The following is a 57,671-nucleotide window of genomic DNA, read 5'->3' as shown; positions in this document are numbered from 1 at the left end:
CTTTGAGCTCAGTAGCGAATATGACCTGCTGTTGGTTGATGAAAGTATTCAAGTGGTGGGCAACACCAACGTACTGCTCCTATCTAACCAACTCTTTGATACTCAAACGAACGATACCATCAATGAGTCTATCGATCTTGGTGCAGTCAAACTGGTTCTATTCACTTCAGGCTCAAGCGGCACGCCGAAAGCGATACACAAAACACTGCAGCAACTTGATATTGAGATTGCAGAGCTCAGTAAAAACTGGCAATCGATGCTGACAGGCAGCCGTGTTCATAGCACGGTCTCACACCAGCACATCTATGGTTTGTTATTTCGTATCTTGTGGCCGCTCTGTTCATCCGTACCTTTTTCGCGCTTCAATTTAGAGTATCCAGAGCAGATCGTTTCACATGCCGACTCACAAATGGTATTGGTCAGCAGCCCTGCGCTTTTGAAACGTCTTTCAGAAGAGCAAAGTGCGAAACCTCTCGTGGGTGTTTTCTCGTCTGGTGGTCCACTTCCATTAGAAGCAGCTCAACAAGCTCGCACTCTATTTGGTGAACTGCCTATCGAAGTTTTTGGCAGCACAGAAACAGGCGGAATCGCCTACCGCCAACAAGTTAATACTCAAACCCCTTGGCAACTCTTTTCATGCATTAAAGCTGAGTTGAACCAAGAAAATTGCATCAAATTGCTGTCGCCTTATATTGATAGAGACAATTGGTACCAAACGGCTGATGAGTGTGAAATGGTCTCTGACAACCAATTCATTCTTAAAGGCCGTACCGACCGAATCATTAAAATTGAAGAAAAACGTATCTCTCTGGTCGAAGTAGAGAAGCGCCTTGAGCAGCTTTCGTGGATTAATGAGTGCGCCGTTATCCCATTTGAAGAACCAAATCGTTTGATTCTCGCCTCTGTCATCGTACTTTCCGATGAGGGAAAACAAATGCTTAGTAGTGTCGGTAAAGGCAAGTTTTGGTTACTATTACGCAATGAGCTCAGAAAGTGGCTTGAACCCATTGCGGTACCAAGGCGTTTTAGAGTAGTTGAAGAGATCCCGCTCAATAGCCAAGGAAAGCGACTCACTCCGCAGATAGAACAAATCATAAACGCGCAATAGCTCGCCTTAAGCGACGTCATTAAAACAATAAAGTAAAGCCAGTGTTATGGACAAAAGAAAGCCAACCATCTTACAGATTGAGACCCAAACAACGGAGTCGACACTCACCTTTAAAGTGGACGCCGATTTAACCGACTTTAAAGGCCACTTTAAGGGCTTTCCTATCCTGCCCGGCGTCACTCAGATTGATTGGGCGCTCGCCTATGCGATCCAGGAGTTGGCCGTTCCATCTCAATTTAAAGGCATGGAAGTGATCAAGTTCCAAGAGCCGATTTTACCTGATGCGACAGTTACATTGACGCTAAAGTGGGACTCAGACAAACAGAAACTGGCGTTTAACTACACGTCAGATAACGGCAACTGCACTCACTCATCTGGCAAAATGAAGCTGGGAGAAAAAAGTGAATAGCATGGCGAGCATTGAAACCCAAACAAGCTACCAAGCCTGTTTTTTGATTCCCTGCTATAACCATGGCTCAACAGTGGCAGCGGTTATTGAATCCCTTAAAAGCTATGCGCTACCAATTATTTTGGTCGATGACGGGAGTAATACCGAAACCAAGCAGCACCTAAAACCACTGGCTGAGCTTGATAACGTAACTTTGGTGACTCTAATCGAGAACCAAGGCAAAGGCGGTGCCGTCAAAGCGGGAATTGAACAAGCTCAACACCTGGGTTTCAGCCATGCCATTCAGATTGATGCTGACGGTCAACACGATCTAGAGGCTCTACCTAAACTTCTTGAAAAATCGCAAGCATCGCCGACCCACCTTATTTCTGGGCAGCCTGTCTATGATGACAGTGTGCCTAAATCACGTCTTTACGGACGTTACGCGACGCATATTTGGGTGTGGATAGAGACCCTGTCTTTCTCAATCAAAGACAGCATGTGTGGCTTCCGAGCCTACCCGATTGCTGCAACGCAAGCTGTACTCAATAAATATGATGTTGGCTCACGCATGGACTTCGATATCGAAGTACTGGTGAGTTTGTACTGGGAAGGCTGCGATATTGATTTTATAGACACTCGCGTTATCTACCCTGAGGGCGGTATCTCGCACTTTGATGCACTGTGGGACAACGTAAAAATCAGTTGGATGCATACTCGACTGTTTTTCGGCATGCTACCACGAGCCCCAAAACTGATTGCCCGTCACTTCAATAGAGAAGAAGAAAGCACCAGCAAACAACCCCATTGGTCACGCACTCAAGAGCGCGGCACGGTGCTAGGGATCAAACTACTGTTGATGATCTACACGCTGCTAGGACGCGGTGTCTTCAATCTGATCCTCAAAGGCGTGATGCGTTACTACCACCTAACAGGGAAACGTGCACGTGAAGCTTCTGAACATTATCTGCATACATTGAAGCTCTATGCTGAGCAGCACAATATTGATCTGCCAAGTAACCTAACCAGCTACCATCATTTGCTTTCGTTTGGTCACACCATGCTGGATAAGCTTGCCGCTTGGAAAGGTGACTTCTCAGTTGAGAACCTAACGATTCACGGACAAGACCAGTTTGAAAAAATGGTCAACAATGAACAAGGTGTGGTTATCCTAGGCTCTCACCTTGGTAATATCGAACTTTGTCGCGCACTCGGTCGTAGACACTCAAACATTAAGATCAACGCACTGGTCTTTACGGAGCATGCCGAACGCTTTAACTCGGTAATGAAAGCGGTAAACCCAAACTCAGACTTAAACCTTATCCAAGTCAGCTCAATGGGACCTGATACCGCCATCTTGCTTCAACAGAAGCTTGAGCAAGGCGAGTGGATCGTGATTGTTGGCGATCGTACCTCCACCAGCAAAGAGAGTCGCTCAGTATGGGCGGAGTTTTTAGGACAAGAAGCACCATTCCCACAAGGGCCATTTATGCTCGCTTCTGTTCTTAAAGCCCCCGTATTTCTACTCTTTGGGCTAAGAGACGATAGCAGTAAAAAACCTCACTTTAACGTCTACTTTGAACATTTTAGCGACAAGATAGTCTTACCAAGAAAGACACGAGAACAGACATTGCAAGAGGTGGTGCAGCAGTACGCTGACCGACTTCAGCACTACACATTGAAGGCACCCCTTCAGTGGTATAACTTTTTTAATTTTTGGACATTGAGCAATCAGCACCATGACGAAAAAGAATCAAAATAGCATCACATTTGGTGCAGAGCGCCTAACGATCGAAGACGTTGTCGCGATCTCTCAAGGTGCTTCAGCAAGCATGAACACCGACCCAGCCTTCACCTCTAAAATTGATCGAGGCGTGGCATTTCTTGAGCGCCTTTTGAAAGAAGAAGGGGTAATTTACGGTGTAACAACTGGCTATGGTGATTCGTGTACCGTTGCTATCCCACCTAACTTGGTAGATGAGCTGCCTCTGCACCTGACTCGCTTCCACGGCTGTGGCTTAGGTGAAACGCTGACTCATGATCAAGCTCGTGCGGTATTAGCGACTCGTCTATGTTCACTTTCTCAAGGTGTTTCTGGAGTTAGCCACGATCTGCTCAACCAAATCGTTACTCTGATCAACAATGACATTGCACCGCGTATCCCTCAAGAAGGCTCGGTAGGTGCAAGCGGCGACTTAACACCACTCTCCTACCTAGCGGCTGCACTCATTGGCGAACGCGATGTGTTGTACAAGGGTGAAGTGCGACCAACGAGCGATGTATACAACGAACTAGGCATTACACCGATTAAGCTGAAGCCAAAAGAGGGCTTAGCGCTGATGAACGGGACATCGGTAATGACAGCGCTTGCATGTATCGCCTACAAGCGTGCTGAATACCTATCTCAGCTATCGACCAAAATCACCGCCATGGTATCAGTAGGTATGCACGGTAATGACTTCCACTTCGACGAAGCGCTGTTTGCTGTGAAGCCTCATCCAGGCCAGCAACAGGTTGCCGCTTGGTTACGTGATGACTTGCAAGCTGATCGTCCGCCGCGCAATAGCGACCGCCTACAAGATCGTTATTCACTGCGCTGCGCACCGCACGTTATTGGTGTAGTGGAAGACTCACTGCCGTGGTTGCGTCAAATGATTGAGAACGAACTCAACAGCGCTAACGACAATCCAATCATTGATGGCGATAACGAGCGTGTATTGCATGGCGGTCACTTCTACGGTGGTCACATCGCAATGGCTATGGATACGTTAAAAACTGCAATCGCTAACCTTGCTGATCTGCTTGACCGTCAAATGGCGCAGTTAATGGATTACAAATTCAACAATGGCCTTCCGTTTAACCTAACGGGTGCTCAAGGTGAGCGTAAGCCAATCAACCACGGCTTTAAAGCAGTTCAGATTGGTATCTCAGCTTGGACGGCAGAAGCGCTAAAACACACTATGCCAGCAAGCGTGTTCTCTCGCTCGACCGAGTGTCATAACCAAGACAAAGTCAGCATGGGTACGATCGCCGCTCGTGATTGCTTGCGAGTACTAGAGCTGACCGAGCAAGTTGCCGCAGCTTCACTCTTAGCTGCAACACAAGCGCTAGAGCTACGTAAACGTGCCAATGAGCTCGACGAACACCACATGAGTGACAACTTGAAGCAGATCCGTGACCAAGTGATGCAAGAGTTTGAGTTTGTTGTTGAAGATCGCCCATTAGAAAGCGATCTGCGCTTGTTCATCCAGCGTATCCAACAGCAGCACTGGACACTGTACTAAGCCGCCTAACTGTATTGACGAAAGAGCCAACTATGTCTGACATCCTTCATCCACTTTCAGCTGAGGTTACCATTGTGACCTCATTCCAAGACGCCGACCCAATGGGCGTTATCTATCATGGCAATTACTTCCGTTTTTTTGAGGAAGCAAGGCGCATCATGATGGACAAGCTAAAGTACAACTACCATGAGATGAAGGACTCAGGCTACATGTGGCCGATCATTGATACTCGTGTGAAGTATGTTAAGGCGATCCCATTCAACCATGAGATTACAGTGACAGCACGACTCACTGAATGGGAAAATCGACTGCGTGTCGACTACGAGATTCATGATGCAAAGACAGGCCAAAGAATGACTCGTGCTCACACTATGCAAGTTGCTGTCGCAATTGAGACAGAAGAGATGTGTTTTGCATCTCCAAGCGCTCTCACGGACAAGGTAGAACACTGGCATCAATACGGCTGCTTGAGTGAAGAGAGCTCATTTACTGCTACTAAAGAGAAGTCTTGTCATGAATCCGCCTAGCTGTCGCCCTTTGACCTCATTAACAACCTGTACCCAAGTGCTGTTGTGTTGCTTTCTGAGCTTGTTCGTTGCTGCTAATGTTTGGGCTGACTCAGAAAAAGTAGAAGTAAAGACACTTGCTGATTTACAGACAACATTGAGTCACCAATCCATCATTCGTGGCGACTTCACTCAAACTCGCACGATGGAGATGTTCGATCAGCCGCTGTTATCGCAGGGTTCCTTTCTGCTTGATAAAGCAAACGGTCTATTGTGGAACCAAGCTACACCATTCCCTGTGCATTTGGTTCTGACTAACAATAAGCTTAGCCAACGCTTTGGTGAGCAACCTGCGCAAGTGATCACCGACAAAGAGAACCCGATGGCATTTTACTTCAGCCATATATTTCTTTCGGTGTTTCATGGCGATACTCAAAAACTGACAGAGCAATTTTCGTTGGATTTTTCACCAAGCGATGCAAATACAAGTTGGACTCTCTCATTAACGCCAAAGCATGCACCAATGAATGCCGTTTTTGAGCGCATTGTTTTGCAAGGCAAGAGCGACATTGAACGCATCGAACTCAAGGAAATTCGAGGCGATAGCACGCTAATCGAATTCTCTAACTTCAACCACCAACCACAAAGACTCACGGATGACGAAGCACAGCAGTTCCAACTCTAAATTTGCCTTAACCTGGCTTATCCTCGTCATTTTTTTTAGCGGATTGTTAATCAAACAATTCGCTTTTTCTTCTGCAGTACCGATTGAAACCAATATTCTGAAGTTACTTCCAAAGAATCAGCAAGATCCTTTGGCAGAGCAGGCTTTCCAGCAACTTTCAAACTCAATGAGCGAGCAGGTGCTGTTTTTAGTCGCTTCCGAATCAGCCAAGCAAGCGATCGCTGCTGCTGCAAGTTTTGAAAGTGGTTTAAATCATGACATGTTTGCCAACGAGTCCCCGCTGTTTTCTAAAGTTCAGGGGAAAGTCAGTGCCAATACGCAAAGCCAATGGAGTGATTTCTATTTTCAGCATAGAGCCCAGCTCCTCACAGAACAGCAGAAGCAGACCTTAGAGCATGCGCCAGAGAACCAAGTTCAATACGTGATCCAATCTCTGTACAACCCGTTTTCAGGAGTGACCGCAACAGAGTTGTCACTGGATCCATTTTTACTGTTCCGTGATTACATTGGTGAAGTCGGCAAGACCACCAGTAACTTTACCCTTCAAGAGCACTACCTAACAACGCAGTCCGCAGGGCAAACTCATGTGTTGATAACCGCCACTTTGGCTGGGTCTCCATACAGTCTGAGTACGCAAGAGAAGCTGCCGCTAATCGAGTCGATTGAGCAAAATATCGAAAAAGAGTTCGGTGTTGAAATTGCGCATACTGGCGTAGTGTTTTATGCCGACTATGGGACCAAGAGTGCTAAGTCTGAAATCAATACCATTGGTCTTGGTTCTTTAGCCGGGATCATTATTCTGATTTGGGTGACATTCCGCAGCGCCCTTCCCCTCGCCTTGTCATTAATCTCTATCGGCACTGGATTGTTGGTTGCGCTGGCTAGTACGGTCGCTATTTTTGGCCAAGTGCATTTATTCAGTTTGGTTTTTGGCGCGAGCTTAATCGGTGTCTCTATTGATTACTCTTTCCACTACCTTACCGACCGGCTAGTTGCAGGGTCTCGCTGGCAGAGTGATAAGGGGTTACAACATATTTTAATGGCGATAAGTCTTGGCTTAGTGACTAGCTTAATCGGCTACTTAGGATTACTGATTGCCCCGTTCCCCGGTCTACAACAATTGGCGATGTTCTCGTCTATTGGCCTATTTGCTGCCTACGCGACTGTGGTTTGTTGGTATCCGCTGTTAGCTAAACGACCAAGCAAAGACCGACCGCTACCTTTGGCTTTTCTACTGAATTCATGGCTTCAGCTTTGGAACAAACCAGCCCTGCGCTACGCATTGCCAACACTCATTGCCGCGGCCAGCATCGTCGCATTGACCCAGATTCAATACGATGATGACATTCGTCAGTTGCAGGCAATGCCCGAGACACTAAAGGCGCAAGAGCAAACCATCACATCAGTATCGGGGATTGGCAGCAGTCAATCGATGCTATTGGTGACCGCTGGTAACAATCAAGCGCTGCTTAAATCACTGCAGCGCCTTGGAGGTAAGCTGGATCAACTGGTCAGCAATGGGACTCTTTCTGGTTATCGAAGTATCCACCAGCTCCTGCCGACGACTCATGAACAGAAGCTCAACTATCAACTGGTCAGTGAGTTGTATCGAAATCAAAGCCAATCTCTGCAAAGCGGATTGGGCTGGGCAAGCTTTCCTGAACTCCCTGCGTATCAAGAGATCACGGTGACCAACTTCTTACGTTCACCAGTGTCAGAACCCATGCGTTCATTGTGGCTTGAGCCAATCAATGGTCAACAAGCCGCAATCGTGCTGCTCCAAGACATTCATGACGCGCAGCGTTTTGACGCGTGGTTAAACAGTAAAGAAACTCAGCTTTTAGGCATTAAGTATCTCAACAAAGCAGATGAAATCTCTTCACTATTTTCTGAGTATCGAGTCAAAGTACTGGAGCTATTGCTGGTAGCACTGGCTGGTATTGGGCTAGTTCTAGGTTGGCGCTATGGTCCTAAAAGAGCCATCATCATGCTGCTACCATCTATCATTGCCGGAGCTGCAGGGCTTGGCGTTACTGCTGCTGTCGGCTCAAGCATCAATCTCTTCAATCTACTCGGCCTAATTCTGATCTTAGGTATAGGTATCGATTACACCCTATTCTTTGCAGAGCAGAAGAGATCGCTTGGCACCCTACTCGCGATATCGCTCTCTGGGATTACCACTCTCCTCTCTTTTGGATTGTTATCCCTGAGCCAGACTCACGCTATTCATAGTTTTGGTGTCACGGTGCTCACGGGCATATTTGTGGCTTGGTTACTGTCTCCAATGGCGATAGGAACTGAAGGTAATCTAGCGAAAAGAAGGACAAAATAATGGTTCTACCGCATCTTAAAACGTGGCGATATACGATGAAAATCTGTGCAGCCTTTGCACTGGCTATCACTTTAAGTGCTTGTTCTCTTGGCCCACAGAATACTCGCCAAGCCATGGTCACCATTGACGAAAGCACACAAGTTGCGCTCCCTAAGCCCATACAGCTCGGCTATGAATTGACGGCGAGCCAACTGATTGCGGCGAGCTGGGGTGAAACACAACAACAGCTACCGGTACAACTGCAAGTTAATCAAAACAAGGTAGTACTCGCAGGGTTCTCCTCTTGGGGCACCCGAATTTTATCTCTTCAGTATCAAGATGATACAATCGAGACGCAGGTATTAACCGGGCTAGATGACACCCTGCCAGCACCAGAACAAGTACTGTTCAATCTCATGCTAACGCTATGGCCAATCGAGGCATGGCAAAATTCGATGAGCGACATAGGTTGGCACATTGTTGAAACAGCCAACCAGCGTGTCGTCTACGATGAGAACAACACACCGATCATCGAAATCCGCTACTTTGCGACAGATGAACAACAGAAAGTAGAGGGAGACATTGTGTTTGAACATCTCACACAGGGTTATCGCATCAATATCCAAACCCTAAGCTCAAACCTAACCACTCCAGCAACGAAGAACGAAACACTATGACGATTTACATTCATGCTTGTGGTTTTCACTCCGCTTTGGGAGCCAACCACGACGAGATTCATCAGCGCTTACAAAGCGGTGCAGGCTCTAATATGGTGGAAGCACTCGACGTGTTAAATGATGGGCAGCCAACTATCGTCGGGCGAGTTGAAGGTGAGCTTCCAAGCATCCGCGCACCTTTTGAGGCTTACAACTCGCGTAACAATCGTCTTGCCTTATCTGCGTTATCGCAAATAGAGTCAGAGATCGAGCAAGCTAAAGCCAAATATGGCCATGAGCGAATTGCCGTTGTCATAGGGACAAGTACATCCGGCATTTCAGATGGCGAACTCGCTTTCACAGAGAAGTTAGAAAATGAACAATTTCCTCAGTCATTCCACTATTCCAAACAAGAGCTCGGCAATATCAGCGAGTTCGTAAGCCACTATTACGATCTGCAAGGTCCAAACTACGCTATCTCTACCGCCTGCTCTTCAAGTGGGCGCGTGTTTTTGAGTGCTAAGAGACTACTCAACTCAGGCATGGTCGATGCTGTCATTGTTGGCGGTGTCGACACCCTATGCAAACTAACCTTAAACGGTTTTCATGGCTTAGAAGCCTTATCTACAGAGCATTGTCAGCCGTTCAGTGCTCAGCGTAAAGGTATCAATATAGGTGAGGCAGCGGCCTTCATGTTACTGAGCAAAGAGACACCGAAACAGCCATCCATCGCGCTGCTCGGTTGCGGCGATAGCTCCGACGCTCACCATATTTCAGCACCACACCCGGAGGGTAATGGTGCAGAGCAAGCAATGCTAAAAGCACTCAGTGATGCCGAGCTAAAGCCAGAACAGATTGGCTATGTCAATGCCCATGGCACAGCAACACCACTCAATGACTCCATGGAAAGCAAAGCGATCTCACGCGTCTTTCCAAACAAGGTACTAGTGAGTTCAACCAAACCACTGACAGGTCACACCCTTGGGGCAGCCAGTGCGGTAGAGGCAGCCATCGCATGGCATATCCTTAATTTCGATTTATCGCTTCCCTTACAAAAATGTCAGGATAAAGCTGAAGATATCGATATTGATTTGGTAGACTGTTGCCAAAAGCTCAAATCAAAAAACATCTTAAGCAACTCGTTTGCCTTTGGTGGAAACAACATTAGCCTGATTTTTGGTGTAGTAAATGACTAATATACCTTCGGTAGACCAACTTCTTCCCCATGATGATCCGATGATTCTTATCGACAGAGCGATCAAGATTGAAGAACAAGCGATTCACTGCCAGGTGGATATTGGTGAACACCATCTATTCTACGATTCAGAATCTCAAACTATGCCTGCTTATGTGGGCATTGAGTTTATGGCTCAGTCTGTCGCTGCATGGTCTGGGTATCATGCATTGAATCAAGGCGAGCAGCCTCCCATTGGTTTTCTTTTAGGTTCGCGTCGATACAAATCGCTTTGCGACCATTTTACTAAGGGTCAAACCTTAGATATCTATGCAGAACAATTGATGGAAGATAGCGGCATGGCGGTGTTCACAGCAAAAGTGGAGCACCAAGGTGAGTTGGTGGCTCAATGCCAACTTAATGTTTACGTGCCAACAGAACAAAAATTACAAGAAATGAAAACGAGGAGCCAGTCATGACTCGCCAAGTATTAGTCACCGGTGCCAGCAAAGGTATTGGTAAGGCCATTGCTATTCAACTTGCCAAAGATGGCTTTCACATTGCTGTTCACTATATGGGTGACAAACAGGGTGCTCAAGAGACTCTAGAGCAAATAGAATCAGAAGGAGGCTCAGGCCGTCTGATTCAGTTTGATATCAGTAACCGTGAACAATGCCGAGAGACACTTGAAGCAGATATTGCCGAGCACGGTGCTTACTACGGCGTAGTAAACAATGCGGGGATTACTCGTGACACGGCTTTTCCAGCTATGACAGAAGAAGAGTGGGATGGCGTTATCCATACCAACCTAGATAGCTTCTACAACGTACTTCACCCTTGTGTGATGCCGATGGTTCAAAAGCGCAAAGGTGGTCGAATTGTCACTCTAGCATCTGTATCTGGCATCATGGGTAACCGCGGTCAAACTAACTACAGTGCAGCGAAAGCGGGTGTTATTGGTGCAACCAAATCGCTAGCGCTAGAACTGGCAAAACGCAAAATTACCGTTAACTGTGTCGCGCCGGGTCTGATTGATACCGGTATGGTTGATGAACATGTGAAAGAGCACGCGCTACCACAAGTTCCACTACGCCGCATGGGCGAGCCGGAAGAAGTCGCAGGCTTAGTGAGCTACCTAATGTCTGATATTGCTGCTTATGTCACTCGTCAGGTGATCTCAGTAAATGGAGGTTTAGTATGACCCGCCGTGTAGTAGTAACGGGGATGTCAGGTGTTACAGCCTTTGGCAACAACTGGCAAGAAATCGAACCAAAACTAAAAGCGTGCGAGAACGCGACTCAGTACATGCCAAGCTTTGAGCAGTATGATGGCCTCAACACCAAACTCGCAGCACCGATTGACGACTTCCAACTGCCAAAGCACTACAAACGCAAGCAAGTTCGTGGCATGGGTCGTGTATCCCGCCTAGCAACGGTAGCGACCGAGAACGCTCTTGAGCAAGCTGGCTTAATTGGCCATGACGTATTAACCAACGGTGAAACTGGCATTGCTTACGGCTCTTCAACTGGCAGTACTGATGCGGTTGGTGCGTTTGGTGTCATGCTCAACGAGAAATCGACACGAGCAATTACAGCAACCACATACGTACAGATGATGCCACACACTGCTGCGGTGAACGTGGGTCTGTTCTTTGGTCTACGAGGCCGCGTGATTCCTACCAGCAGCGCATGTACGTCCGGAAGCCAAGCCATCGGTTACGCTTATGAAGCGATCAAACATGGCTACCAAACTGTGATGGTCGCTGGTGGTGGTGAAGAGCTTTGCCCAACAGAATCTGCGGTGTTCGATACCCTTTTTGCAACCAGTTTGAAAAACGACACACCAAAGAAATCGCCAAGCCCATACGACAGTGAGCGCGATGGCCTGGTAATTGGTGAAGGTGCAGGTACTCTGATCCTTGAAGAGTACGAGCATGCGGTAGCACGTGGCGCTAAGATTTATGCTGAAATAATCGGCTTTGCGAGCAACTGTGATGCCGCCCACGTGACCCAGCCTCAAATGGAAACCATGCAGATCTGTATGGAAAAAGCCCTTAAAGATGCAGACCTTGCTGCAGACAAAATTGGTTATGTTTCAGCACACGGCACCGCGACAGAGAAAGGTGACATTGCCGAGAGTAACGCGACTGCGAACATCTTTGGTGAAGTGCCTATCAGTTCACTCAAGAGTTACTTTGGTCATACGCTAGGTGCGTGTGGCGCGATTGAAGCATGGCTCAGTCTAGAGATGATGCACGGCGGTTGGTTCAGTCCAACTCTTAACCTTGAAAATGTCGATGAACAGTGCGGTAAGCTTGATTACATCACGGGGCAAGGTCGTGAACTAGATGTTGAGTATCTGATGAGCAACAACTTTGCCTTCGGTGGTATCAACACCTCTATCATCTTTAAGAAAATCTAGGTTCGATAATGAAGAATGCATTAATCCTATTCGCTGTAGCGCTACTGGCTGGTTGTAGCGCACCTAAATACTCTGGCAACGCCCTGCCAGAAGCAAATAACATTGAAAACATCACCATTGTAGAAGATACCAAGACGCGCACTGTGTTTCTTGATTCCATGCTCGACTGGTGTTTGAACAACCAAGTGAAATGTAAGGTTGTCGCAGACGGCTCTGAACACAAACCAGAAGAAGTTACACTAGACTATGTCTCTCGCTGGAGCTGGGACTTTAGAACCTTCGTTGCAGACGCAAAGATCTCAGCTTACCAAGGCCAAGAGCGCGTGGGTAACGTTGAGTTTAAAGCACCAAATAGTGCCAACTTATCTAAGTTCGGCGACGATATGGAACGCATAAAAGCGATGATGGACATCTTATTTGATAAGAAGACGGCTCAAGAAGCGACTCAAATGATTGCCGATGAGAAGCTTTAATTTTAAAAGTTTCAGTTAAATAAAAAGGGTCAGTAACCAAGTTACTGACCCTTTTTTGAATCTAACAATTGCTCAATTAAGCGTTAGCTTCACGCTCTGCGATAAACTCAAGAGCCATCTTGATGCGAGCGATAACGCGCTCTTTACCAACAAGTTCCATCACTGCATCAACAGAAGGAGACTGACCGCCACCTGTTACTGCTACGCGAAGTGGCATACCGATTTTACCCATGCCGATCTCTAGCTCTTCACATACTGCAGCAATCACACCGTCTTTGATGTTTGCTGTTGTGAACTCTTCAAGCGCTTCAACTTTAGCAAGAGCAAGCTCTAGTGGGCCTTTAGCAACACCACGTAGGTGCTTCTTAGCCGCGCCAGCTTCAAACTCAGAGAAATCTTCGTAGAAGTAACGAGATTGCTCAGCAAGTTCGATAAGAGTATTACAACGCTCACCTACTAGCTTGATCACTTCAGTGATAGCTGGGCCGTTTGCTGTATCGATCTTCTGTTCGTCTAGGTGCCATTGCAGGTATTTTGCAACGTACTCAGGCTCAGAAGTCTTGATGTAGTGGTTGTTCAACCAAAGTAGCTTTTCAGTGTTGAATGCAGACGCAGACTTGCTGATTGCATCTAGGCTGAATAGGTTAATCATCTCTTCTTGAGAGAAGATCTCTTGGTCACCGTGAGACCAACCTAAACGAACTAGGTAGTTGTTTAATGCGTTTGGTAGGTAACCTTCGTCGCGGTATTGCATTACTGATACAGCGCCGTGACGCTTAGACAGTTTCGCGCCGTCATCACCTAGGATCATTGCACAGTGAGCGAACGTTGGAACTGGCGCGCCTAGTGCTTCATAGATGTTGATTTGACGAGGTGTGTTGTTGATGTGGTCTTCACCACGAACAACGTGTGTGATACCCATGTCCCAGTCATCCACTACTACTACGAAGTTGTAAGTAGGAGCGCCGTCTGTACGACGAATGATTAGGTCATCAAGTTGGCTGTTAGCAATTTCGATGCGACCACGGATTTGGTCATCAAATACTACGCTGCCCTCTTTCGGGTTGCGGAAACGGATAACGCACGCATCACCTTCTTTTGCTGCTGCGTTCGCTGCAACAACTTTAGGGTGGTTTGCATCGTAGCGAGCCATCTCTTTGTTTGCTTCTTGCTCTGCACGAATTTCATCAAGCAGCTCTTTAGACGCGTAACATTTGTATGCTTTGTCTTCAGCAAGTAGCTTATCAACCATTTCGTTGTAACGATCAAAACGCTTAGATTGGAAGTAAGGGCCTTCGTCCCACTCCATACCCATCCATTGCATGCCCTCTAGAATTGCATCTACCGCTTCTTGAGAGTTACGCTCCAAGTCTGTGTCTTCGATACGTAGAACGAATTCACCGCCTTGGTTTTTAGCGAATAGCCAAGAGTAAAGTGCAGTACGTGCACCACCAACGTGAAGATAGCCAGTTGGGCTAGGAGCAAAACGAGTTTTAACCGTCATTTAAATACCTTGATTGTGTAGGTGATCAGTTCAGTGTCTGGTGGATAGAGCGCTACTCACCAGTCCTAAAATTTGGGCGCTATTTTATCACTCCCATCCAATTCTACAATCGGTAGTGAGCGATAAATACTCGGTTCTTAATAGAAACCTTGCCTCCAAGTTGAGTCATTATAGCAACACACGCCCACTTCCACGTTTCAGTTAGCTCTTCTCACAACATTTTAAGAAATAATGTTGACCTTACCCTTACGGGAAGGTTTATGTTTATCCATAGATGAGAATTGGAGTATCACTATGAACCATTACATGACCCCACTGAGCGGCTTAAACTGCATGGGTTGCGCGAAAAAAGTGCGTAATCTACTCGGTGACGTTGAAAATACCAACATCAACGACCTATCTCCTACTTATATTGATGTGGTTACACCTTTAAACTACCGCGAGATTTCAGAGCAAATCGGCACGCTAGGTTACTCAATTGGTCATCAATGGCACCTCTCTCTGTCTGGCTTAAGCTGTGGCAAATGCGTCAACAAGCTCACAATAGCTCTGCAAGAGCACCCGCAGATTAGCTCATTCAATGTCTCTAAAACAGAACTGACACTCACCACCCTGCTTTCTGAGGATGAGGTTATCGAGTGTGTAGAGGCAGTAGGTTATCAAGCAAGCCCGTATTCAGAAGATGCGGAAAGCGTTGAAGATAGAAAAGAAGCCAACTCAGAGAATATTCCGGTTCTGGATGCAACAGAGCAAGCGCACTCTTATCATCTAGTTTTGCAGGGGATGACCTGCGCTAGCTGCGTCTCTTCAGTCGAAAAAGCGCTTAAGTCCGTCGCTCATATCGAACAAGTCCAAGTAAACCTCGCCGAGCAAACCGCGCTCGTCTTTAGTTCAAGCAGCCGTGATCAGATAGAACAACCTCTTCTGCAAGCCGTAAAAGATGCAGGCTATCAAGCGGACTTTGTAGAAGATGCGCAAACTCAGCAAGAACAGCAGCAGCGTCAGCATGCAAAACTGCAGCGATCGTTTCTGATCAACTCGATCTCAGCACTAGCTCTGGGTGTTCCTATGATGGCATGGGGTGTATTCGGCGGTAGCATGATGATCAAAAGCACCAATGACCAGATCGGTTGGGGCTTGATGGGTTTCATCTGCTTGGTACTGCTTGCGACCTCGGGTCGACAGTTCTTTATCAATGCGTGGCAATCTTTGCAGCATAAACGAGCAACAATGGACACCTTGGTCGCGCTTGGCACTGGTGCTGCATGGTTGTATTCAATGTTGGTCGTCATCGCACCGAGCTGGTTCCCTCAAGCATCGCGCCATGTCTATTTTGAAGCGAGCGCAATGATCATCGGTCTTATCTCTTTAGGTCACTATATTGAGGCCAAAGCTAAGGCTCGCACAACTCAATCGTTGCAGGCGCTGATCAACCTACAGCCTCAACAAGCGACTGTGATTATTGATGGCAAAGAGCAGCCTATTGCCGTAGAAGCTATTGAAGTCGGTATGCAGATCCGCGTTAAACCCGGTGAAAAAATGCCGATTGATGGTGTAGTTATCTCAGGCGAATCTTATGTCGATGAGTCGATGCTTACTGGCGAACCTCTACCGAACATTAAGAAAGTTGCCGATAAGGTATCAGCGGGCACCATTAATGGTGATGGCACCCTTGTAATAGAAACGACGGGTACGGGTTCGAGCACCATGCTTGCTCGTATTATTCAGATGGTTCGCCAAGCACAGAGCACCAAACCAGCGATTGCCAAACTGGCCGACTCTATTTCCGCGGTATTTGTACCTGTTGTTGTCGCTATTGCCGCCATTGCAGCCGGTATTTGGTTTATTTTCGGTCCTGAGCCAAGCGCAAGCTATATGTTGGTTGTCTCAACCACCGTACTGATCATTGCTTGCCCATGTGCGCTTGGGTTAGCGACGCCTCTGTCAGTTACCGTAGGCGTAGGTAAAGCCGCTGAGCTTGGCATACTGATTAAAGATGCCGATGTACTGCAATCTGCAAGCAAGGTCGATGCGGTAGTTTTCGATAAAACCGGCACATTGACTGAAGGTAAACCTCAAGTACAACAAGTGTTTAGTTACGACATCAGTACAGCACACCTAATGACTCTCGCCTACTCCCTAGAAGTTGCTTCTGAGCACCCACTTGCTAAAGCGATCTGTCAGCATTCGCAGTCTTTAAACCTTGATATCCAGCCAACGTCAGAGTTTGAAAACCTACGCGGCCAAGGCATAAAAGCCAAGATTGATGATCAATTGGTGCAAGTAGGATCGCTAAGCTTTATGAAGAACCGCGGTATCCAACTTGATATCGCTATGAATGCGATTGAAGCCTGCAACAAAGCTGCGTGGACCCCTATTTTTGTCTCGCAAAACAATCAACTTAAAGGCATTATCGGCGTGTCTGACACGTTGAAAAGCGACAGCAAATTAGCGATTCAACAATTACAAGATCGTGGCGTTCGTACTGTGCTGCTTACTGGTGACAACCAATCGGTCGCTCAAGCGATTGGCGCTCAATTAGGAATTGATGATGTCATCTCCGACGTATTACCAGACCAAAAAGCGGAACATATCGTGAAGCTGCAACAGCACTATAATCAAGTTGCTATGGTTGGCGATGGTATCAATGACGCCCCTGCACTTGCTCAAGCCGATGTCGGTATCGCAATGGGCAGCGGCAGTGACGTAGCTATCGAAAGTGCTCAAATGACACTGCTTAATTCATCACCGGTTTCAGTCAGCAACGCTATTGAGTTGTCGCAAGCCACAGTGAAGAACATGAAACAAAACCTATTTGGGGCATTTGTTTACAACTCGCTAGGCATTCCAATTGCTGCGGGTGCGCTTTATCCATTTTTCGGGTTCTTATTGAGCCCAGTGGTAGCGGGAGCTGCGATGGCTCTCTCTTCCATAACCGTTGTAAGTAACGCAAACCGCTTACGACTATTTAAAACCACAGATAATAAAAACCAATAAGATTATCTTCATGAGGTACACCATGATTCGTAAAGTTCTGACTATCACAGCGCTTACTTTTATGTCTGGCCAAGCATTGGCTGCCAACGTGCTTAACCACAAGTCTCCATACTGTGGCTGCTGTACAGATTGGACCGTTCACATGCAAGAAGCTGGATTTACGGTGACAGAAAAGCTCCATGACAACATGAACGCTGTTAAACAAAAACTAGGCGTAACACCAGAGCTCGCCTCTTGCCATACAGCAGAGATCGATGGCTATGTATTTGAAGGGCATATCCCAGCAGATGACATCAAAGCTTTCTTAGAAAACCCACCACGCAACGCGGTTGGTCTTGCCGTTCCGGGCATGCCAATGGGTTCGCCGGGTATGGAATATGGCGATCAGAAAGATGAGTATTCGGTATACGCTTTCAATGAGAAAGGTCAGGTATTTGAGTACCGTCATTACAAAGGAAACTAACCTTTCCTTGCGCTAAGGCAGATCAAGCGAGCAGTCTCAGCACCTAAAACGAAAAATAGAGCCTAGTAACTGCAAACCCAAGACTTGGTATGCAAACTAGGCTCTTTGCTTTGGACAGTAAAGCAAATTTTTATAGCATCAACCGGGCTGTTGATACCAGATTTCCCTTCTACTTTCGGCTATGCAGAAGAGGCGGGCAAGACCATAATCTTGCCGCTCAAGCTCAATTAGAAGCCGTAAGAAGCACCGAATACGAATGCGTTGTTCGTTTTAGAGTCGCCATTTGCGAAATCTACACCGTTCGCTTGGCTACGGAACTCAAAGTAAGGCTGAACACCTTGACGAGTCCAAGTTGCACGTAGCTCGTGATCCATCGCTTCCGACTCAATCATGTAAACGTTGTTGTAGCTAACTGATAAGTCTTCGTTCACTGTATAACCGATGCGGTTATCCATGCGGTAGTCTGTTTTGTCATCGTTAGAAGTCGCATCAATGTGAGCACGTGTACGGTTGCTAATCGAGATACCGTTATCGAAGTTGTAGCCGATCTTTACAAGTGGACGGTATTGAATACTATCACCTGCAGAGTAAAGATGTTGGTAACCCGCAGCTACCCATAGGTTGTCAGTGATGTTGAATGACTGCTCACCACCTACAGTAATGAATGCGTTAGCTTGGCCTGTAGTCGCTGTAGTACCGCTCTCTTCAGCAGTTAGACCTTCAAGCTCACCCAGTTGGATACCATCAAACTCAGTGTAAACTGTTAAGCCACCCAGAGAATTGTCAAACGTATGACCAGCTTCTAGCGTAGAAGTCATTTTTGAACCGTGAATGCGACCGTCATCATGTAGCTGAACATTACCTGTCACGTAAGAAGAACCAGCAAAAGCGCTAGAAGCGAAAGCAAGAGATAGAGCACTTAGAGCGATAATTTTTTTCATAGTAAACTGCCTTAGTTTGATTTTTTCAGCGGCATATCTTCGGTACATCATTCACCTTCACCGCTTGAGTAATGGGTTGCCTCCCTGGCATGAAATCTATGTTGCTCGAATTAATTTGCGTTTCAAAATAAAAGAATCACCCCAGTGATCTCCCTCACCGTCAAAAAACAATAAGTTATTTTTAACTTTATTTTCAGTTACTTATAAAAAGTAAAAATAGATAAAAACCATGCGCACAATGTAAAAACCGTTTTAGATCACATTAATACGAAATCTTCAGACGATTTTGAATCGCTCTATCACACTGATTTGAGACTTTTTTATAACAGACTTATTTTTTATCGAAAATAATGAGATCTCCATCACCATGGTTATGGATCAGACCAAAAGCATAATGTTCAAGGAATAATCGAACCTCACAGCCTAGCTTTAAGCTTCCGGTTCAACCAGTAACAAAAAAAGCTCCCTATAAGAAGGGAGCTTTGTTATTTAACTGAATTATCTTTTTACTTTACCATGGTCACTCGACTTGCTCGTTCACCACTTTCCGAGATAGAGCGGATGTACACTTCACCTTCAACACTTGGTCGCTGGTTATCGTCGTACGTTAGCCAGGTTTCACCGTCTGCAGAGTATTGCAGTTCTACACCTGGGAACTGAACGTTCATCGCCAGTTTACCTGACTCGATTTTTGCACCCGGAACTGGTAGGCGGTAATCAATGCCCGCTTTTTCTAACTTAGCCAGTTCACGTTGGCCCAATACGTTCGCAAAGCGGTTGTAGTCTTGGTTTAGCGCAGCTTTGTCTACCAGGTTAGAGCTTTGCGAGTATTCAACACCCACTTTGTAGTCGTTTTCCCAATCAGCACGGTGCCATGCACGCTCAGCGGCTGCTAGTACGCGAGGGAATACCATGTACTCATATTGCTCATCGTTGCGTACTGTCTCAGACCAAAGCTGTGCTGATAGGCCATAGAATGGTTTCGCTTCGATTTCACCTTTACCAGTAAAGCCGTTACCGTCTCGGTCTACAGAGGTCTCTGCGTTCTGAGGCATGTTCTCTGGCGCAAAACCGAACATCTTACGCGTATCTGTTGAACGCGTTGCCCAGTAATAACCACGCTCTTTTGCATCGACTTCGTATGGCATGTCCATGTAGACGTAATCTGGGTTGGAAACGATCACGTCATAACCTTTCTTAGACCACTCGTATACAGATGATGTACCGCCCCAATATAGAACGTCCCAGAAGTTCACGCGGGTGTTTTCGGTAGCAAACGCCTTTTCACCTTCGCTGTATTTCAGGCCATCTTGCCAAGCTTGGAAATTTGGAATGCCCTTCTCCGCAACAATCTTCGACACTTCTTCAGCGAAGTGGCTTGGTAAGTGACCAAAGTCGCTCACTGTACCGTCAGCAATCAGAGTCTGACATTGCGGAGACTGTGCGAATGGCTTGTCCTGTTTAGACAAATCGATGTTACCCTTCCAACTCACTTTATCTTCTGCGTTGATATCTTGCAGACCTGCACCAAGCTTAATGTTCTTGGCTTCATCACCACCGAAGTGCCATGTGGTTAACGGTGTGCCAGCTTCTTGGTGCATTGCCGCAACCTCTGAAATCACCTTATCAACAAAGCGAGTTGAAGATTCCATACATGGGTTGATGAAACTCTGCTTGTTGTAAAACTGAACTGTGGTTACGTTCGATGTATCTTGAGGGTCCATCAAACGGTATTCGTTCGCTTCTGCTTCTTTACCTTCTTCCATCAAGCGGTCGTAACGCGCTTCCATTGATACCACTGCTGCACGAGCGTGTGCTGGCATATCGATTTCAGGAATCACTTCAATGTTACGAGCTTTCGCGTACTTTAAGATATCCACGTAGTCTGCTTTGCTGAAGAAGCCAGAGCCAAAGTTATCCGTGGTTGAACCAGAACCAAGCTGAGGCAGTAAACAGCTTTTCTCGTCCAAATCAAAACAACGGTTAGCGCCCACTTCTGTCAGCTCAGGCAGACCCGGGATTTCCAAACGCCAGCCTTCATCATCGGTTAGGTGAAGGTGTAGTTTGTTCATCTTGTACGCCGCCATTTGATCTAGCGTAGCAAGAATTGCGTCTTTAGAGTGGAAGTTACGAGCCACATCCACCATCACACCACGGTAATCAAAGCGCGGTGCATCTTGAATAGAAAGCAGTGGTAAAGATTCAACGTTCTGGCTGTCTATTAGGCCAAAAATAGACTGAACCGCGTAGAAAGCACCCGTTTTGTCGAATGCTGTAATCGCAATTCCCTCTTTCGAGATGCTCAAGTCATAAGCACCAGACTTCGCTAAATCACCCTTAAATTGAGTAGGAACAACAGCAACACTTACAGGAAGGTCGCCACTCACATCTAGGTTTACCACATCTGCACGAGCTTCTAATGCCGCAAATTGTTCAGCATCAAAAGCGTCTTTTGGTAGAGCAATGCCACCAGCAATGTCGACCTTACCTTCTACAACCTTTACAGACATCGGTGTAGGCAATAGCGTCGTTGAAACATCTTGAGCGACAAGATCTGCGTTCTTTTCAAAGCGCGTCACCGCAGTCGCCATTACATTGTTGTCATCGGGAGTACGTTTTAGGTTATTGCCTTCAAGGCCAGTCACGAAAGACGCAACATCTTCAGTGTTAAGAGAAGCGATCATTTTTGGTTCGGCGTTTGGCGCGGTTACAAAAGCACCCGGCATAAAGTCAGTTTCAAATAGCTGCCAGTATTCGCCAACCAGTGGAAGGACAACTTCTTCGCCCGCTGCAAAGCCATCAAACTGATCTGTAGGTTCTAGTTTATGTAGATCACCCGTTACACGAGTAATTTTGAACTGCTCATTATCAACATCTAGGATTAAACGAATGCTGTGGAAGTAGATAACCCAGTCTTTAGAGTCAACCGCTTCACCTTGGTTAACCAGCGTCATGTTTACCTTATTACAAGATGCCCATTCAGCGCCTAAATCTTGACATGCAAGGCCTTCATTCGCGCCATGATTTGTCAGCACCTCATATTGAACATCAAGATTGTCTGCCAACGTATTTACGACTTGTTGCTCTGTCGATTGTGTAGCAGCACACCCTGATAGACCGGCCAAAACTGCGACTGATAGTAAGTTTCTCTTCAACATCGTATTCACCCATAAGTTAAAATTGAGTGGAAGCAAATAAGTGCGCCTCCAAAAGATGAATTCACTATATGACGTTATTTTTCGCCGTGAATTAAATCAGGGCAAGAAAGTGATCGACTTCAAACACGGGCAGAGGATAAAAAATATAAAAACTTTAAAATCATAAACTTACAAAAATCGAACAATCCGTCATTTTTATTTTGACGTAAATATTGGGAATCACTTCACAGATTCTAGGTCAAAATTGATAGATTACTCACCGCATTTCACTGTGGTATTTTTAAAGTCAAATCAATGAGCGAATTTTTTATCGCTATAACGTGATTAATCTCTAATAAAATTACGTTAAAAACCAACGTCAAAATGGATTTTAACGAGCGACTACAATGAATTAAGGAGCCAATGTGCGCCAAATACTCAGCTTTATTGTTCTATTCTGTACAGCGTGCTCAACAGCCATGGCTGAGCCTCTGTTTTGGCAGGCGAAAAAAGGTCAACTTGAATTCATCATCTTTGGTTCTGTGCATGCTGGAGATAAATCTATGTATCCACTTCCTGAGCCAATCAATGATGCGCTTAAGCGTAGTGATGGGCTTATCTTGGAGGCTGACCTCAAACAATCCGCAGGCTTAAAGTACCCTTCAACGACAATAACAACCGCTGACGTGCTCGATGGCAACCAAGAGGCACAGTTTAAACAGATCGCCAAGTCCCTCAACTTGCCTCATCAACAGTTATTACTCTCACCACCTTGGGCTTCAGCGCTAACAGTGCAAATGAAGCAGTTTGAACAGTTAGGTTATCTACCGCAGTTTGGTATCGACGTTCATATTGCTGCTCTTGCAGAAAAGCTTGATAAACCACTCATCACTTTAGAGTCACTGCAGTTTCAGATTGATTTGATTGCTCAAGGTAAAGAAGGCGGCAAAGACCTATTACTAAGCTCCATTGAAGAGTTCGATGAAACAGGCAAAGCAACCCACTGCTTAATCGATAGCTGGAAAGCTGGAGACAAGAAAAATCTAGAGCACATCGCCGAACTGGCCGCTATGTCGCCAGAGTTAAACGCAGCGTTTCTTACCGATCGCAATCACGACTGGGCTAATAAGCTGAGCAATAAAAATTGGAAGTTAGAACAAGATGCAACGTATTTAGTTGTGGTTGGCGCGATGCACCTCATCGGCGAGCAAAACCTTATCGAATTGTTAGAAAAACGCGGTTTTGAAGTCGTTCAACTATCGAAGAGCAAACAAGCACAATGTGATGTGGAATAGCGGTTATGGTGTCGATTCACTCAACCATGACCTTTTGATTATAAAATCATTACCTGATTGACCCAATCCTCACAATCAATAGCACCGCCGTGGTGCTATTATATTTCGCTCGATTTAGACAAGGCGTAACGTCAATGAAATCCATTTTCCTAAAAACTACATTGAGTCTTTTTATTTTTCTACCGGTGATCGTCTCCGCCAAAGAGACTTGTCATATTGAACAGTTTCAACCTGTAGACATTCAACCGGAGATCAGTGGTGGTGTATTAGATAAAGAGAGTGGCCAACTTCTTATCACTCAAAAACCACCAATGCGCTGCGCGACTGTGACCTTCTCTACATCAACTACGCGAAATCGCATTGCCGATCAGATGAGCAACCATTTTGAAGCGACCTACTTCGACAACCAAATGAGTAACTCGCACTCTATCACGTTCGACGAAGATGCGGTTAAAGCTGGTTATATTCGTGTTGGTCCGAATAACCCAGTCGATGCTTATGTCTGCTTTGAGACATCAGAAACGCCGATTAAAGACATCACATGCGATGTAAAATAGTGCGCATGATTAGAAAAGAATTATGTGAAGGGTTGGCCTGCTAGGTCAGCCCTTTTCTTTATGCAATGGAAGGAGATTCCCTACTCGCTCCTTCGTCACTCTAGGGAATGACGTATAACTAGAAAGCTATAAGATTTCAAATGCAAAAAAGCCGTAGCATTCCTGCTACGGCTTTCTTTAATGTGGTCGGTGAAGAGGGATTCGAACCCCCGACCCTCTGGTCCCAAACCAGATGCGCTACCAAGCTGCGCTATTCACCGAGATATCTAACTGGCTCATTGCCTGTCGATGGAGCGTATAATACGGAATCTGAGTTTATCCGCAAGCGCTTTTTTCATTATTTCCTTCAATATTATACCGTTCGAACAAAAGACAACCAAGCACGATGAGAATGTGACCAAATACACACACTCGCCAACAAAGATTTAACTTATGCAACAGGATTGATCCAGATCAGTAAAACGATAGGTTCAGTTAATAGAATTATACGTGTCACATAACTTTGAGGTATACACATGGACTTTTGGCTAGATCTCCTATTTGGTAATGCAGTGGGACTATCTTCAATGATAGTAATCTTCGGGGCTCTTGGTCTCATGATGTTTTATGGAGGCTTCTTCATTTACAAGGTTATGACCGACAAATCTCCTCACTAGAGTCGCCAAGCCTTAATCACCAACCTGTTTAAGTTGGGACTTAAAGATGCTTTGCACCGGAGCTGACTAATATTGTCTGCTCCGGTTTTTTCGTTTTTGAACCACCCCATAACTTAGGTATACTTTCTTTATCCCTCTCCAACTTGAGATAACCACTATGTCTCATGATGACGACCTAGATCTATTCCAACAAATGATGGGCGACGTTAAGCGTATTGACCAAGATACCGCGGAGCATCAAAAAGTTCACCGAGTCACCGAATCTCACCTTGCTAAGCGCGAAGCGGCAATGTGGCTCTCTGACGATGAAAAAGATTACCTATCTTTAGACTACTCTCCGATGTTGAAACCTGAAGATATCGTGGAGTACAAAAAAGATGGTGTGCAAGATGGCGTATACAAAAAGCTGCGCTTAGGAAAGTACCCAATTCAAGCCAAGCTCGACCTGCACCGAAAAACGCTTAAAGATGCACGTAACGAGATCCTCTCTTTCTTGCGTCAATGTCTACGTATGGATATTCGTACCGTGATTATTGTTCACGGCAAGGGCGAGCGCTCCAACCCACCAGCGATGATGAAAAGTTACGTTGCGAACTGGTTATCGCAGATTAATGACGTGCAATGTGTTCACTCTGCGCAGCAGTTCCATGGCGGCACGGGCGCGGTGTATGTGATGCTAAGAAAAAGTGACGATAAAAAGTTAGAAAACCGAGAAAGACATCAAAAGCGCATGAGTTAGCTCAGAAAATTTAATTCGTGCTCAAGCTCACACTAGATGCTAAAATTATGCGCAGTTAAAGATACATACTCAGAAAGCAACTACTCGGTAGTTGCTTTTTGTTTACCTATATTCCGTTGTGAAACGCTAAGAGAAAATCATGTCACAAGAATCCCAAGCGAAACGCCTCAATAAATACATCAGTGAAACTGGCTTTTGCTCACGCCGTGAAGCCGACAAGCTGATTGATGCCGGCCGTGTCACCATCAATGGTAAAACACCAGAAATGGGCACAAAAGTCCTACCCGGAGATGACGTAGAGATTGATGGCAAACCTGTTCGCTCAAAAGAGAAGCCCATCTATATCGCTCTAAACAAGCCAACCGGTATCACTTGTACTACTGAACGTGATATCCCAGGGAACATTGTCGACTTTGTTGGCCACCATAAACGTATTTTCCCAATTGGTCGTCTTGATAAACCTTCAGACGGTTTGATTTTCCTGACCAACGACGGCGATATCGTCAATAAGATCCTTCGTGCAGGCAACAACCACGAGAAAGAGTACGTAGTTCGTGTTGATAAACCCATCACAGGCGAATTCTTGAAGAAAATGGCATCTGGCGTACCAATCCTAGACACCGTGACTCTGCCATGTAAGGTGGAAAAAGAGACCAAATTCTCTTTCCGTATCACCCTAACGCAGGGCTTGAACCGTCAGATTCGTCGTATGTGTGAAGCCTTAGGTTACGAGGTATTCAAGCTACGTCGTGTGCGTATCATGAACATCTCACTTGATGGTATCCCTAATGGTAAATGGCGTTATCTAAGTGACGACGAGATCGCTGAAATCTTAGCAATGTGTGAAGGTTCAGTGAGCACAGAAGAAGCGTCGAAACTGAATGCTAAAGGTCAACGCATTCGTAAAGCAACCGATGCGAAACTGTTTGATAGCCGAGAAGAGAACCAAGGCTCTAGAGCGCGTCGCAATCAGAAAGAGAACCGCCCACGCACATTCAAAGGTAATAATGCCGATGAATTCCGTCATGCGCCAAACTCTAAGCGCGGTAAACGTCCATCTAACGGTGACGACCAGCAACGTGGTGAGCGTCAACGTACGAATCGCCAAGACCAAGAGCGTAATAATAGCCGTGGTAAAGCGCCTTCTCGTCCTCATAGCAAGCCGACAAACGCTCGCAGACAAGAGACAAACCAAGCGCCGAAGAAACGCGTTGGCGGCACATTAAGCTTGAAGAAGTAGCAAGCTGAATAGTAAAAATGCCCACTAACTCTAGTGGGCATTTTTGTATTCGAAGAGAGTATGTTGAATCGCCTACAGACACAAATCAACAAATTGAGCTCGAGTCAGTTTGGCAAGGTCGCTTGGCGCCAACTCAATCTCTAAACCTCGTTTCCCCGCACTGACACAGATAGTTTCTTGAGGCTCTGCACTGGAATGGATGAAGGTTGGTAGCGCCTTCTTTTGACCAAGAGGGCTAATTCCACCAACAACATAGCCTGTTGTCTTCTGCGCAATCTCTGGATTGGCCATCTCGGCTTTTTTACCTTTGGCCGCTTTTGCAGCCAATTTCAGGTTCAGCTTCTGGTCCACTGGAATCACGGCGACTGCGAGATCTTTGGCAACACCATTCAAGCAGAAAAGCAGTGTTTTAAAGACTTTTTTTGGGTCTTGACCCAACGCTTCCACAGCCTCTAACCCATAGCTGTCATGACTTGGATCGTGGTCATACTGGTGGATGGCATGAGTAACTTTTTTCTTCTTTGCAAGATTGATGGCCGGTGTCATGGTTTTTCCAAATATCAGATAAACAAAAAGCGATGCCGAAGCATCGCTTTAGTTAAAATTATCAGGCGCTGAGAGTCAATCTAAACTCTCGATTTACCTAATTATTTGTAAACCATTTCACCAGATGGTGCGTACGCGTTTACGTCTACTGGGCTGTTTGCTTCTAGGTACTCTTTCAGTACTTCAGCGTCAACAAAACCAGTGTTTACGTAACCTGGGTGACCCGTTAGTTTAGGGTAACCGTCACCGCCCGCAGCGTTGAAGCTTGGTACAGTGAAGCGGTACGTTTCGTCTAGACGAAGTTGCTTACCACCGATGAATACGTTAGAAACCTTGCCGTTTTCTACTGTCATTGAGATACCAGCGAACTGAGCGTAAGCACCAGAATCAATTGGTTTCGTTGCAACAACATTTAGGTAATCCAGTACTTCAGCACCAGTCATGTCAGTGTAAGTTAGGATGTTTGCAAATGGTTGAACCGTTAGTACGTCTTTGTACGTTACTTCACCCGCTTCGATAGAGTCACGAACACCACCAGAGTTCATCACGGCGAAGTCAGCTTTAGCACGCTCCATGTGAGATGTTGCGATCAGACGACCAAGGTTTGTTTGTTGGAAACGAACAACGTTACGGTCACCTTCAAGCTTGCCATTTGTTTCAGCAATCTTAACTTCAAGCTGTGCTTGGCCTTGTTCTTGGAACGGACGTAGGAACTCTAGTAGTTCTGGATCTTGCGCAATCTCATCTTGGATAAGAACACGTTGTTTCTTACCGTCGATCTTAACCTTCTTCTTCAGGTTAACTGGGATCAGGTCGTAGCTTACCATCTCTAGTTCGCCGTTACGGAATTCGTAATCAGCACGGCCTACGTATTTACCCCACTCGTGAGCTTGAACGATGTAAGTACCGTTTTGTACGTCTGGCTTACACTCGTCACCTGGCTTGAAGTTTTTCTTCGCCACGTTCGGGCCTTCCATACATACAGGCTCTTGAGAGTGACCACCAACGATCATGTCTAGGTCACCTTCGTTTAGGTAGCGAGCTAGAGCAACGTCACCCGGTGCGTTAACACCACGTTGACCGTTTTCGTAGTGACCCATGTGAGTTACTGCGAAGATAAGATCCGGTTTTTCTGTCTCTTTAAGCTCAGCAATCAGCTCTTTCGCTTCTTCTTTCGGGTCACGGAAGTCGATGCCAGCGATGAACTCAGGGTTACCGATCTTAGCTGTATCTTCTGTCGTTAGACCAATAACAGCGATCTTAATACCTTGCTTTTCAAACATTTCGTAAGCTTGGAACTTGCGCTCACCTGTCGCTTTATCGTAGATGTTTGCAGATAGCATTGGGAAGTTTGCCCAATCGATCTGTTTAGCTAGCACGTCTAGAGAGTTATCAAACTCATGGTTACCCAATGCCATTGCATCGTAACCGATCTTGTTCATGCCTTTGAAATCTGGTTCAGCATCTTGTAGGTCTGACTCTGGAACACCAGTGTTGATGTCACCACCAGATAGAAGCAGCACGCTACCACCTTCTGCACGAATCTCTTCACGAAGCTCGTCGATTAGAGTCTTACGAGCGGCCATGCCGTACTCACCGTATTTATTCTGCCAGAAGCGACCGTGGTGGTCGTTAGTGTGCAGAACAGTTAGCTTGTAAGTTTTATCGTTTTCCCACTCTTGAGCTGGTTGAGATGCACAACCTGCAAGAGTTGCTAGGATCGCAGCACTGAGTGCTGTCTTTAGAATAAGGCGTTGCTTCATTGTCATACCTTTGAACTTTTTAGGGGAATCCACTGCTTTAAAATCATCCAGATTAAACGGACGCTTGTTTGGCAAACGTCGTTAAAGGATAGTAAAACTTGAAGTAGTTTAAATTAAGAAGGTAAACCTAACAGAGTGATTTCATATTTATGTAGGATAGATCACCTTAATCAGCTTTCGATTGTGTAACAAACAAACAAAGTTGCATTTCAGTCAATAAGTGATCACAGGCAAACGTTTTCATGCGTTTTCGAGCCATTTGTGATATTGATTAACCAATCAACAAGTTAAGGTAACTTAAGTCAAATTTATAATTATTATCAAACACTTATTGTTACGATATAACATATCAACCCTCTTCATTTCAGCGTGAATAACGAAAGTTTCTCTATACAATCATACAAACCATAGATACAAAAAAAGCCGGCTCAATGCCGGCTTTTTGTTCTTTAATTACGACTATTTGATGTCGATATGATCGAAACCTTTGATCAAATCATCAAGTGCTTTCATTTGTGCTAAGAACGGCTCTAGCTTATCCAATGGAAGTGCCGAAGGACCATCACAACGTGCTTGATCTGGGTTCGGGTGCGCTTCAATAAATAGACCAGCGATACCTGTCGCTAAACCTGCTTTTGCAAGTTCAACAGTCTGCTCGCGACGACCGCCTGATGCCGCACCTGAAGGGTCACGCATCTGCAGTGAGTGAGTCACATCAAAGATGATTGGGCTACCGTTTGATGCTTTTTTCATTACACCAAAGCCAAGCATATCGACAACCAAATTGTCGTAACCCATGCACGAGCCACGCTCACAAAGGATGATGTTTTCGTTACCACACTCAGCAAACTTATCAACGATGTTACCAACTTGACCAGGGCTCATGAACTGAGGTTTCTTCACGTTGATTACAGCGCCTGTCTTAGCCATCGCTTCAACTAGGTCAGTTTGACGAGCTAGGAACGCAGGAAGCTGAATCACATCAACGACGTCTGCTACTGGTTGTGCTTGAGCTTCAGTATGAACATCCGTGATGATTTTCACGCCGAACGTGTCTTTCAGCTCTTGGAAAATCTTAAGACCTTCTTCCATGCCTGGACCACGGTATGAGTGTACAGAGCTGCGGTTCGCTTTATCAAAAGACGCCTTAAATACGTAAGGGATACCAAGCTTCTCAGTCACTTTTACGTAATGTTCACAGATCTGCATCGCTAGATCGCGAGACTCAAGAACATTCATACCTGCAAATAGCGTAAATGGCTTGTCGTTTGCAATTGGCATATCGCCAATGTGAACTGTTTTCTGTTCCATCATATTCTCTCTAGATAATTATTAATTAGTGAACCACAACGACTTTTTCGTTCATCGCGTTCACTTGAGATTTAAGTAACTCAGACGCTGGGTCATCTGGGCATTGGTCAATAAAATACTGATAATCAGTCGCTGCGATTTGGTGACAATCAAGTTGCTGATAGATAAAACCACGATCGCGAATTTCATACGGGTCATCTGGCACAAAAGTCAGCGCCAAGTCGGTACACTTCAGTGCAAGAGTATAGCGCTCTTCTCGCAGCAACGCGCTTTTCAACAGCGCTAACCACTTACCGATAATAGTTGGGTGATCAGCAACTTCAAGATGTTCGCTTTTCACTTCAGCAAGCGGGCCATCATGACCAATCAACCAAGCGCGCAGAGTTTGCTGCCCAACATACTCACCATTGTAAGGGTTGATGTAGACAGGGGCTTGATCGTACCAAGTGACCTTGAGTAGGAACTGCGTTGGAAAAGAGACACCATCAACAGGGAAACCCAACTTACGTCCTAGGTACAAAAAGATAGCACCTAAACTTACAGGCACGCCCTTCTTGCGCTCTAACACCTTATCAATAAACGCATTATCTGAAGAGAAATACGCCTCTTTATCTCCAGCAAAACCCCACTCATAAAAGAAAAGGCGAATAAAAGATTCAAACTTTTGCTGTTCGTCTGTCTCATGCACCAATGCTTGCTCAGCATCACTCAGCAGTCGAGCCAGTTCTAGCTCTGCCCACTTGTCTTGAGTCTCAGGGTTTACCGCTTTATTTAAGATCAAAGCACCTTCCACCAGCTCTAACTGGTCAAAGTCTTCGTCAAAAAATTCGTACATAGATAATTAACCGAAATACTAAGATAACTAACCTAAACAGGGAGATAATTAGCCGAAGAATGTTGGAACTTTAGTCACAGCAATCTTACCTGCCATTGCCAACCAGCCTAAAGCGCCGAAAAACGAAAAGGTTCTAAGCAACTTGTTTTTACCGAACTTAAGCGCAAAGAAGCCCAGTGCGATGTATGCCATAACGCAAGTCAGTTTCTCTGTTAACCAAGGCGCTGCCGGTGTGAATGGAATAAAACCAGTAATAAAGATCAGACCAATACCAGACAACAGCAGTAGTGAGTCGTTGATATGTGGGAAGCGCTGCAAGAATGGATGCTTAAGCATTGGAGAATTTGCCATCATAAGCGCGTAGCGAACTGACAGTAGTAGAGCACTAAGCCCAACCGTCAATAAGTGAAAATGTTTTAAACCTTCGTACATGATATCCCTTTAATTTCTTTTATTGGCGTTTTATCTAACACCGACACTAAGGTAGATAGCGTCCCAAAGTGACTCTATCATTGCCGCCATAGTCTTTTTCTGTCATGACGTCTAAATAACCCAAGGCCTGCATGATCTCCCGAACCGCATCTCCTTGATCGTAACCGTGCTCAAATGCCAACCAACCATCTGCTTCTAGATAGTGGCGAGCATTGTCGGCAATATGCTTGATGTCAGCTAACCCTTTCTCTTCCGCAACCAGCGCTGTGATAGGTTCGAAACGCACATCCCCTTGAAACAGATGTGGATCATCTTTCTCGATGTAAGGTGGATTCGATACTATCAATGAAAAGCGACTGTTTTCAGGCAACGGCTCAAACCAACTGCCATTTAAAAAAATGGTGTTGGTAATGTTAAGGCGTTCCGCATTCTCGCTAGCGAGTTGTTGCGCTTCAGGACGCAGGTCAATCCCAGTCACATTGCGATTAGGCATCTCAGAAGCGAGTGCCAATGCAATCGCCCCTGTCCCTGTACCCAAATCGAGGATGCCACCTGTCTTACCGAATGTTTTATCCAACGCAACTTCAACCAAACGCTCTGTGTCAGGTCGAGGAATCAAGGTTGAAGGAGAAACTTTCAAAGGTAACGACCAAAACTCTCGCTCACCGACAATATACGCGACTGGTTCTCCGGTGAGCCTGCGCGTTAGCAGTTCATTGAAATGCTGTTCTTGTTCGAGAGTCAGATGTTTTTCTGGCCAGGTAAGAAGGTAGGAACGAGGTTTATCAAGCGTGTGGCAAAGCAGCACAGCGGCATCAATAGAGGGCGAAGTATTCTCGCCCTCTTGAAGCTGTACGATTGCTGCTTTTAATGCACTTTCAACCGTATAGGCAGATTGCATAGGGTTTAGTTGTTCTCAGCTAGCGCAGCAAGTTGGTCAGCTTGGTGCTCTTGCAGTACTGGATCAACCAGGCTTTGTAGGTCGCCTTCTAGCACTTCGTTCAGACGGTAAAGTGTTAGGTTGATACGGTGATCAGAAACACGACCTTGTGGGTAGTTGTAAGTACGGATACGGTCACTACGGTCACCCGAGCCTAGTAGGTTACGACGCGTGTCTGATACTTCGGCAGCGCGACGCTCTTCTTCAGCTTGTACAATACGCGCAGCAAGAACGGCCATCGCTTTCGCTTTGTTTTTGTGTTGAGAACGCTCGTCCTGACACTCTACTACTGTACCTGTTGGTAAGTGAGTAATACGGATTGCAGAGTCCGTGGTGTTAACGTGCTGACCACCCGCGCCCGATGCACGGAAGGTATCAATTTTCAGGTCTGCCGCTTTGATTTCTGGAAGATCCGCTTCTGGGATTTCTGGCATAACAGCAACAGTACATGCAGAAGTATGAACACGACCTTGAGATTCAGTCTCTGGTACACGCTGAACACGGTGACCGCCTGACTCAAATTTCATCACGCCGTAAACGCCTTCACCGCTTACTTTAGCGATCATCTCTTTGTAGCCGCCTTGCTCTGAGTCATTGCTGCTCATCACTTCAACGCGCCAGCCTTTCTTCTCAGCAAACTTAGAGTACATACGGAACAGGTTACCCGCGAAGATACCCGCTTCGTCACCACCGGCACCGGCACGGATCTCTAGGAAACAGTTACGCTCGTCGTTTGGATCTTTTGGTAGCAGTAGGATTTGAAGCTCATCAGTCAGGCGCTCAATCGCCTCTTTCGCTTCTTTAATCTCTTCCTGCGCCATTTCACGCATCTCTTCGTCGTCTTCTTGTGCCATATCTTCGGCAGCTTCTAGATCATCTTGCGCTTGCTGGTAAGCTTGGAAGCACTTAGTCACTTCTTCTAACTGAGAGTACTCTTTCGATAGTGCACGGAATTTGTTTTGATCACCGATCACATCTGGATCACCAAGCAGGTGTTGAACTTCTTCGTAGCGTTCAACAAGTGTTTCAAGCTTTACTAGAATCGAGGCTTTCATATTCGTCTTATCTTTTTGGAGGTCTAAATTTATTGAGGGTCTTCTAAGCCCAAACTCTGTCTAATGACCGTTAATTTCGCAGGTTCTCCTTGCTCAGCTGCACTTTGTAGTGCGCGTGTTGGAGCATGGATCAATTTGTTTGTGAGCTTATTACTCAGCTCAAGTAAGACTTTCTCAGGATCACCGCCCGCAGCCAGTGACTGTAAACTCTTACTTAATAATTCTTCTCTGATTTCATTCGCTGACTTTCGATACTCACGAATGCTATCCACAGCTTGTAAAGAACGCATCCAGCTCATAAAGGCGGCGCTCTCTTCACTTACAATCGCTTCAGCCTGAATCGCTTCAACCTTGCGTTGTTCTATATTGCCATCAACAATCGATTGCAAGTCATCAACCGTGTATAGGTAAGCATCATTAAGATCGCCCACTTCTGCTTCGACATCACGAGGTACCGCAATATCAACCAGTAGCATAGGTTGATGTTTTCTCTGCTTAAGTGCGGTCTCAACCATACCTTTACCGATAATCGGCAGAGGACTCGCTGTTGAGCTGATCACAATGTCCGCTTTATTAAGGTGTTCTGGAATCTCATTCAAGCTGATCACCTCAGCACCAAACTCTTCAGCTAAACCTAAAGCACGCTCACGAGTTCGGTTAGCCACGATCATTTTAGTACAGCCATTAGCAGAAAGGTGTTTTGCTACCAACTCGATGGTTTCACCAGCACCTACTAGCAGTACCGTTGAGTCTTCAATCGACTCAAAGATGTGCTTCGCCAATGTACAGGCTGCGTAAGCAACAGAAACGGCACTACCACCAATTTCAGTCTCAGTACGAACACGCTTAGCAACAGAGAATGACTTTTGGAACAGCTTCTCCATCGACGCATCAACGGCTTTCTGCTCACGCGAATCAGAATACGCTTGTTTTACCTGTCCGAGAATTTGAGGCTCACCCAATACTAAAGAGTCTAAGCCACATGCAACACGCATTAGGTGTTTAATTGCCGCTTGCTCTTCATGGATATAAAGGCTGGGTTTAAGCTCTTCTGGGCTAACGTCATGAAATACTGATAACCATTCAATCAGCTTATTCTTAGCCGCACTCTTAACGTCACAATACACTTCTGTTCGGTTACAAGTGGACAGTATGACACTTCCATTCACGTGTGCATTTGCGTTAAGTTGCCTTAGTGCATCAGATAATTTATCTGGACCAAACGCTACTTTTTCTCGCAATTCAACCGACGCTGTATTGTGATTGATACCTACGGCAAGCAAAGACATGTATCAGAAGTTCTCGATCAGGGTTTAAAAACAGGATGCCGAATTTTACTTGATGCATGGCTCTATTTAAAGGGTAAGCAGTATTTGTTTTCCTGAGTTCGTGAATTCAATGCTATAGTTGAAGCGTTTTTTCGATATTATTGAATAAGTTGTGAGCAAACATGGATAGATTTCGTAAAATTGCCTCTTTAATTTTTTTCTGTCTGATCGTAGCAGGTTGTGTTTCTGTACCCGAACAACCGACCAGTGTGGAGTGGCAAGCACATCAGCGACAACTTCAAGAGATCCAATATTATCAAGCAACAGGCAAGCTCGCTTACATCTCTCCCGAAGAGCGCCAAAGCCTCAATTTTTTATGGAAACACTCTCCAAACTTCAGTCAATTACGATTGACCACGTTCTTAGGCCAAACAGCACTTAACCTCACAATCAACGAGTACGGCGCTAAAGTCGTTACTTATGATGATCAAGTATTTACCCATAGAAGTGCATCTAAACTGGTTAAACAGCTAACTGGGCTGACGATCCCCGTTGATCATCTACCACAATGGCTACTCGGTAACCCTGATGAAGCAGACACCTACTTATTGAACGCCAACAATACAGTAGAAGCGCTTTCTAAGCAGATCGATGGCAAAGCTTGGCAGCTCACCTTTGACCGCTATCGCGATGTCACTTTAAGCCAAGATATCGATAGCCAAAACGATACCGTTGAAAAGGTACTGCCTCTTCCAACACGACTCTCATTTAAACAAGATGAAAATAAGATCAACATTGTGGTCTCTAAATGGACACTCGATAAATGATTTCGACACAAACTCATTGGCCGTCACCGGCTAAACTGAACCTTTTTCTCTACATTACTGGTCGTCGTGACAACGGCTATCATGAATTGCAAACCCTGTTTCAATTTGTCGACTTCGGTGATGAACTCAGTATCACCGCTCACCAGCGCTCAAACCAAATCACTATTTCACCTCAAATTCCAGGTGTCGCTACCGAAGATAACCTAATCTGGAAAGCCGCTACCGCCCTTCAGCAGTATGCCAATACCAACTTCGGCGCTGATATTGAACTCAAGAAAGTTCTACCTATGGGTGGCGGTATTGGTGGTGGTTCATCGAATGCAGCAACTGTGTTAGTCGCATTAAACTACCTGTGGCAACTCGGACTTTCTGATGATCAATTAGCAGAGATCGGCTTAAAGCTGGGGGCGGACGTCCCTGTATTCGTTCGTGGCTTCTCTGCTTTTGCTGAGGGTGTGGGTGAACAGTTACATCCAGCTACCCCTGAAGAGAAGTGGTATTTAGTGGTTAAGCCTCAAGTGAGCATAGCAACCGTGGACATATTCACACATCCAGAATTAACCAGAAATACGCCGAAGCGAGAGCTAGCAACGCTTCTAGAGCAAGAATACGTAAACGATTGCGAAAAAATTGTACGAATGCTGTACCCAGAGGTTGATAAGCAACTTTCATGGCTGCTACAATATGCGCCGTCGAGATTGACCGGCACCGGTTCTTGCGTTTTTGCTGAATTTTCGAGCAAAAACGAAGCAGAATCTGTACTGGCAAAACTGCCTGACAACGTCTCTGCATTTATTGCTAAAGGTCGAAATCTTTCACCTTTAAAAGAGACGCTGGCTGAATACCACTCAGCCCACCCACAATCTAATTAAAACTGGACGCAACCCTGAGGTTTCCACCGTGCCTGATATGAAGCTATTTGCTGGTAACGCAACACCTGAACTAGCCCAACGTATTGCTGATCGTCTATACATCTCTCTTGGCGATGCTACTGTAGACCGTTTTTCTGATGGCGAAGTCGCTGTTCAAATCAATGAAAACGTTCGTGGTAGCGATGTATTCCTGATTCAATCAACTTGTGCACCAACCAATGACAACCTAATGGAATTGGTGGTAATGATTGACGCAATGCGCCGCGCTTCTGCTGGCCGTATTACTGCTGTAATCCCTTACTTCGGTTATGCCCGTCAAGATCGTCGTGTACGTTCTGCACGTGTGCCAATTACTGCAAAAGTTGTTGCAGATTTCCTTTCTAACGTTGGCGTAGACCGCGTTCTTACTATCGACCTACACGCAGAGCAAATCCAAGGCTTCTTCGATGTACCAGTTGATAACATCTTCGGTACTCCAGTTCTTCTAGAAGACATGGCTAACCGTGGCCTTGAGAACCCAGTTGTGGTTTCTCCTGACCTAGGTGGTGTTGTACGTGCTCGTGCAACAGCTAAAGCTCTAGGTGACGTTGATATCGCTATCGTTGATAAGCGTCGTCCACGTGCTAACGTTTCTGAAGTAATGAACCTAATCGGTGATGTTGAAGGTCGTGACTGTGTTATCGTTGATGACATGATCGACACAGGTGGCACACTATGTAAAGCAGCTGAAGCGCTAAAAGAGCGCGGTGCTAAGCGTGTATTCGCTTACGCAACTCACGCTGTATTCTCTGGTGGTGCTGCAGACAACATCAAGAACTCTGTTCTAGACCAAGTTATCGTAACTGACTCTATCTCACTATCTCCTGAGATGGCAGCAACAGGTAAAGTAACGACTCTTAGCCTATCTCGCATGCTTGCTGAAGCGATTCGTCGTATCAGCAACGAAGAGTCAATCTCTGCGATGTTTAACTAAGACTCACAACTCTACCCATAGAGTGATGCGTTTAAAAAGCACTTCGATTGAAGTGCTTTTTTTATACCTGTCGTATATTGCGCTAAGGTTAGTGTCATAAGTAAGGCTCTCGAGCAGAGACAAGTTCTCCACTGCTCGCACCTTTTTCATAAATTGTGATATCATACGGCGCTTTTTGAAATCCCGAGAGAGATCCATACCTTGAGCCAACAAATAAAACTTCTCGTTGGACTGGCAAATCCAGGTCCAGAATACGCCAAAACTCGCCACAATGCGGGCGCATGGGTAGTTGAAGAATTAGCACGCGTACACAACGTTACACTAAAGAATGAAGCAAAGTTCTTTGGTCTGACTGGACGCATTATGGTTCACGGTGAAGATCTTCGCTTGTTGATCCCAACAACTTACATGAACTTATCCGGCAAAGCCGTTGCGGCATTGGCGAAGTTCTACCAAATTAAACCAGAAGAGATTATGGTTGCACACGATGAACTCGATCTCCCACCTGGCATTGGTAAGTTCAAGAAGGGTGGCGGCCACGGCGGTCACAATGGACTCAAAGACATCATCAGCAAGCAGGGTAACAATAAAGAATTCTACCGTCTTCGTTTAGGCATCGGCCATCCGGGACATAAAGATAAAGTTGCAGGTTATGTATTAGGCAAAGCTCCGCAAAAAGAGCAAGAGTGTATTGATGCCGTTGTTGACGAATCAGTACGCAGCCTAGACATCTTATTAAAAGATGGCCTATCAAAAGCACAAAATCGCTTACATACGTTCAAAGCAGAATAAGGTTTATATCATGGGTTTTAAATGTGGCATCGTTGGTCTACCAAACGTTGGTAAGTCAACTCTGTTTAATGCACTAACTAAAGCAGGTATCGAGGCAGCAAACTTCCCGTTTTGTACCATCGAACCAAACACAGGTATCGTTCCAGTACCTGATCTACGTCTAGATGCATTAGCGAAAATTGTTAATCCGCAGAAGATCCTTCCTACAACGATGGAATTCGTTGATATCGCTGGCCTAGTTGCTGGTGCATCTAAAGGTGAAGGTCTGGGTAACAAATTCCTAGCAAACATCCGTGAAACTGACGCAATTGGTCACGTAGTTCGCTGTTTTGAAAACGAAAACATCGTTCACGTTTCTGGCAAAGTATCACCAATCGAAGACATTGAAGTGATCAACCTTGAACTTGCACTGGCTGACTTAGACAGCTGTGAGCGTGCAATTCAACGTAATGCTAAGAAAGCAAAAGGCGGTGACAAGGACGCTAAGTTCGAAATCACTGTTCTAGAAAAGCTACTACCAGTTCTTACTGAAGGTGGTATGGCGCGTACAGTTGAGCTTTCAAAAGAAGAAGCGGCAGCAATTGGCTACCTAAACTTCCTTACACTTAAGCCAACAATGTACATTGCGAACGTAAACGAAGACGGTTTCGAAGATAACCCGTACCTAGATGCAGTTCGTGAATACGCAGAAAAAGAGAACAACGTAGTTGTTGCTGTATGCGCAGCTATTGAATCTGAGCTATCTGAACTTGAAGACGAAGATCGCGAAGAGTTCCTAGCAGACATGGGTATCGAAGAACCAGGTCTAAACCGTGTTATCCGTTCTGGTTACGAACTACTTACTCTACAAACTTACTTCACTGCTGGTGTTAAAGAAGTGCGTGCTTGGACTATCCCTGTTGGTGCAACTGCGCCACAAGCTGCTGGTAAGATCCACACTGACTTCGAAAAAGGCTTCATCCGTGCAGAAGTTGTTGGTTACGACCACTTCATCGAGTTTAACGGTGAGAGCGGTGCAAAAGATGCAGGTAAATGGCGTCTAGAAGGTAAAGACTACATCGTTAAAGACGGCGATGTTGTTCACTTCCGCTTCAACGTATAAGTTTTATTAGCAACTTATTGCCAAAGGCCAGTGTTCTCACTGGCCTTTTTTGTTTTCTCAATTTAATGATTTCTATTCATATCAAAATTAACTTCGCCAAAATATCGGGTTTCAACCCCATTTTTTGATCACAAATACGCCTCTTTGTCTAAAAAGAAATCGAACAGGCATTTATTCGTGATTTATTTAAAAAAAAAGTTGACGGGTTTCACTCAACTACGCATAATGCGCCCCGTTCCCAACGAAGCAGCAACGCTTCAAAACGGAACGACAATTTGGAAATGGCTACTTAGCTCAGTTGGTTAGAGCACATCACTCATAATGATGGGGTCGCAGGTTCAAATCCCGCAGTAGCCACCATTTCCTAAATACTTTCCTCTTAAATGAGTTAGAGTCTTTAGGAAATATGCGGAAGTGGCGGAATTGGTAGACGCACCAGATTTAGGTTCTGGCGCCGCAAGGTGTGAGAGTTCAAGTCTCTCCTTCCGCACCATATTTGAGATATCTTTTGATATCAATTGTTGGGCTATCGCCAAGCGGTAAGGCACCGGCTTTTGATGCCGGCATTCCCTGGTTCGAATCCAGGTAGCCCAGCCACAAATTAAAGTGCAATTATCTTTAAAAAGGTAATAGCATTGAAAGCGAGTTTAGTTTATATTGTCTCGCTCTCAGATGGCTACTTAGCTCAGTTGGTTAGAGCACATCACTCATAATGATGGGGTCGCAGGTTCAAATCCCGCAGTAGCCACCATTCTTTCATTAGAATGAAAAATACAACGTGATACTGATTTTACCAATTATCGGTATGACTAAAGAATTGTTGCGGAAGTGGCGGAATTGGTAGACGCACCAGATTTAGGTTCTGGCGCCGCAAGGTGTGAGAGTTCAAGTCTCTCCTTCCGCACCATTATTCTTCTTCGGAAACGAAGAGCGTGTGATTGACACATAAAACAATCCAGTTGGGCTATCGCCAAGCGGTAAGGCACCGGCTTTTGATGCCGGCATTCCCTGGTTCGAATCCAGGTAGCCCAGCCACTAATACAACGTTATTGAGATTCACCAATCATCTCTCTAACTACAAAATTGATGCGGAAGTGGCGGAATTGGTAGACGCACCAGATTTAGGTTCTGGCGCCGCAAGGTGTGAGAGTTCAAGTCTCTCCTTCCGCACCATTATTCTTCTTCGGAAACGAAGAGCGTGTGATTGACACATAAAACAATCCAGTTGGGCTATCGCCAAGCGGTAAGGCACCGGCTTTTGATGCCGGCATTCCCTGGTTCGAATCCAGGTAGCCCAGCCACTAATACAACGTTATTGAGATTCACCAATCATCTCCTTAACTAAAAAATTGATGCGGAAGTGGCGGAATTGGTAGACGCACCAGATTTAGGTTCTGGCGCCGCAAGGTGTGAGAGTTCAAGTCTCTCCTTCCGCACCATTATTCTTCTTCGGAAACGAAGAGCGTGTGATTGACACATAAAACAATCCAGTTGGGCTATCGCCAAGCGGTAAGGCACCGGCTTTTGATGCCGGCATTCCCTGGTTCGAATCCAGGTAGCCCAGCCACTAATACAACGTTATTGAGATTCACCAATCATCTCCTTAACTACAAATTGATGCGGAAGTGGCGGAATTGGTAGACGCACCAGATTTAGGTTCTGGCGCCGCAAGGTGTGAGAGTTCAAGTCTCTCCTTCCGCACCATTATTCTTCTTTGGAAACAAAGAGATCTCGAAAGAGAAACAAGTTGGCTACTTAGCTCAGTTGGTTAGAGCACATCACTCATAATGATGGGGTCGCAGGTTCAAATCCCGCAGTAGCCACCATTCTTTCATTAGAATGAAAAATATAACGTGATACTGATTTTACCAATTATCGGTATGACTACAGAATTGTTGCGGAAGTGGCGGAATTGGTAGACGCACCAGATTTAGGTTCTGGCGCCGCAAGGTGTGAGAGTTCAAGTCTCTCCTTCCGCACCATTATTCTTCTTCAGAAATGAAGAGTGTGTGATTGACACATAAAACAATCCAGTTGGGCTATCGCCAAGCGGTAAGGCACCGGCTTTTGATGCCGGCATTCCCTGGTTCGAATCCAGGTAGCCCAGCCACTAATACAACGTTATTGAGATTCACCAATCATCTCTTTAACTACAAAATTGATGCGGAAGTGGCGGAATTGGTAGACGCACCAGATTTAGGTTCTGGCGCCGCAAGGTGTGAGAGTTCAAGTCTCTCCTTCCGCACCATTATTCTTCTTCGGAAACGAAGAGCGTGTGATTGACACATAAAACAATCCAGTTGGGCTATCGCCAAGCGGTAAGGCACCGGCTTTTGATGCCGGCATTCCCTGGTTCGAATCCAGGTAGCCCAGCCACTAATACAACGTTATTGAGATTCACCAATCATCTCCTTAACTACACTATTTGCTAGAAAATAAACTAGCGATGCGGAAGTGGCGGAATTGGTAGACGCACCAGATTTAGGTTCTGGCGCCGCAAGGTGTGAGAGTTCAAGTCTCTCCTTCCGCACCATTATTCTTCTTTGGAAACAAAGAGATCTCGAAAGAGAAACAAGTTGGCTACTTAGCTCAGTTGGTTAGAGCACATCACTCATAATGATGGGGTCGCAGGTTCAAATCCCGCAGTAGCCACCATTCTTTCATTAGAATGAAAAATATAACGTGATACTGATTTTACCAATTATCGGTATGACTACAGAATTGATGCGGAAGTGGCGGAATTGGTAGACGCACCAGATTTAGGTTCTGGCGCCGCAAGGTGTGAGAGTTCAAGTCTCTCCTTCCGCACCATTATTGTTCTTCGGAAACGAAGAGTGTGTGATTGACACGTGAAACAATCAAATACAACGTTATTGAGATTCACCAATCATCTCTCTAACTAAAAAATTGATGCGGAAGTGGCGGAATTGGTAGACGCACCAGATTTAGGTTCTGGCGCCGCAAGGTGTGAGAGTTCAAGTCTCTCCTTCCGCACCATCATTAGAGACCCAGCTTTTTAGCTGGGTTTTCTTTTATCTGAAATATACAAATCTGCTAACCACATCACCAAGTATTTCCCCTAGATTCAGCACTTAGTTAACTTTTTATAAGACAATGTCGGCTCCACTTTTACATCGAGTATGACAGCGCTATGAGAACTCTCCCTTTAACCATCGGTTGCTACACAGAAGATCCAAATGGAAGCCAAGGTGTATATCAAACTCAGTTAGATCTGGAAACAGGTAAGCTGAACCCTCCACAACTGATCGCAAAGTGCATTAACCCCTCTTTTGTTGTCTCTACAAAGCTGGGCATCTATACCGCATCTGAAATCGACCAACAGTCCCAACCTCAGCTATTTCACGTCTCAGAGACAGATTCAAACGTCCCATCCAACTCTGGGTACATATTGGGGGATCACCCTTGCCATATCTCGATAGATCCTAACCATAAGTTTGCCATCACCTCTCAATACTCTTCCGGCACATTCGATATTTTTAGTTTGGGTATCAACGGCAACATCGATAAACGAATCGAAACACTAAAAATGTCAGGTTCAGGCCCTAACCAAGATAGACAAACAGGGCCACATGCTCATCAGTCGCTGTTCTTAACGCACTCGCCACAGTTTGTCACCGTTGATCTTGGTGCCGATCGCATCAACTTCTACTGCTTCGATGAGGAGCAAGAGGAGTTTTTGGAAGAGCCAGTACAATCTATTCAAGTTCCTGCGGGCAATGGGCCTCGTCATATGGTTTTCAATAAGGCTGAAGACAAAGCCTATGTTATCTGTGAGCTATCTGAAACGATTCTAATGCTAGAGAAGGCAGTTGGACGTTGGCATATTGTCGAGGAGATGGATGCGCTTCCTAATACAGAAAAAGGAGAAGCGGCCGCAGCGATCAAGCTATCGCCAGATGAGCAGCATCTTTATGTCTCTTGCCGACATCAATCAAGGATCAGTCACTTTAAACTAGACCCAGTGAATCAAAAGCCGGTTTTTGTGGATAGCTATCGTACTGAAGGCAGCTTCCCTCGTGATTTTCATATTACCAATGATGGAGAGTGGCTAATCGCGGCAAATCAACACTCCAACAATCTCACCTCTTTCAAACGCAATAAACTAGACGGCTCTTTAAACTACAGCGGTCACTCTTTGGAAGTAGGTTCACCGGTTTGTGTAACACAACAAATATCGTGAGTAGCAGATATAAAAAAGGAGAGCATTGGCTCTCCTTTACTTCTTTAGCGGTACGCGACTATCAACTACAGCCCCAAAGCGTACTTCAATACTTGGTTTTTAATTGGTCCAGAGTTCTCTGCAAGCTTTAGTGCTGCATTCCGAACAAACTTAAGTGGGCCAAGATCATTACTAAACGTCTTGTAGAAGAAGTCCATGCCACTCTGCATGATGAGATTATCTCCTCTTCTTTTAACCTCGTAGCTTCTTGCGACAGAGTCTGTTAACTCACCCTGCTCTTTAGTCAGGTTGATTAGAGCTGCCACATCTTTAAAGCCCAGGTTAACCCCTTGCCCAGCGAGAGGGTTGATGGAGTGTGCAGAATCTCCAACCAAGATACAGTTATTTTGAGCGTAACGCTGAGCATGTCGACGGGTTAATGGGAAAGAGCCCGATTGAAGCACTTTAATATCACCCAGCTCCGCAGGGAAATGACTTAACACTTCTGCACGCAGCTTCTCTGGACTCATTGCTGACAATTGCTTAATGCGTGAAGGTTTGTCGTACCACACCAAAGAGCCTTGCCCCACTTCCTTACCCTCTGCCGTAAGCGACGCCAAAGGTAAAAAAGAACGAGGGCCACTTGGTAGAAATTGTTGCCAAGTAATGTCTTGCTGAGGAAGTTCTGTCTCGACATTGATCAGCATACAGTGTTGGCGATAATCCCAAGCCGTGATACCAATTCCCGCTTGCTGACGAACAGCCGAATTCGCGCCGTCTGCACCAACAACCCATTTAGCTGATAGACGCAAGCCAGACTGCAACACCACAGTGTTCGTTTCACCAAATTCAATGGTATCGAGCTTTTCTGGGCATAACAGTTCAATATTGTCATAGCGTTCAAACTGCGCCCACAACCCAAGTTGGATAAGGCGGTTTTCAACGATATAGCCCAGTCGAGGTAACTCTAGAGATGCAGCATCAAATCGCGTACGGCACTCTGGATGTTCCCAAGTCTCTAAGCGTTTATATGTGCAAACTCGCATGTTCTCGATTGCATCCCAAGCACCTAGCGAATCCAACAGATCCACAGAGGCTTGAGAGATCGCAGAGACACGAATGTCCATAGGTTGTGTCTTTTCGAAAGCTTGCGGGGCAAATCCCTCGATCACCGCGACACGCATACCTTGCTGCGCAAATCCGATAGCGGTTGCTGCACCAACCATACCACCGCCGACTACCACAATATCGTAACTGTTCATATTTTGTACTTATCAGTTTGATTCAATGACTGTTTTTGATTGTACGTTTTCACAACTTACTTGTAACCAAAAACCTTAATCTCAAAATGGACAATCCCTTGCTGCGTATAGTGTTTCTCGAAATAACTAACAATCTTAACGAGAATAAAAACCACTACATAAGAGATTTTGCTAGACCACTAGTCAGTCGGTTTTGAAACCAGTACAATACGCCGCTTGCTGTTAGGGTCGCGTTATTTTAGCCATATTTAGAGGCTATAATAGAGACCATAACCGCGGATTAACACTGGGCGATTTGCTCCCTTAAATTAAACTAACGATCGAGCGAACAAAACATGAGTAAGAAACTGCTAATTAAAACTTGGGGCTGCCAGATGAATGAATACGATTCATCAAAAATGGCTGACCTGCTAAATGCCGCAAATGGCTATGAGCTAACAGAAGTACCTGAGGAAGCAGATGTACTACTACTGAATACCTGTTCTATCCGCGAAAAAGCGCAAGAGAAAGTATTCCACCAGCTGGGTCGTTGGAAAACGCTAAAAGACAAAAAAGACGGTGTTGTGATCGGTGTGGGTGGCTGTGTAGCGACTCAAGAAGGCGACCACATTCGTGAGCGTGCGCCATACGTTGACGTAATCTTTGGCCCACAAACACTGCACCGCCTACCAGAGATGATCAAACAATCTCTGAGCGATGAAGCGCCAGTAATGGACATCTCTTTTCCAGAGATCGAGAAATTTGACCGTCTACCAGAGCCACGCGCTGAAGGTGCAACAGCATTCGTTTCTATCATGGAAGGCTGTTCTAAGTACTGTACTTACTGTGTTGTACCTTACACTCGTGGCGAAGAAGTTAGCCGTCCAATGGATGACGTGCTATTCGAAATCGCACAACTTGCAGACCAAGGTGTACGTGAAGTAAACCTACTAGGCCAAAACGTAAACGCGTACCGTGGTCCAACGCACGAAGGCGACATCTGTTCATTTGCAGAACTACTTCGCCTTGTAGCTTCTATCGATGGTATCGACCGTATCCGTTTCACAACGAGCCACCCACTTGAGTTTACTGACGATATCATCGCTGTATACGAAGATACACCAGAGCTTGTGAGCTTCCTGCACCTACCAGTACAAAGTGGTAGTGACCGCATCCTAACGATGATGAAGCGTCCTCACACAGCTATCGAATACAAGTCGATCATTCGTAAGTTACGTAAAGCTCGTCCTGATATTCAAATCAGTTCTGACTTTATTGTTGGCTTCCCAGGTGAAACAGCAATGGATCACCAAGCAACGATGAAACTGATCAAAGACGTAGATTTCGATATGAGCTTCAGCTTTATCTTCTCTCCTCGTCCAGGTACACCTGCTGCAGATTACCCATGTGACGTGCCTGAGCAAGAGAAAAAAGAGCGTCTATACGAACTACAACAAGTGGTTAACTCTCAAGCAATGCGTTACTCACGCCTAATGCTTGATACAGAGCAACGCGTTCTTGTGGAAGGTCCGTCTAAGAAGAACCTAATGGAGCTTCGCGCGCGTACTGAAAACAACCGTGTTGTTAACTTCGAAGGCAGTGCCGACCTTATCGGTCAATTCGTTGATGTGAAGATCACTGATGTATTCGCTAACTCTCTACGTGGTGAGCTGGTTCGTACAGAAAAAGACATGGACCTACGTACTATTATCTCTCCAACTCAGATGATGGCGAACACCAAACGTGAAGACGAGCTAGGTGTAGCAACATTTACGCCGTAAGCGAAACATCTAGATTCAGCACAAAGCTGAACTGCAAAGCTTGAAATTACCTAACTAAGTGACCATCTTAGAAATAGGGAAATCGCCACTAGAAGCCCGGTCCCAATCGGGCTTCTTGCTCTTTGTTTATTGAAAAGAGTGGGTGGCACAAAATGAGAGGCTAATTTGAGCAATAAAATCGTTACCCTAGAGATCAATCTAGAACCAGCAGATAACCGTCGCCTTGCAAGCCTATGTGGCCCGTTCGATGACAACATTAAACACCTCGAACGCCGTTTAGGTGTCGAGATCAACTACCGCAGCAACTTTTTCACTATCGTCGGCAAGCCTCACACGGCTGCAGCTGCGCTTGAGATCGTTAAGCGTCTGTATGTTGAGTCTGCTCCGGTGAAAGGTAATATTCCAGATATCGAGCCAGAGCAAATCCATCTGGCGATTAAAGAGTCAGGTGTCTTAGAACAAACAGCTGAGCCAAGTATTGAGCACGGCAAAGAAGTGTTCATCAAGACTAAGAAAGGCGTGATTAAGCCACGTACGCCAAACCAAGCGCAATACCTAATGAACATGGTCACTCATGACATCAGCTTTGGTATTGGTCCTGCAGGTACAGGTAAGACTTACCTAGCGGTGGCAGCAGCAGTAGATGCTCTTGAGCGCCAAGAGATCCGTCGTATTCTACTAACACGTCCAGCAGTTGAAGCTGGCGAGAAACTCGGCTTCCTTCCTGGTGACTTAAGCCAGAAAGTCGACCCTTACTTGCGTCCTCTTTATGATGCACTGTTTGAGATGCTAGGTTTTGAACGTGTTGAGAAACTGATTGAGCGTAACGTGATTGAGGTTGCACCTCTTGCGTACATGCGTGGTCGTACTTTGAACGATGCCTTCATCATTCTTGATGAGAGCCAGAACACCACGGTTGAACAGATGAAAATGTTCCTGACTCGCATCGGCTTCAACTCGCGAGCGGTAATCACGGGTGATATCACCCAAATCGATTTACCTCGTGGTGCGAAGTCTGGTCTACGTCATGCAACAGAAGTACTGAGCGAAGTCGATGACATCAGCTTTAACTTCTTCATGTCTGAAGACGTGGTTCGTCACCCAGTTGTTGCTCGTATCGTTAACGCGTATGAGAAATGGGAAGCGAAAGACCAAAAAGAGCGTAAAGAGTTTGAACGTCGTAAGCGTGAAGAGCGTGAGGCCAAACTGCTTGAGGCTCAACAGCCAGCTGAGAAACAATTAGCAACACAAAATAGCTCTGTCGTTGCAGAACAAGGTGATAAATAGATGTCTATTGAACTAGACCTGCAATTAGCAGTCGAAGATGAACAAGGCTTACCGACTGAGCAAGACATTCAGCAATGGTTGGACAAAACCATTCCACAATTCCAAGAGAATGCGGAACTGACCATTCGTATCGTTGATACGGAAGAGAGCCACCAGCTGAATCATGAGTATCGCGGAAAAGACAAGCCAACCAATGTGTTGTCTTTCCCGTTCGAGGCGCCTCCGGGCATTGAGCTCGATCTTTTAGGTGATCTCATCATTTGTCGCCAAGTGGTAGAAAAAGAAGCAGAAGAGCAAAACAAGCCTCTGTTAGCACACTGGGCTCATATGGTTGTACATGGCAGTCTGCATCTGCTAGGTTATGATCATATCGAAGATGATGAAGCTGAAGAGATGGAGTCACTCGAGACAGAAATCATGCAAGCTATGGGGTATGAAGACCCTTACATCCTAGAAAAGTAAACAGATTCTAGGAAGATAGATTGCAGAGAAACAGCAGCTCCACGAACCTTGAAACACTATTGGTATCTGAGTTGTTATGTGTGCTATCACACTTCTGATAGCGTTATTTTTTGAGAAATCATGAACGAAGGTAACCCCCCCACTTCTGAGGGAAGTAAAAAATCTGAAGGTCCGAGTAGAAAGTCCTTCTTTGAACGCCTAGGCCAACTATTTCAAGGCGAGGTAAAAGACCGCCAGGAGCTCGTAGATGTAATCCGCGACTCTGAAATTAATGACCTAATTGACCATGACACTCGCGACATGCTTGAAGGTGTAATGGAAATCTCTGAGATGCGCGTGCGTGACATCATGCTACCGCGTTCTCAAATGGTCACAGTTGAACGCACCGATGACTTAGATACATTGATTGCGTTGATTACTGATGCTCAACACTCTCGCTACCCAGTGATCAGTGAAGATAAAGACCATGTAGAGGGCATTCTTTTAGCGAAGGACCTACTTAAGTATTTGGGCTCAGACAGCGCCCCATTCGACATTGAGCAAGTGATTCGCCCTGCGGTTGTTGTTCCAGAAAGTAAGCGTGTTGACCGCCTACTCAAGGAGTTCCGTGAAGAGCGTTACCACATGTCTATCGTTGTCGATGAGTTCGGCGGTGTATCGGGTCTTGTAACCATTGAAGATATCCTCGAAGAAATCGTTGGTGAAATTGAAGACGAGTTCGACGATGAAGAAGAGTTAGACATTCGTAAGCTGAGCAAGCATACCTTCTCAGTAAAAGCTTTAACCACTATTGAAGAGTTCAATGACACATTTGGAACCAGCTTTAGTGACGACGAAGTAGATACTGTTGGTGGTATGGTGATGACAGCCTTTGGGCACCTGCCGACTCGCGGTGAAATTGTAGAAATTGAAAACTACCATTTCAAAGTGACCTCTGCAGATAACCGCCGTGTGATTCAATTACAGGTGACTATCCCAGACGAGCAACCTCTTCCAACTATCGAAGAATAACAACTTCTCTCTAAAGAGATGACATAATTTAGATGACTAAACCATTTATTCATCGCCTACTACGGCCGCTTGCGGCCGTTTTTGTTGGCGCTATCACAACCCTTGCGTTCGCTCCCTACTCCTTCTGGCCTATCGCCATTCTCAGCCCAGCTATTCTGTTAATCCTATTGCACAAACAAAGTACCAAAAGTGCACTGTGGACAGGTTATGCGTGGGGCTTTGGACAGTTTGCTACTGGCATCAGTTGGGTCTACGTCAGTATTGACGGGTTTGGAGGCATGCCACTAGCCGCAAACCTATTCCTAATGGGCTTGCTTATTGGATACCTCGCCATTTATACGGGTCTATTCGCGTGGGCACTCAACCGCTTTTTCCCGAATAATAATCTCACTCGCTTTTTCCTTGCAGCGCCTGCTTTATGGCTAATAACCGACTGGTTGCGTGGCTGGGTAATGACGGGCTTCCCGTGGCTTTGGCTTGGTTACAGCCAAATTGAGTCTCCACTGGGCTCATTTGCGCCAATTGGTGGTGTAGAGCTGATTACCTTAGTCGTGATCGTATCTGCGAGTGCACTGGCTTATACGGCGATTAACCGAGCCTGGAGCGTGGGGTTGATTCCTGTGGTTTTATTGAGTGCAGGTTTTGGCATTCGAAACATTGACTGGGTGACACCGAATCCAGACAAAACCACATCAGTCGTACTCATTCAGGGGAACGTCGACCAAGACTTAAAATGGTTACCAAGCCAGCGTTGGCCGACCATGATGAAGTACACAGACATGAGCCGTGATAACTGGGGTGCAGATATCATAATCTGGCCAGAAGCCGCAATCCCAGCATTTGAGGTTGAGATCCCATCCTTCCTTCGCAACCTTGATAGCGCGGCGAAGATGAATAACAGCTCAATCATCACTGGTGTGCTCAATCAGTCGGAAGACAAAAAGTACTACAACAGCATTCTCTCTCTTGGGGTAAATCCATATGGAGAGTACAGCTACGACCCAAGTGAGCGCTACCACAAACACCACCTACTTCCGTTTGGTGAGTTTGTGCCGTTTGAAGACATCTTGCGTCCACTGGCGCCGTTCTTCAACTTGCCAATGTCGTCGTTTAGTCGCGGTGATTTCATTCAGCCAAACATCGTGGCGAATGGCCGCCATCTAGCACCTGCACTGTGTTACGAAATCATCTTCAATGATCAGGTTCGTCAGAACGTGACCGAAGAGACAGACTTCATTTTAACGCTCTCTAACGATGCGTGGTTTGGCAGTTCAATTGGTCCACTTCAGCATATGGAGATCGCGCAAATGCGTGCTCTAGAGCTTGGTAAGCCAGTTATTCGCTCGACTAATAACGGTGTGACGGCGGTAACTGACCACAAAGGCAAAATCGTTGAGCAAGTGCCTCAGTTCGAGACAGCAGTGTTAAAGGCTGAGCTTATCTCTACCGATGGTCAAACACCTTATCGTATTGTAGGCACGTGGCCACTTTACGTTTGGGTGCTATTGAGTTTAGTAATCGGCTGGCGCTTGAGAGAGAAAAGTTAGATTCGAGATAAAACTTTAAAGGGTTGGCCTACAGGGTCAACCCTTTTTATTTATGTCGGAGGGAGCACTATGGTTTGAGCGCTTTACGACTGAAACCTTTACCGCCACATTTGATGCATGGAATGATGGTAGTTGGGTGGTTGTATTCTGTTTGGTGACCACAATCGTCACAAATCAGACGACCTAAACCGATCACCTCTCCAGCTTGATAAAGCCCTTGATGCTCCAAATCTTGGAACAGCTCTACCCACTCCACCTTGGTTCGGTCGGTGATTTCCAGCAAGCCATGCCAGATAGAATCTGCAATCATCAAGTAAAACGGCCCACTTTTGCTCTCTTCGTAGTTTTCAGAGAACTCTTTTAGATCCGATTTAACGTAAGCCGAGATCAAGGATAACTCGTCTTTCGTCATATCATTCGCGGCTTGTGCAAGCTTGCCTGACGTTTCAATCTTATTGTTGATCTCTTCAGGGCTATGCTTGAGTGTTTCGATGACATCTTCTACCAGCTCTTCATAGAGTGCTTTTTTCTTTGGCATAAGTCCTCCTCAAGATTGCAGACCTAAATCAATACCCGAGATAATGAGAGTATGACAGGTATAACTATTGTTGTAGTTCGTTCCTTTAGGTATTCTATGACGATCTATTGAAGTCTGATCAAACCAGACTCACAAATTCCAAGATAACCGGACATCATCGATGCAAGAACAATACAATCCGCAAGAAATTGAACAAAAAGTTCAACAGCACTGGGATAACAACAAGACCTTTGTTGTAAGTGAAGACCCAAATAAAGAAAAATTCTACTGTCTATCCATGTTCCCATACCCAAGTGGTCGACTGCACATGGGTCACGTGCGTAACTACACAATCGGTGATGTGGTATCTCGTTTCCAACGCCTGCAAGGCAAAAACGTAATGCAACCAATCGGTTGGGATGCATTTGGTCTACCGGCAGAAAACGCAGCGGTTAAGAACAACACAGCACCTGCACCATGGACTTACGAAAACATCGAGTACATGAAGAACCAACTTAAAATGCTTGGTTTAGGCTACGACTGGGATCGTGAATTCGCGACTTGTACACCTGAGTACTACCGTTGGGAACAAGAGTTCTTTACTAAGCTTTACGAAAAAGGTCTAGTTTACAAGAAGATGTCTACAGTTAACTGGGATCCAGTTGACCAAACAGTTCTTGCAAACGAACAGGTTGTTGACGGCCGCGGCTGGCGTTCAGGCGCAATCGTTGAGCAAAAAGAGATCCCTCAATGGTTCATCAAAATTACTGAATACGCTCAAGAGCTAATCGACGATCTAGACACTCTAGATGGCTGGCCTGAAATGGTTAAGACCATGCAGCGCAACTGGATCGGTCGCTCTGAAGGTGTAGAGCTGAAGTTTGAAGTGAAAGGTCAAGCAGACCTCGAAGTTTACACAACTCGCCCAGACACACTAATGGGTGTGACTTACGTAGGTATCGCAGCAGGTCACCCTCTAGCAGCAGAAGCAGCTAAGACAAACCCTGAGCTAGCGGCTTTCGTTGAAGAGTGTAAGAACAACAAAGTAGCAGAAGCTGAAATGGCAACAATGGAGAAGAAAGGTATGGCGACTGGCCTTACTGCTATTCACCCATTGAACGGCCGTGAGGTTCCTGTTTACGTAGCTAACTTTGTACTTATGGACTACGGTACAGGCGCTGTAATGGCAGTACCTGCACACGACCAACGTGACTACGAGTTCGCGACTAAATATGGTCTAGACATCATCCCAGTGATCAAGCCAGCTGACGGCAGCGAACTAAACATCTCTGAAGAAGCATACACTGAGAAAGGTGTACTATTCGATTCAGGTGAGTTCGATGGCCTAGAATTCCAAGCAGCATTCGATGCAATCGCAGCGAAGCTTGAAGCTGAAGGCAAAGGTACTAAGACAGTTAACTTCCGTCTACGTGACTGGGGTGTATCTCGTCAACGTTACTGGGGTGCGCCAATCCCAATGGTAACCACTGAAGATGGTGAAGTTCACCCAGTACCAGCGGACCAACTGCCAGTCATTCTTCCAGAAGACGTAGTAATGGACGGCGTAACTAGCCCTATCAAATCTGATAAAGAGTGGGCGAAGACAACATTTAACGGCGAACCAGCTATACGTGAGACTGACACGTTTGATACGTTCATGGAATCGTCTTGGTACTACGCACGTTACTGTTCACCACAAGCTGACGACATCCTAGACCCAGAAAAAGCAAACTACTGGCTACCAGTAGACCAGTACATCGGTGGTATTGAGCACGCTTGTATGCACCTACTATACTCTCGTTTCTTCCACAAACTGCTACGTGACGCTGGTTACGTAACATCTGACGAGCCGTTCAAACGCCTACTATGTCAAGGCATGGTACTGGCTGATGCATTCTCTTACGAGAACGAGAAAGGCGGTACTGAGTGGGTTGCACCTACTGACGTGACGGTTGAGCGTGACGGTAAAGGCCGCATCACTTCAGCGAAAGACAACACTGGCCGTGACGTTGAACACTCAGGCATGATCAAGATGTCTAAGTCGAAGAACAACGGTATCGATCCACAAGAGATGGTAGACAAGTACGGTGCTGACACAGTACGTCTATTCATGATGTTTGCTTCACCAGCAGACATGACACTTGAGTGGCAAGAGTCTGGCGTTGAAGGTGCTAACCGCTTCCTGAAACGTGTTTGGAAACTAGTAAACGAGCACGCATCGAAAGGCGCGGCAGAAGCAGTGGATACCTCGGCACTGTCTAGCGACCAAAAAGCACTTCGTCGTGACGTTCACAAAACAATCGCGAAAGTGACTGACGATGTTGCTCGTCGTCAAACGTTCAACACTGCAATCGCTGCAATCATGGAACTAATGAACAAGCTAGCGAAAGCACCACAAGAATCTGCGCAAGACCGTGCAATCCTTGATGAAGCGCTGAAAGCAGTTGTTGCAATGCTTTACCCAATCACTCCTCATATCTCTAGCGAAATGTGGGTAGGTCTTGGCGAAGCTGACATCGACAATGCAGCATGGCCAACACACGATGAGAAAGCTCTGGTTGAAGACGAGAAACTAATCATCGTTCAAGTAAACGGCAAGCTACGTGCGAAACTGACAGTACCTGCGGATATCTCTAAAGAAGATATCGAAGCGCTAGGTCTAAACGATGAGAACGTAACTAAGTTCACAGACGGCAAGACTGTTCGTAAAGTGATTTACGTACCGGGTAAGCTACTGAACATCGTTGCTAACTAATCATTCGTCACATCGTGACTGATTGGTTGAGTTAACACTCACAATGCGATAGGAATTAAAGAACTTAATTGCTACTTCGCAGTCAATAGACAGGGTGCACCCCACCCTGTCTACTTATTTAAGCGCTTTTGTATTGGTTAATACCCAGCACGGTTACCCCCAAACTTAAAGCCTTTAAATAAGTAATCCATTTTATGAGAGCCATCAAATAATGCGCCTGATTTCACTGTCTTCGTTAAAAGCTACGTTCGTTGTTCTAACTGTCAGCCTACTCTCAGCCTGTGGTTTTCACCTACGTGGTGACTACTCTGTACCAGAAGAGCTGAACAAGATCTCAGTATCCAGTTACGACCAATACAGTACGTTTACGCGTATGGTGAAGAGTCAGCTGCGTATGAGTAACGTGGAAATTGTTGCGCCAACTAGTAAGACACCTAACCTTCACCTACTAAGTGAAAGCGTTAATGAGCGTACACTCTCTCTATACCAGAACACACGTGCTGCTGAGAAAGAGCTGACGTTCAATGCTTCTTACCGAGTGACGATTCCTGAATTAGGCGATAAAACGTTTACCACCAGCGTAACTCGTAGTTACCTAGATAACCCGCTAACAGCACTAGCAAAATCCGTTGAACGCGACATGATCGAAGATGAAATGCGTAAGCTAGCTGCAAGTCAGATCCTACGTCAAATGGCACGCCTGAAAGCTAACATCGCCGCGAATAGCATGAACCTTGAAGACCTAGAAGAGGTTCAGGTTAAAGAGTTAGAGAAGCAGTACAACATCAAGAATGTTGAGGTAACTCCAGATTCAACTGAGTCTGCTCAATAAGGTTAACTGATGCGTATTTTTGCAGACCGCTTATCAGAGCAGTTAAATAAGCAGCTTAGCCGCGTTTATTTAATCTTTGGTAACGAACCGCTATTGCTTCAAGAAAGCCGTGAGTCGATTCAGAAAGCTGCTAAACAGCAAGGCTTTGAAGAGCGTCATCGCTTTGCTATCGACAGTAGCCTTGATTGGAATGATGTTTACGACTGTACTCAAGCCCTGAGCCTATTTTCGAGCCGTCAGCTGATCGAATTAGAGTTGCCAGAGTCTGGTGTAAATGCGGCTATCGCGAAAGAATTATTGGCGCTATCAGACCAGCTGCACGAAGACATCATGTTGGTGTTGATCGGAACCAAGCTAACCAAGGCACAAGAAAATGCTAAGTGGTTCAAAGCACTTTCGAGCCAAGGTCACTGGGTAAGTTGCTTAACACCTGACGTTGGCCGCTTGCCGCAGTTTGTTCAAGCTCGCTGTCTCCAAATTGGTTTACAGCCAGACGCCGAAGCCACTCAGATGCTGGCTCAATGGCACGAAGGAAACCTATTTGCATTAACCCAGAGCTTAGAGAAGCTGGCACTGCAATATCCTGATGGCAAGTTAACCTTAGTTCGACTTGAAGAGTCACTAAGTCGTCATAATCACTTTACCCCATTCCATTGGGTAGATGCTCTGCTTGCAGGTAAAGGTAATCGAGCCCAACGTATTTTGCGCCAATTAGAGGCGGAAGGTGTAGAAGCGGTGATTCTTTTACGCAGTATTCAACGAGAGTTAGCACTGCTACTTCAGATGCAGCAACAAATGCAACAGATGCCCATCGGACAAGTGTTCGAGAAACACCGTATCTGGCAATCAAAGAAACCCCTTTATAACGCAGCGCTAACACGAGTCTCAGTGACTCAGTTACACTCTCTGTTTGCACTGCTTACTCAAGCTGAATTGCTATCTAAAACCCAGTATGAGCAATCACCTTGGCCACTCATTCACCAATTGAGTGTTGAGTTTTGTATCCCCTCGGCTTCAATCCCCTTTCCCGCATAAAAGCGTGATATGATTTTGAGTCGCAAAATTAAGATTTAAGGAACACCCTGTGTTACGTGAAGAACTAAGAGATTTTCTTGCAGATAAAGCCGACGACATGAAAGCAGAGTCGATCATCACCATCGACGTTGAAGGTAAATCCAGTGTGACAGACTACATGATCGTTTGTACTGGTACTTCAAAGCGCCACGTCGCTTCTATCGCAGAACATGTCGCAAGTGAAGTGAAAAAAGTCGGTCTAGAGCCGCTAGGTATGGACGGGGAACAAGAAGGTGAATGGGTTGTCCTAGATATGGGCACCAGCATGCTTCATGTGATGCAAGCTGAGCAACGCGAGCTGTACCAACTAGAAAAGCTGTGGGGCTAATCTGTGAAGATCCAATTAATTGCCGTTGGCACCAAAATGCCAAAATGGGTTGAAGAAGGCTTTCAAGAATATAAGCGTCGCTTCCCACACGATATGCCACTGGAATTGGTCGAGATCCCAGCGGGCAAACGCGGCAAAAATGCTGACATTGCACGTATTCTGCAAAAAGAAGGCGAAGCAATGCTAGCAGCGGTGCCAAAAGGTAGCCGTATTGTGACACTCGATATCCCAGGTAGAAAATGGGATACACCGCAACTTGCTGAACAACTAGAGAGCTGGAAGTTGGATGGACGCGATGTTTCTATCCTTATTGGTGGCCCTGAAGGGCTTGCTCCAGCATGTAAAGCGGCAGCTGACCAAAGCTGGTCTCTGTCGGCTCTGACTCTACCGCACCCTCTTGTGCGCGTTATCATGGCAGAAAGCCTGTACCGAGCTTGGAGCATTACAGCTAATCACCCGTATCACCGAGAATAAGCGTTAATGTTACGTAAACGTAGCCAGATCCGTGATTACAAAGAAGAAGCACGACTATTTGCTAGTCGTGCTTTTATTGCGTTTATAGGCATTGTAATCATGATGGGCATTTTGGTTGCCAACCTGTACAACATTCAGGTCAACCAATACCAAGACTATAAAACTCGCTCGAACGATAATCGCATCAAGGTTGTCCCAATCGCACCAACGCGCGGTCTAATCTATGACCGAAATGGTGTATTGCTGGCGGAAAACCGCCCAGTATTTAACCTTGAGATCACCCCTGAGAAAATAAAGAACATGGATGACACCATTGCGCGTCTCCAAGAACTTTTAGAAATCAGCCCAGAGCGAGTCGAAAGATTTAACCGCGATCGCCGCAATACACGTCGCTTTAAATCGGTTCCTATCCTTACCCAATTGACCGAAGATCAAGTAGCTGTTTTCTCGGTAAACCAGCACAAGTTCCCAGGCGTTGAGGTTACGGGCACACTCAAGCGTTTTTACCCATATGGTGATGTGCTCACGCACGTGATTGGCTACGTATCGCGCATTAATGACCGCGATATGCGACGTCTGGTTCGTGAAGAGAAAGACGCCAATTATCAAGCGACCCGTGACATCGGTAAGTTAGGTATTGAACGTTACTACGAAGACATGCTTCACGGTACTGCCGGCTATCAAGAGGTTGAAGTAAACAGCCGTGGCCGTGTTATCCGTACATTGAAGTTTGTACCCGCAATTCCGGGCAAAGATATCGTGTTGAACCTAGATATCGACCTTCAACTTTACGTACATAAACTACTCGATGGACGTCGAGGTTCAGCGGTTGTGCTTGATCCAGACGACAACGGCGTACTCGCTATGGTCTCTAGCCCAAGCTATGACCCGAATGCGTTTGTGCACGGTATCTCGTCCAAGGGTTACAATG

At 45.8% G+C, this 57,671-nt stretch carries 49 protein-coding genes, 21 tRNA genes and 1 pseudogene (1 of these 71 running past the window's edge); 57 read left to right on the top strand and 14 right to left on the bottom strand.

What is annotated here, in order from left to right:
- The 13 genes in view from AC6R05_RS20585 to AC6R05_RS20525 are tightly spaced (at most 46 nt apart) and all read left to right on the top strand, a layout consistent with a single transcriptional unit that may run on beyond the window.
- On the top strand, positions 1 to 1,108 hold the 3' portion of the coding sequence (locus AC6R05_RS20585) for an AMP-binding protein (RefSeq protein WP_500648484.1). Its footprint begins 272 nt before the window's first position; the window shows 1,108 of its 1,380 coding nt (coding positions 273-1,380); its start codon lies beyond the left edge, outside the window; the stop codon is at positions 1,106 to 1,108.
- 46 nt (positions 1,109 to 1,154) lie between these two features.
- Positions 1,155 to 1,517, top strand: a complete 363-nt coding sequence (locus AC6R05_RS20580; RefSeq protein ID WP_500648483.1) for an ApeI family dehydratase — start codon at positions 1,155 to 1,157, stop codon at positions 1,515 to 1,517.
- A gap of 1 nt (position 1,518) precedes the next feature.
- A complete protein-coding gene (locus tag AC6R05_RS20575; RefSeq protein ID WP_500648482.1) occupies positions 1,519 to 3,258 on the top strand; it encodes a glycosyltransferase family 2 protein in 1,740 nt (579 codons plus the stop codon).
- Positions 3,236 to 4,780, top strand: coding sequence for an HAL/PAL/TAL family ammonia-lyase (locus AC6R05_RS20570; protein WP_150871381.1), 1,545 nt, complete (start codon positions 3,236 to 3,238; stop codon positions 4,778 to 4,780). The genes AC6R05_RS20575 and AC6R05_RS20570 overlap by 23 nt, the downstream gene beginning before the upstream one ends.
- Positions 4,781 to 4,812: 32 nt before the next feature.
- On the top strand, positions 4,813 to 5,307 hold the full coding sequence (locus tag AC6R05_RS20565) for an acyl-CoA thioesterase (RefSeq protein WP_500648481.1): 495 nt from the start codon (positions 4,813 to 4,815) through the stop codon (positions 5,305 to 5,307).
- Positions 5,294 to 5,971: an outer membrane lipoprotein carrier protein LolA gene (locus AC6R05_RS20560; protein ID WP_500648480.1), complete on the top strand. Its 678-nt coding sequence runs from the start codon at positions 5,294 to 5,296 to the stop codon at positions 5,969 to 5,971. The genes AC6R05_RS20565 and AC6R05_RS20560 overlap by 14 nt, the downstream gene beginning before the upstream one ends.
- Positions 5,943 to 8,303, top strand: coding sequence for an MMPL family transporter (locus AC6R05_RS20555; protein ID WP_500648479.1), 2,361 nt, complete (start codon positions 5,943 to 5,945; stop codon positions 8,301 to 8,303). The genes AC6R05_RS20560 and AC6R05_RS20555 overlap by 29 nt, the downstream gene beginning before the upstream one ends.
- Positions 8,303 to 8,959 carry a DUF3261 domain-containing protein gene (locus AC6R05_RS20550; protein ID WP_500648478.1) on the top strand — a complete coding sequence of 219 codons (657 nt, stop codon included), beginning with the start codon at positions 8,303 to 8,305 and terminating at the stop codon, positions 8,957 to 8,959. The genes AC6R05_RS20555 and AC6R05_RS20550 overlap by 1 nt, the downstream gene beginning before the upstream one ends.
- A complete protein-coding gene (locus AC6R05_RS20545) occupies positions 8,956 to 10,134 on the top strand; it encodes a beta-ketoacyl-[acyl-carrier-protein] synthase family protein (protein WP_500648477.1) in 1,179 nt (392 codons plus the stop codon). Before AC6R05_RS20550 ends, AC6R05_RS20545 begins: the two co-directional genes overlap by 4 nt.
- Positions 10,127 to 10,591, top strand: coding sequence for a hotdog family protein (locus tag AC6R05_RS20540; protein WP_331440287.1), 465 nt, complete (start codon positions 10,127 to 10,129; stop codon positions 10,589 to 10,591). The genes AC6R05_RS20545 and AC6R05_RS20540 overlap by 8 nt, the downstream gene beginning before the upstream one ends.
- The gene (locus AC6R05_RS20535; protein ID WP_255231244.1) at positions 10,588 to 11,313 is read left to right on the top strand and encodes a 3-ketoacyl-ACP reductase FabG2; all 726 of its coding nucleotides are present in this window, start codon (positions 10,588 to 10,590) and stop codon (positions 11,311 to 11,313) included. Before AC6R05_RS20540 ends, AC6R05_RS20535 begins: the two co-directional genes overlap by 4 nt.
- Complete coding sequence (locus AC6R05_RS20530; RefSeq protein ID WP_500648476.1) at positions 11,310 to 12,533, top strand: beta-ketoacyl-ACP synthase; 1,224 nt, start codon at positions 11,310 to 11,312, stop codon at positions 12,531 to 12,533. The genes AC6R05_RS20535 and AC6R05_RS20530 overlap by 4 nt, the downstream gene beginning before the upstream one ends.
- Before the next feature lie 8 nt (positions 12,534 to 12,541).
- The gene (locus AC6R05_RS20525) at positions 12,542 to 13,006 is read left to right on the top strand and encodes an Sbal_3080 family lipoprotein (RefSeq protein WP_152468306.1); all 465 of its coding nucleotides are present in this window, start codon (positions 12,542 to 12,544) and stop codon (positions 13,004 to 13,006) included.
- Positions 13,007 to 13,082: 76 nt separating this feature from the next.
- On the opposite strand, the gene gltX is transcribed toward AC6R05_RS20525, so the two are convergent.
- Positions 13,083 to 14,510 (bottom strand): glutamate--tRNA ligase, encoded by a 1,428-nt coding sequence (gene gltX / locus AC6R05_RS20520; RefSeq protein ID WP_032550085.1) that lies wholly within the window; start codon positions 14,508 to 14,510, stop codon positions 13,083 to 13,085.
- Between the two features lie 231 nt (positions 14,511 to 14,741).
- On the opposite strand from gltX, the gene AC6R05_RS20515 reads away from it, so the two are divergent.
- Both AC6R05_RS20515 and AC6R05_RS20510 read left to right on the top strand, forming a co-directional pair.
- Positions 14,742 to 17,507: a heavy metal translocating P-type ATPase gene (locus tag AC6R05_RS20515; RefSeq protein WP_500648475.1), complete on the top strand. Its 2,766-nt coding sequence runs from the start codon at positions 14,742 to 14,744 to the stop codon at positions 17,505 to 17,507.
- A 22-nt stretch (positions 17,508 to 17,529) separates the two neighbouring features.
- A complete protein-coding gene (locus AC6R05_RS20510) occupies positions 17,530 to 17,970 on the top strand; it encodes a DUF411 domain-containing protein (protein ID WP_150871373.1) in 441 nt (146 codons plus the stop codon).
- 227 nt (positions 17,971 to 18,197) lie between these two features.
- Here the strand turns inward: AC6R05_RS20510 and AC6R05_RS20505 are convergent, their stop codons facing one another.
- Entirely contained in the window at positions 18,198 to 18,911 is a 714-nt protein-coding gene (locus AC6R05_RS20505) for an oligogalacturonate-specific porin KdgM family protein (RefSeq protein ID WP_285467917.1), read from the bottom strand.
- A gap of 506 nt (positions 18,912 to 19,417) precedes the next feature.
- Complete coding sequence (locus AC6R05_RS20500) at positions 19,418 to 22,069, bottom strand: beta-N-acetylhexosaminidase (RefSeq protein ID WP_500648474.1); 2,652 nt, start codon at positions 22,067 to 22,069, stop codon at positions 19,418 to 19,420.
- Between the two features lie 404 nt (positions 22,070 to 22,473).
- Here AC6R05_RS20500 and AC6R05_RS20495 point away from each other — a divergent pair, with 404 nt between their 5' ends.
- Positions 22,474 to 23,343 carry a TraB/GumN family protein gene (locus tag AC6R05_RS20495; protein ID WP_500648473.1) on the top strand — a complete coding sequence of 290 codons (870 nt, stop codon included), beginning with the start codon at positions 22,474 to 22,476 and terminating at the stop codon, positions 23,341 to 23,343.
- 134 nt (positions 23,344 to 23,477) lie between these two features.
- Positions 23,478 to 23,900, top strand: a complete 423-nt coding sequence (locus AC6R05_RS20490) for a hypothetical protein (RefSeq protein ID WP_500648472.1) — start codon at positions 23,478 to 23,480, stop codon at positions 23,898 to 23,900.
- A 183-nt stretch (positions 23,901 to 24,083) separates the two neighbouring features.
- Here the strand turns inward: AC6R05_RS20490 and AC6R05_RS20485 are convergent.
- Positions 24,084 to 24,160, bottom strand: a tRNA-Pro gene (locus tag AC6R05_RS20485).
- 255 nt (positions 24,161 to 24,415) lie between these two features.
- On the opposite strand from AC6R05_RS20485, the gene AC6R05_RS20480 reads away from it, so the two are divergent.
- The 3 genes and pseudogenes from AC6R05_RS20480 to rluF all read left to right on the top strand — a co-directional run.
- A complete protein-coding gene (locus tag AC6R05_RS20480) occupies positions 24,416 to 24,556 on the top strand; it encodes a DUF3149 domain-containing protein (RefSeq protein WP_004739790.1) in 141 nt (46 codons plus the stop codon).
- A 157-nt stretch (positions 24,557 to 24,713) separates the two neighbouring features.
- Positions 24,714 to 25,295 carry a DNA endonuclease SmrA gene (gene smrA, locus AC6R05_RS20475; protein ID WP_032550078.1) on the top strand — a complete coding sequence of 194 codons (582 nt, stop codon included), beginning with the start codon at positions 24,714 to 24,716 and terminating at the stop codon, positions 25,293 to 25,295.
- 139 nt (positions 25,296 to 25,434) lie between these two features.
- Positions 25,435 to 26,364: pseudogene (gene rluF, locus AC6R05_RS20470) on the top strand (23S rRNA pseudouridine(2604) synthase RluF); the annotation flags it as partial.
- 243 nt (positions 26,365 to 26,607) lie between these two features.
- On the opposite strand, the gene ybaK reads toward rluF, so the two are convergent.
- The 8 genes from ybaK to hemA form a co-directional block, all read right to left on the bottom strand.
- On the bottom strand, positions 26,608 to 27,081 hold the full coding sequence (gene ybaK / locus AC6R05_RS20465; RefSeq protein WP_032550076.1) for a Cys-tRNA(Pro) deacylase: 474 nt from the start codon (positions 27,079 to 27,081) through the stop codon (positions 26,608 to 26,610).
- Between the two features lie 101 nt (positions 27,082 to 27,182).
- On the bottom strand, positions 27,183 to 28,844 hold the full coding sequence (gene ushA / locus AC6R05_RS20460) for a bifunctional UDP-sugar hydrolase/5'-nucleotidase UshA (RefSeq protein WP_032550075.1): 1,662 nt from the start codon (positions 28,842 to 28,844) through the stop codon (positions 27,183 to 27,185).
- A 459-nt stretch (positions 28,845 to 29,303) separates the two neighbouring features.
- Positions 29,304 to 30,155, bottom strand: a complete 852-nt coding sequence (gene kdsA / locus AC6R05_RS20455) for a 3-deoxy-8-phosphooctulonate synthase (protein WP_032550074.1) — start codon at positions 30,153 to 30,155, stop codon at positions 29,304 to 29,306.
- A gap of 25 nt (positions 30,156 to 30,180) precedes the next feature.
- Complete coding sequence (locus AC6R05_RS20450; protein WP_032550073.1) at positions 30,181 to 30,990, bottom strand: SirB1 family protein; 810 nt, start codon at positions 30,988 to 30,990, stop codon at positions 30,181 to 30,183.
- Positions 30,991 to 31,038: 48 nt separating this feature from the next.
- Positions 31,039 to 31,422, bottom strand: coding sequence for a SirB2 family protein (locus AC6R05_RS20445; protein WP_032550072.1), 384 nt, complete (start codon positions 31,420 to 31,422; stop codon positions 31,039 to 31,041).
- Between the two features lie 46 nt (positions 31,423 to 31,468).
- Positions 31,469 to 32,323: a peptide chain release factor N(5)-glutamine methyltransferase gene (gene prmC, locus AC6R05_RS20440; protein WP_500648471.1), complete on the bottom strand. Its 855-nt coding sequence runs from the start codon at positions 32,321 to 32,323 to the stop codon at positions 31,469 to 31,471.
- Positions 32,324 to 32,328: 5 nt separating this feature from the next.
- Positions 32,329 to 33,417, bottom strand: a complete 1,089-nt coding sequence (prfA, locus tag AC6R05_RS20435) for a peptide chain release factor 1 (RefSeq protein WP_032550070.1) — start codon at positions 33,415 to 33,417, stop codon at positions 32,329 to 32,331.
- Between the two features lie 29 nt (positions 33,418 to 33,446).
- Positions 33,447 to 34,706 carry a glutamyl-tRNA reductase gene (gene hemA / locus AC6R05_RS20430; protein WP_500648470.1) on the bottom strand — a complete coding sequence of 420 codons (1,260 nt, stop codon included), beginning with the start codon at positions 34,704 to 34,706 and terminating at the stop codon, positions 33,447 to 33,449.
- A 161-nt stretch (positions 34,707 to 34,867) separates the two neighbouring features.
- Between hemA and lolB the strand changes: the two genes are divergently transcribed.
- The 26 genes from lolB (at position 34,868) to AC6R05_RS20300 (ending at position 43,452) form a co-directional block, all read left to right on the top strand.
- Entirely contained in the window at positions 34,868 to 35,512 is a 645-nt protein-coding gene (gene lolB, locus AC6R05_RS20425) for a lipoprotein insertase outer membrane protein LolB (protein WP_285467926.1), read from the top strand.
- On the top strand, positions 35,509 to 36,384 hold the full coding sequence (ispE, locus tag AC6R05_RS20420; protein WP_032550067.1) for a 4-(cytidine 5'-diphospho)-2-C-methyl-D-erythritol kinase: 876 nt from the start codon (positions 35,509 to 35,511) through the stop codon (positions 36,382 to 36,384). Before lolB ends, ispE begins: the two co-directional genes overlap by 4 nt.
- Positions 36,385 to 36,412: 28 nt before the next feature.
- Positions 36,413 to 37,357, top strand: coding sequence for a ribose-phosphate pyrophosphokinase (locus AC6R05_RS20415; protein ID WP_032550066.1), 945 nt, complete (start codon positions 36,413 to 36,415; stop codon positions 37,355 to 37,357).
- A 201-nt stretch (positions 37,358 to 37,558) separates the two neighbouring features.
- Positions 37,559 to 38,149 carry an aminoacyl-tRNA hydrolase gene (gene pth / locus AC6R05_RS20410; RefSeq protein ID WP_032550065.1) on the top strand — a complete coding sequence of 197 codons (591 nt, stop codon included), beginning with the start codon at positions 37,559 to 37,561 and terminating at the stop codon, positions 38,147 to 38,149.
- Between the two features lie 10 nt (positions 38,150 to 38,159).
- A complete protein-coding gene (gene ychF, locus AC6R05_RS20405; protein ID WP_032550064.1) occupies positions 38,160 to 39,251 on the top strand; it encodes a redox-regulated ATPase YchF in 1,092 nt (363 codons plus the stop codon).
- A gap of 283 nt (positions 39,252 to 39,534) precedes the next feature.
- Positions 39,535 to 39,611: transfer RNA gene (locus AC6R05_RS20400), tRNA-Met, on the top strand.
- 48 nt (positions 39,612 to 39,659) lie between these two features.
- A tRNA-Leu gene (locus tag AC6R05_RS20395) sits at positions 39,660 to 39,744 on the top strand.
- A 29-nt stretch (positions 39,745 to 39,773) separates the two neighbouring features.
- A tRNA-Gln gene (locus tag AC6R05_RS20390) sits at positions 39,774 to 39,848 on the top strand.
- Between the two features lie 77 nt (positions 39,849 to 39,925).
- Positions 39,926 to 40,002 (top strand) — tRNA-Met (locus tag AC6R05_RS20385).
- 71 nt (positions 40,003 to 40,073) lie between these two features.
- Positions 40,074 to 40,158 (top strand) — tRNA-Leu (locus tag AC6R05_RS20380).
- A 53-nt stretch (positions 40,159 to 40,211) separates the two neighbouring features.
- Positions 40,212 to 40,286: transfer RNA gene (locus tag AC6R05_RS20375), tRNA-Gln, on the top strand.
- A gap of 53 nt (positions 40,287 to 40,339) precedes the next feature.
- Positions 40,340 to 40,424: transfer RNA gene (locus tag AC6R05_RS20370), tRNA-Leu, on the top strand.
- Positions 40,425 to 40,477: 53 nt separating this feature from the next.
- Positions 40,478 to 40,552, top strand: a tRNA-Gln gene (locus AC6R05_RS20365).
- Between the two features lie 53 nt (positions 40,553 to 40,605).
- A tRNA-Leu gene (locus tag AC6R05_RS20360) sits at positions 40,606 to 40,690 on the top strand.
- A gap of 53 nt (positions 40,691 to 40,743) precedes the next feature.
- A tRNA-Gln gene (locus tag AC6R05_RS20355) sits at positions 40,744 to 40,818 on the top strand.
- A gap of 52 nt (positions 40,819 to 40,870) precedes the next feature.
- A tRNA-Leu gene (locus AC6R05_RS20350) sits at positions 40,871 to 40,955 on the top strand.
- A 45-nt stretch (positions 40,956 to 41,000) separates the two neighbouring features.
- Positions 41,001 to 41,077: transfer RNA gene (locus AC6R05_RS20345), tRNA-Met, on the top strand.
- Between the two features lie 71 nt (positions 41,078 to 41,148).
- Positions 41,149 to 41,233, top strand: a tRNA-Leu gene (locus tag AC6R05_RS20340).
- 53 nt (positions 41,234 to 41,286) lie between these two features.
- Positions 41,287 to 41,361: transfer RNA gene (locus AC6R05_RS20335), tRNA-Gln, on the top strand.
- A 53-nt stretch (positions 41,362 to 41,414) separates the two neighbouring features.
- A tRNA-Leu gene (locus tag AC6R05_RS20330) sits at positions 41,415 to 41,499 on the top strand.
- 53 nt (positions 41,500 to 41,552) lie between these two features.
- Positions 41,553 to 41,627 (top strand) — tRNA-Gln (locus AC6R05_RS20325).
- A gap of 72 nt (positions 41,628 to 41,699) precedes the next feature.
- Positions 41,700 to 41,784 (top strand) — tRNA-Leu (locus AC6R05_RS20320).
- Positions 41,785 to 41,829: 45 nt separating this feature from the next.
- A tRNA-Met gene (locus AC6R05_RS20315) sits at positions 41,830 to 41,906 on the top strand.
- A gap of 71 nt (positions 41,907 to 41,977) precedes the next feature.
- Positions 41,978 to 42,062 (top strand) — tRNA-Leu (locus tag AC6R05_RS20310).
- A gap of 101 nt (positions 42,063 to 42,163) precedes the next feature.
- Positions 42,164 to 42,248 (top strand) — tRNA-Leu (locus tag AC6R05_RS20305).
- A gap of 154 nt (positions 42,249 to 42,402) precedes the next feature.
- Positions 42,403 to 43,452: a lactonase family protein gene (locus AC6R05_RS20300; RefSeq protein WP_500648469.1), complete on the top strand. Its 1,050-nt coding sequence runs from the start codon at positions 42,403 to 42,405 to the stop codon at positions 43,450 to 43,452.
- A 65-nt stretch (positions 43,453 to 43,517) separates the two neighbouring features.
- Here AC6R05_RS20300 and AC6R05_RS20295 read toward each other — a convergent pair whose 3' ends face one another.
- Positions 43,518 to 44,693: a 2-octaprenyl-3-methyl-6-methoxy-1,4-benzoquinol hydroxylase gene (locus AC6R05_RS20295; protein WP_500648468.1), complete on the bottom strand. Its 1,176-nt coding sequence runs from the start codon at positions 44,691 to 44,693 to the stop codon at positions 43,518 to 43,520.
- 335 nt (positions 44,694 to 45,028) lie between these two features.
- On the opposite strand from AC6R05_RS20295, the gene miaB reads away from it, so the two are divergent.
- From miaB to lnt, 5 genes are all read left to right on the top strand, one after another.
- Positions 45,029 to 46,453, top strand: coding sequence for a tRNA (N6-isopentenyl adenosine(37)-C2)-methylthiotransferase MiaB (miaB, locus tag AC6R05_RS20290; RefSeq protein ID WP_150871337.1), 1,425 nt, complete (start codon positions 45,029 to 45,031; stop codon positions 46,451 to 46,453).
- Between the two features lie 165 nt (positions 46,454 to 46,618).
- The gene (locus AC6R05_RS20285) at positions 46,619 to 47,740 is read left to right on the top strand and encodes a PhoH family protein (RefSeq protein WP_500648467.1); all 1,122 of its coding nucleotides are present in this window, start codon (positions 46,619 to 46,621) and stop codon (positions 47,738 to 47,740) included.
- Positions 47,741 to 48,202, top strand: a complete 462-nt coding sequence (ybeY, locus tag AC6R05_RS20280; RefSeq protein ID WP_032551451.1) for an rRNA maturation RNase YbeY — start codon at positions 47,741 to 47,743, stop codon at positions 48,200 to 48,202.
- Positions 48,203 to 48,322: 120 nt separating this feature from the next.
- Complete coding sequence (gene corC, locus AC6R05_RS20275; protein WP_032551450.1) at positions 48,323 to 49,213, top strand: CNNM family magnesium/cobalt transport protein CorC; 891 nt, start codon at positions 48,323 to 48,325, stop codon at positions 49,211 to 49,213.
- 32 nt (positions 49,214 to 49,245) lie between these two features.
- Positions 49,246 to 50,760, top strand: a complete 1,515-nt coding sequence (lnt, locus tag AC6R05_RS20270) for an apolipoprotein N-acyltransferase (RefSeq protein WP_500648466.1) — start codon at positions 49,246 to 49,248, stop codon at positions 50,758 to 50,760.
- Positions 50,761 to 50,827: 67 nt separating this feature from the next.
- Here lnt and AC6R05_RS20265 read toward each other — a convergent pair whose 3' ends face one another.
- On the bottom strand, positions 50,828 to 51,298 hold the full coding sequence (locus AC6R05_RS20265) for a zinc ribbon-containing protein (RefSeq protein WP_500648464.1): 471 nt from the start codon (positions 51,296 to 51,298) through the stop codon (positions 50,828 to 50,830).
- 160 nt (positions 51,299 to 51,458) lie between these two features.
- On the opposite strand from AC6R05_RS20265, the gene leuS reads away from it, so the two are divergent.
- The 6 genes from leuS to AC6R05_RS20235 form a co-directional block, all read left to right on the top strand.
- Positions 51,459 to 54,032: a leucine--tRNA ligase gene (gene leuS / locus AC6R05_RS20260; protein WP_500648463.1), complete on the top strand. Its 2,574-nt coding sequence runs from the start codon at positions 51,459 to 51,461 to the stop codon at positions 54,030 to 54,032.
- A gap of 211 nt (positions 54,033 to 54,243) precedes the next feature.
- The gene (locus AC6R05_RS20255) at positions 54,244 to 54,864 is read left to right on the top strand and encodes an LPS-assembly lipoprotein LptE (RefSeq protein ID WP_150871325.1); all 621 of its coding nucleotides are present in this window, start codon (positions 54,244 to 54,246) and stop codon (positions 54,862 to 54,864) included.
- A 9-nt stretch (positions 54,865 to 54,873) separates the two neighbouring features.
- Positions 54,874 to 55,899 (top strand): DNA polymerase III subunit delta, encoded by a 1,026-nt coding sequence (gene holA / locus AC6R05_RS20250; RefSeq protein ID WP_500648462.1) that lies wholly within the window; start codon positions 54,874 to 54,876, stop codon positions 55,897 to 55,899.
- A gap of 49 nt (positions 55,900 to 55,948) precedes the next feature.
- The gene (rsfS, locus tag AC6R05_RS20245) at positions 55,949 to 56,266 is read left to right on the top strand and encodes a ribosome silencing factor (protein ID WP_032551441.1); all 318 of its coding nucleotides are present in this window, start codon (positions 55,949 to 55,951) and stop codon (positions 56,264 to 56,266) included.
- A gap of 3 nt (positions 56,267 to 56,269) precedes the next feature.
- Positions 56,270 to 56,740 (top strand): 23S rRNA (pseudouridine(1915)-N(3))-methyltransferase RlmH, encoded by a 471-nt coding sequence (rlmH, locus tag AC6R05_RS20240; protein WP_032551440.1) that lies wholly within the window; start codon positions 56,270 to 56,272, stop codon positions 56,738 to 56,740.
- A gap of 6 nt (positions 56,741 to 56,746) precedes the next feature.
- Positions 56,747 to 57,671 (top strand): penicillin-binding protein 2 (locus tag AC6R05_RS20235; RefSeq protein ID WP_500648461.1); only part of this gene is annotated, 925 nt, incomplete at its 3' end.

It is taken from the genome of Vibrio sp. R11-SG3-ISO9 (assembly GCF_059834255.1).
This window is presented reverse-complemented; position numbering and strand designations above follow the sequence as displayed.

Bases quoted from the DNA above. Each gene is read 5' to 3' on its own strand.
- miaB (WP_150871337.1), top strand. From the start codon at position 45,029: ATGAGTAAGAAACTGCTAATTAAAACTTGGGGCTGCCAGATGAATGAA.
- AC6R05_RS20540 (WP_331440287.1), top strand. From the start codon at position 10,127: ATGACTAATATACCTTCGGTAGACCAACTTCTTCCCCATGATGATCCG.
- gltX (WP_032550085.1), bottom strand. From the start codon at position 14,510: ATGACGGTTAAAACTCGTTTTGCTCCTAGCCCAACTGGCTATCTTCAC.
- prmC (WP_500648471.1), bottom strand. From the start codon at position 32,323: ATGCAATCTGCCTATACGGTTGAAAGTGCATTAAAAGCAGCAATCGTA.
- smrA (WP_032550078.1), top strand. From the start codon at position 24,714: ATGTCTCATGATGACGACCTAGATCTATTCCAACAAATGATGGGCGAC.
- AC6R05_RS20560 (WP_500648480.1), top strand. From the start codon at position 5,294: ATGAATCCGCCTAGCTGTCGCCCTTTGACCTCATTAACAACCTGTACC.
- AC6R05_RS20550 (WP_500648478.1), top strand. From the start codon at position 8,303: ATGGTTCTACCGCATCTTAAAACGTGGCGATATACGATGAAAATCTGT.
- AC6R05_RS20580 (WP_500648483.1), top strand. From the start codon at position 1,155: ATGGACAAAAGAAAGCCAACCATCTTACAGATTGAGACCCAAACAACG.
- AC6R05_RS20505 (WP_285467917.1), bottom strand. From the start codon at position 18,911: ATGAAAAAAATTATCGCTCTAAGTGCTCTATCTCTTGCTTTCGCTTCT.
- AC6R05_RS20535 (WP_255231244.1), top strand. From the start codon at position 10,588: ATGACTCGCCAAGTATTAGTCACCGGTGCCAGCAAAGGTATTGGTAAG.
- AC6R05_RS20450 (WP_032550073.1), bottom strand. From the start codon at position 30,990: ATGTACGAATTTTTTGACGAAGACTTTGACCAGTTAGAGCTGGTGGAA.
- AC6R05_RS20530 (WP_500648476.1), top strand. From the start codon at position 11,310: ATGACCCGCCGTGTAGTAGTAACGGGGATGTCAGGTGTTACAGCCTTT.
- AC6R05_RS20490 (WP_500648472.1), top strand. From the start codon at position 23,478: ATGAAATCCATTTTCCTAAAAACTACATTGAGTCTTTTTATTTTTCTA.
- AC6R05_RS20565 (WP_500648481.1), top strand. From the start codon at position 4,813: ATGTCTGACATCCTTCATCCACTTTCAGCTGAGGTTACCATTGTGACC.
- AC6R05_RS20255 (WP_150871325.1), top strand. From the start codon at position 54,244: ATGCGCCTGATTTCACTGTCTTCGTTAAAAGCTACGTTCGTTGTTCTA.
- AC6R05_RS20480 (WP_004739790.1), top strand. From the start codon at position 24,416: ATGGACTTTTGGCTAGATCTCCTATTTGGTAATGCAGTGGGACTATCT.
- AC6R05_RS20500 (WP_500648474.1), bottom strand. From the start codon at position 22,069: ATGTTGAAGAGAAACTTACTATCAGTCGCAGTTTTGGCCGGTCTATCA.
- leuS (WP_500648463.1), top strand. From the start codon at position 51,459: ATGCAAGAACAATACAATCCGCAAGAAATTGAACAAAAAGTTCAACAG.
- AC6R05_RS20570 (WP_150871381.1), top strand. From the start codon at position 3,236: ATGACGAAAAAGAATCAAAATAGCATCACATTTGGTGCAGAGCGCCTA.
- AC6R05_RS20510 (WP_150871373.1), top strand. From the start codon at position 17,530: ATGATTCGTAAAGTTCTGACTATCACAGCGCTTACTTTTATGTCTGGC.
- AC6R05_RS20265 (WP_500648464.1), bottom strand. From the start codon at position 51,298: ATGCCAAAGAAAAAAGCACTCTATGAAGAGCTGGTAGAAGATGTCATC.
- ybaK (WP_032550076.1), bottom strand. From the start codon at position 27,081: ATGACACCGGCCATCAATCTTGCAAAGAAGAAAAAAGTTACTCATGCC.
- AC6R05_RS20295 (WP_500648468.1), bottom strand. From the start codon at position 44,693: ATGAACAGTTACGATATTGTGGTAGTCGGCGGTGGTATGGTTGGTGCA.
- AC6R05_RS20555 (WP_500648479.1), top strand. From the start codon at position 5,943: ATGACGAAGCACAGCAGTTCCAACTCTAAATTTGCCTTAACCTGGCTT.
- AC6R05_RS20545 (WP_500648477.1), top strand. From the start codon at position 8,956: ATGACGATTTACATTCATGCTTGTGGTTTTCACTCCGCTTTGGGAGCC.
- ushA (WP_032550075.1), bottom strand. From the start codon at position 28,844: ATGAAGCAACGCCTTATTCTAAAGACAGCACTCAGTGCTGCGATCCTA.
- AC6R05_RS20525 (WP_152468306.1), top strand. From the start codon at position 12,542: ATGAAGAATGCATTAATCCTATTCGCTGTAGCGCTACTGGCTGGTTGT.
- AC6R05_RS20575 (WP_500648482.1), top strand. From the start codon at position 1,519: ATGGCGAGCATTGAAACCCAAACAAGCTACCAAGCCTGTTTTTTGATT.
- holA (WP_500648462.1), top strand. From the start codon at position 54,874: ATGCGTATTTTTGCAGACCGCTTATCAGAGCAGTTAAATAAGCAGCTT.
- AC6R05_RS20515 (WP_500648475.1), top strand. From the start codon at position 14,742: ATGTTGACCTTACCCTTACGGGAAGGTTTATGTTTATCCATAGATGAG.
- lnt (WP_500648466.1), top strand. From the start codon at position 49,246: ATGACTAAACCATTTATTCATCGCCTACTACGGCCGCTTGCGGCCGTT.
- kdsA (WP_032550074.1), bottom strand. From the start codon at position 30,155: ATGGAACAGAAAACAGTTCACATTGGCGATATGCCAATTGCAAACGAC.
- corC (WP_032551450.1), top strand. From the start codon at position 48,323: ATGAACGAAGGTAACCCCCCCACTTCTGAGGGAAGTAAAAAATCTGAA.
- AC6R05_RS20300 (WP_500648469.1), top strand. From the start codon at position 42,403: ATGAGAACTCTCCCTTTAACCATCGGTTGCTACACAGAAGATCCAAAT.
- ychF (WP_032550064.1), top strand. From the start codon at position 38,160: ATGGGTTTTAAATGTGGCATCGTTGGTCTACCAAACGTTGGTAAGTCA.
- ispE (WP_032550067.1), top strand. From the start codon at position 35,509: ATGATTTCGACACAAACTCATTGGCCGTCACCGGCTAAACTGAACCTT.
- ybeY (WP_032551451.1), top strand. From the start codon at position 47,741: ATGTCTATTGAACTAGACCTGCAATTAGCAGTCGAAGATGAACAAGGC.
- lolB (WP_285467926.1), top strand. From the start codon at position 34,868: ATGGATAGATTTCGTAAAATTGCCTCTTTAATTTTTTTCTGTCTGATC.
- hemA (WP_500648470.1), bottom strand. From the start codon at position 34,706: ATGTCTTTGCTTGCCGTAGGTATCAATCACAATACAGCGTCGGTTGAA.
- AC6R05_RS20445 (WP_032550072.1), bottom strand. From the start codon at position 31,422: ATGTACGAAGGTTTAAAACATTTTCACTTATTGACGGTTGGGCTTAGT.
- prfA (WP_032550070.1), bottom strand. From the start codon at position 33,417: ATGAAAGCCTCGATTCTAGTAAAGCTTGAAACACTTGTTGAACGCTAC.